This window comes from Acinetobacter bouvetii, assembly GCF_902753875.1.
GTDB classification, from domain to species: domain Bacteria; phylum Pseudomonadota; class Gammaproteobacteria; order Pseudomonadales; family Moraxellaceae; genus Acinetobacter; species Acinetobacter bouvetii_A.
In genome coordinates this window covers 1-56,610 of sequence record NZ_CADDTS010000028.1, presented here as the reverse complement: position 1 = coordinate 56,610, position 56,610 = coordinate 1, and the positions used below count along the sequence as shown (strand labels likewise).

Genomic DNA, 56,610 nt, shown 5'->3' with positions numbered 1-56,610 from the left:
TAACGAATGACGGCTTTGTTTGAGAAATTTCCAATAAGTTGCTTCAAATTTCAGAAAGAAATCATCAATTACGCAGAATAATTCGGTACTATTGAACATCAGGACTAGGGCTTTAGGTTTTGTGTGGTAACTCAACTGATGGCTCTAGTCCTCTTATTTTTCAAGTCATTTTCTTATCCGCGATTCGGGTTAAATAGTTAATCTTTATTTTTGCTGACAGTTATACATTCGGCCAACTTAACTCGGTCTTGAGGATGTAAGGTAATAAAGTAGGCTCCAGTGCGGAATTTCCCATTTTCTTCGACGCGGCTATAGACCACCTGTGCAGTCGCTGCAATATGAAAGAAATTTTCAGGATGGCTTAAGGTTACATGTACATAAGTACCTTCCTGAATTGGGCGATCGCTAAAGAAACTGAAACCGGTTTCTGAAAAGTTGACATGCTCTGGAATTGGTAACATGGATTGTACAATTGCATCGTACAAAGAACCGGTGATCAGGTTTAACTTTTGGTTGAATAAGGATAAGATTCGAGCAATTTGTTGATCTTTTTCAGATAATTGTTCTAATTCGTAGTTTAATGCATGATCAAATTGATCTAATTCTGCAAGTAGTAGAAAATAGCGGGGCAGCACGAAGTTAGGATCATAAGGGTCATTCAATGCGACATCATCAGAAATAATCTGATAATTGATTCGCAAGGCAGCATCGATACGTGACATAACGCGGCGTTCCATGTTGCCGCTTTGATGCTGTAAATTTTCCATAATTATTCCTCGGACTAAATGGTATGTTTAAACCAATCTCGCTGTACATAGGGTTGAGATACACTCGCGCGCGGCGTAGCAACCACTTTATTTCTTTTATTGCTTTGGTTTCAATGATCGGTCTCACCTTAGGTGTAGCTGTACTGATCACAGTCTTATCTGTGATGAATGGCTTTGACCGAGAACTGAAAAACCGTGTACTGGGAATGATACCTCAAGCTACTGTTTCTTCAACACAAATTTTAACAAATTGGCCGGAACTTGCAAAAAAAGTTGAACAGCATGAGCATGTCAAGGGTGTAGCTCCTTTTACACAGTTACAGGGCATGCTGACGGCACAGGGGCAAGTGGCTGGCATCATGGTCACAGGTATTGAACCTGAATATGAAAAGAAAGTATCTATTATTCAAGACCATATGATTGCAGGCAGTATTGATAGCCTGAAAAAAGGTGAATTTGGCATTGTGCTAGGTAAGCAAATGACCGACTCACTTGGCTTAGGATTGAACGATAATATTACCTTGGTTCTGCCTGAAGCTACTCCATCTCCAGCAGGTGTAGTGCCTCGCTTTAAGCGTTTTAAAATTGTCGGTATTTTCAGTATTGGGGCTGAAGTGGATTCTATGATGGGTTATATCGCCCTGAATGATGCCTCGACTTTATTGCGCTTACCGGATGGTGCCCAAGGAGTTCGTTTAAAACTGGACGATATTTTCCGGGCTCCTGAAGTGGCCGATGATATTGTCAAAGACTTGCCAAACAACTTCTATGCTTCAAACTGGACTTTTACTCACGGTAATCTGTTTAGTGCGATTCAGATGGAAAAAGCCATGGTGAGCTTGTTACTGTTCCTGATCGTACTGGTGGCTGCATTTAATATTGTGTCATCACTGGTGATGGTGGTTACTGACAAGAAATCTGACATTGCTATTTTACGTACCTTGGGTGCTTCACCTGCCACCATTACCCGGATCTTTATGGTACAAGGCAGTATTATCGGGGTGATTGGTACTGTATCTGGTGCAATTCTCGGTATTATCTTTGCTTCTAGTATCAGTAATGTAATTGGCTGGGTGAATACCACATTTGGTCTGAACCTGTTTGATGCCTACTTTATCAATTACTTGCCTTCTTATTTGCGTTGGCAAGATGTAGTGGTAATTGTTGGCTTATCTTTATTATTAAGTTTTCTGGCGACCATCTATCCAGCTTTCCGTGCTGCCAAAACCCAACCTGCAGAGGCTTTACGTTATGAGTAATATTGTCCTCGAAGCGAAAAATATCTCGAAAAGTTTTACTGATGGGAAGACCACGGTCGAAGTGATTAAAAACTTGTCGCTACAAGTCAAAGCAGGTGAGTTTGTTTCAATTGTCGGTTCTAGTGGTTCCGGTAAAAGTACCTTGTTGCATGTTTTGGGTGGTTTGGACTGCCCAACGGCAGGAGAGGTCTTTTTAAACGGCAAACGCTTTGATACTTTGGGCGAAGCTGAGCGTGGTTATTTGCGTAATCAGCATTTGGGTTTTGTCTATCAGTTCCATCATCTTTTGCCTGAGTTTACGGCGTTGGAAAATGTCGCCATGCCGCTGATGCTTCGTGCCGGAACCAACTATAAGCAGTCTAAAGAACAGGCTGAATATTTGTTAAATCGTGTCGGATTGTCGCACCGCATGACCCATAAGCCCGGCGAGTTATCGGGTGGTGAGCGTCAGCGTGTCGCTTTGGCACGTGCTTTGGTGGCCAAGCCTGAACTGATGCTGGCTGATGAACCGACGGGTAACTTGGACCGTAAAACAGCAGTGAAAATTTTTGAATTGCTGAGTGAGTTGCGTAGCGAGTTCAATATGGCGATGTTGATTGTGACCCATGACGAACAGCTGGCTCAAACTGGCGATTCTATTTTGCATATGCAAGATGGTGTCTGGATCAATGATTAGACACTGATCGGTAAATAGAAAAAAATATTGAAGCTCACCATGGTGGGCTTTAATATTGCCCAAAATAAAAAAACTGATAAAAATAATGATTCAATTGCTCTGTTTGGGCTGGATAATTGGTATTGCGACAATGGGAAAAACTTTCCCGATCTTGCAGTCATTACTGATTCCTCTGCTTTGTCTTTTTACCCTGTCGCTGTTTTTTAAAAAGATGGTTTTAAAACACCGTCTTTCTGGCTATTTCAAATGTGTGCAGCTATGTCTTGCATTCAGTCTGGGAATAACGCTGGGGCATCACTACGCGAATCAGCAACTGCATGAACGGTTGCAGTTGCGTGAACAGCAGATGGCACAGGTTGAAGTGATTGCCTATGTCAAAAACCTGAATCAATTGTCCGAGCATTCGATCAAACAAAATATTCAGGTTTTGAATCAGCAAGCAGACGAGGTGCAATGGCAGGCTTTATTAAGAAATGAAGTTGATTCCAATCAACAAGATCATCTGGAGTTAGGACATTATTACCGGCTGTACGGAAAACTTTTACCAGCGCATAGTTATGCAACAGAGGGCGTTTTTGATATTGAACAATGGTATATCCAGCAAAATATCATGGCAGATTTTCAAATTTCTTCCATGCAAAAACTGTCTGAACAACAAGTTTATGCCTTAGGTTATGGACGTTATGTCAGACAGCAACATTCGGTACTGAATCAGATTCAGCTCTACATAGAACAACAGCGTTTGGCACTGAGAGATTTTATTCATCATGCACCTTTAAAGCATAAAGGTTTGCTTCTGGCCTTGTTGACTGGTGATAAAAGCTTACTTAGCACAGATATCGAACAGTTATTTCAGCGCTTTGGCATGAGTCATTTACTGGCCATTTCCGGACCGCACGTACTGATTTTTGCCGTACTGGTCTGCTGGGGATTACATCAGCTGATTTGCCGTTATCGACCAGAGCTCTATTTAAAATGGCCAAAACAATATGTACTGATATTACCTTTTTGTAGTTGTGTCGCCTTGTATTGTGCATTTGTCGGTTTTGAGATTCCCGCCTTAAGAACCTTGCTGAGCAGTGTATTGATTAGTAGCTTGGTGCTACTCAAACAGAAGATTCAGCCTTTAAGTATTTTGCTGTTCAGTGCATCCATTTTATTGATTTTTGATCCGTTTAGTATTTTATCGGCGGCGTTCTGGTTGTCCTATGGCGCATGTTTTGTGCTGCTGCGGATTTATCAAACCGTACAACAGCAAAGTTCGGAGCAAGCCATTCAAACCCGAACTCAAATGCTCAAAACACAACTGAAAATTTTGATCGAATCACAATGGAAAATATTTCTGGCGCTCTTTCCCTTGATGCTGATTTTCTTTAAACAGATTGCCTGGATCACACCATTCAGTAATTTGTTTGCCATTCCGTGGATTGGTCTGATCATTGTGCCTTTGGATATCATTGCGGCATTGTGCTATGGAATTTTTGCGCCTTTGGGCAGTGTGGTTTTTCAACTCAATGATCTGTGCCTTTCAGGCCTATTGCTGTTACTGCAACTTTTAGATTGGCTATTTAAACCTGCTTTACAGCCGATTGCCATGAATATTTGGGTCTGGCTGAGTTTGACTCTGGGACTCATCATTCTGTTTTTACCGCGTGGCGTAGTCCCTAAGGTCTGGTCAGTCTTGTGTTTTATGCCTTTAATGACTCTGGATGCCAGTAAAAATGAGTTTGAACTCACAGTACTGGATGTCGGGCAGGGGCAGGCAATTTTTATACGCGACCAAGACCAAACACTAATGATCGACATGGGCGGTAACTATGATGAAAGTCGGTTTAGTGTTGGTAAGCAAATCATTTTACCTTTTTTATCGGTGCAAGGTGTCAACCAGCTGGATCAGCTGATTTTGACCCATTTAGATCAGGATCATAAAGGTGGATATGAATCGATCAGGCAGGATTTACCCATCAAGCATGTCTATTCCAATGAGAAAATTCAAACTGCCGATTCCAGCCAGTTTGATTACTGTCAGCAAGGGCTAAACTGGCAATGGAGTGATCGCGTTAAAATGACGGTGCTATCCCCTAAGGCGGAAAATCTGGTGTATGCGCCCGCCGAGAAAAATGAAATGTCCTGTGTGGTTTATCTGCAACTGAAGCATGCGCAGCCTTATCAAAATTTTTTGCTTATGGGAGACGCAGGCTGGCAAACTGAATATCAAATCTTGCAGGATTATCCTGAATTAAAAGTGGATGTTCTTGTTCTGGGGCATCATGGTAGTCGGCATAGTTCAGCGTATTATTTTTTAAAAAAGTTACATCCGAAATTGGCAGTTGCATCGGCAGGCTTTCATAACCGATATGGACATCCAAGTACAATGCTGCAGTCACGTTTAAAGGATTTAAATATCCCGCTGCTGACGACGGTCGAACAGGGCAGTATTCGTTTTATCCAAAAGCAGCATCAGATATCCGTCGAAGTTCAACGTGATGCGAGACAGTGGTTAAAGCACTAAACTATTTCAGTCTCAGAATGGCTTGCTTTGGCACGGACTTCAGCAACTCGTTTTAAGGCTTCTTTGGTGTTTAAATTATAAAGATCATTTAAATCCGGATTGGCTTTAAAACGCTTATAACTCCAGTGATAATGTTCTGGATGCCGACGGATCAGATCTTCAATGGTCTCTAAAATCACCGCTGTACCATCATTGGCATTGCCTTGGTAAATACGTTCGTCTATAGCTTCAATGTGCATATCAAAACCATGATCTTCATTGCGTATTGCGTATAAAAATAAGGCTTTGGCTTTGGTCTTTTGAATCAGCTTGGCACTTAAGTTGCTGGTGGCCAAAGGAACCCCAAAATACGGAATCATTTCTCCCCCGACATTGGGTGTATGATCTGGCAAAATGACCGTGGTGCCACCTTGTTTTAATGCTTTAAAAATTTGTCGCACACCAGACTCGTCGGTCGGTACCAGATGGGCTTGTTCTCGGCTACGCGCTGCACGTACAAATTGATTGGCTGATTCATTTTTGACAGGCTTATACAGGATGGTCATTTGGGTAAATTGGGCGATATAAGCATTCATGATTTCCCATGTGCCGAAATGCGGAACAATTAACACCAAGCCTTCTGGAGCTTTCAGAGCATCTTGAAGTAATTCTTTGCCAGTGATTGAATGAATACGGTCAATATTTTTTTTATTGCTGGCACCCCAAATGCTAAAAAATTCGAAATATGAGGTCAGTTCATTGCGAATAGCGTGTTGAATAATTTGTTCATGCTGTTCTGAAGTTAATTCTGCTAATGCAATTTGAAGGTTAAGACGAATCGTTGCTGACGTTTTTGATATTCTGAATAAATTGACCAGACCTGCTAATCCTCTGGCAATAAATCTTGAAATTTGAATAGGTTGTCGACTTACAAATTGCAGTAATCGATATGTCGTATTTGTTGGAGTAGTGTCAGTCATTGCCTACCGTCAATGTAAAAAACAGTCAAAAAGAAAAATATTATAGGCGAAAACAGATTGTTTAGACAGATTTGTATCATTCAGTGTATATAATGAACCCAATTTAACTCATCATTGGATTATTTTTCCATGTCCGATTGGCCACCAAAACCAGAAAATGAAATTCAAAATACACAACAGAATTCACAAAATATAACTGGCAAAGAATGGCATATTTTAGAAAAAGCCGTTTTAGCTTCCGTAGAAGAACAGCGTCGTGCGCGTCGTTGGGGAATCTTTTTTAAATTTCTGACTTTTGCTTATATCCTGTTTATTTTAGTGGCAATGGCAAAAAGCTGTAGCACATCATCTACCGATCCAACGGCAACGACCAGTTCGCATATCGCTGTGGTCGATATCATTGGTACGATTGCTGCGGACAAACAAAGCGTCAATAGTAATGACACCATTAAGTCCTTAAAGAAAGCCTTTGAAAATAAACAAAGTAAGGCAGTGGTTTTAAATATTAACTCGCCTGGAGGTTCACCGGTTCAATCGGATGAAATCTGGCAAGAAATCCAATATCTGAAAAAAGCTCATGCGGATAAAAAACTGTATGCGGTGATTGGTGATACTGGTGCCTCAGGTGCGTATTATATTGCTTCAGCTGCCGATGAAATCATTGTAAACCCATCAAGCTTAGTTGGTTCGATTGGTGTGATCATGCCGAATTATGGCGTGAATGGCCTGATGCAAAAACTTGGTGTAGAAGACCGCACTATGACTTCAGGTGAAAACAAGGCAATTTTGTCGATGACTCAGCCTGTAGATGCTGCACAAAAAGCCCATGTTCAAGGGGTGCTGGATAATGTGCATGATCACTTTATCAATGCCGTTAAACAAGGTCGTGGCAAAAAATTAAAATCCAACGATCCGGCAATCTTCTCTGGTCTTTTCTGGACAGGTGAACAGGCGGTGAAATTGGGTATTGCTGACCGTACTGGTAGTTTAAATAGCTTGAAACGAGAACTGAAAATCGAAAAAGCCGTGAACTATACCATCGAATACAATCCTTTCGATTCTGTATTGGGTCGTATTGGCAGCAGCATGGGGCAGGGTTTTGCAACGTCATTGACCCAGCAAGTTCAATCTGAAAATACCACGAAGTTACAATGAAACCATTAATTCATTTTGCGCACGCCAATGGCGTGCCTTCAAAGGTTTATCAAAAGCTGTTTGATTTACTCAGCGATGACTATGACGTGATTTCTGTGCCTTTATTGGGGCCAGATAAACGCTATCCAATTGATAATCATTGGGCTAGCCTCACCCAGCAAGTGATTGACAGTATTGTGCGCCAAGCGGGTGGACGCAAAGTGATTGGTCTGGGACATTCTTTGGGTTCAGTATTGACTTTTCAGGCCGCATTAAAACGTCCTGAACTGTTTGAACAGGTCCTGATGATTGATCCACCCTTAATTATGGGTAAAGATTCACTGGCGCTGCATGTGGCTAAAACCTTGAAGCTGAAAGCGGTAGATAGCATGTCACCGGCCGCTTTATCGTTACGCCGCCGTGATCATTGGGAAAGTCGCGAACAGGCTGCGGAACTGTTGCGTCCCAAAGGTTTTTATCAGCATTTTGATGCCGACTGCTTTCAGGCCTATATCGATCATGCATTAATGGAAGACAAAGTTCGGGGTGGGGTAGAACTGACCATCGCTAAAATGGATGAAGTGAATATTTTCAGAACCAATCCATCCTTGTGGTGGCTGCCACAGCGAAAACCTCAAGTTCCCGTGCAACTGCTGATTGCTGAAAAAGGTCCGTTTATTGGACGAGGTTTTCCGCAAATGGCGAAGAAAAAGTTTGGCATTCCTTATACGGTTGTTCCGGGAAGTCATATGTTTCCACTTGAAAAACCGGTGGAGACAGTGGGATTGATTAAACAATTGATACAAAAGTAAATATACAAAGTCATCGCAAAAACAATTCAGTTTTTTGCTATAGAGAGCTGAGTTGTTTTTCGAAAAATAACGATCTGCAATGTATAGTCTGAGATTGTGCTGTTCACCCTTTTAATAACATGGAGTAGATAGAATGCTTATCCATTTTATAGGTCCGGGTGGGGCAGGTAAAACAACGACTGCAAAAATGTTATCTAAACAAATCTATATTGATTATATGGATTTAGATGAAGTCTTTATGGAGATTGAGGGGGATATTTCTGAATATATTGATAGAAATGGTTATATCAATTATGCAAAAAGAAACCTTGAAATTTATTTGAGTCTAAAAAAGAATTTTAATCCTGATAAATTAATGATTATGGTTTGTTCATCGGGATTTATGACCTATCCAGAAGATATTTCTGCAAATTATCATCATATTAAGAAACAGATAGAAAATGATAGTCTGACTTTTTTACTCTTACCATCGTTTGATTTTGAAACATGTGTAAATTTAATTGTCGAAAGGCAATTGCAGCGTTCCTATCTCATCACTAATAAAGAAAAAGAAGAATTTAAAATTAGAAAAAGGTTGATTCAATATTTGAATTTATCATGTAGCAGAATTTTAACGAATGAAGATACGAAAATAGTCGTAAATAAAATCCAAAATATAATGAATCATAAACTGAAAAATGAGTATAAAAAAACGCCTCCGTAGAAGCGTTTTTTATAGCTTAAAATCTGTTAAAACTTGCAGAACTGAACCGGTTCAGTCATCGCTTGTCCGCGGTAGAACACACCTTGCTCAGTATGCTGAATGGTACCTGTACAAATCCATTCCACCACTTGCGGGTAAATGACATGTTCAAGTCCATGCACACGATTGGCAAGACTGGAAGCATTGTCATGCTGATTGACTTTCAGCACGCCTTGAGCCAAAGCCTGACCGGCATCTAACTCTGCTGTGACATAATGAACAGTGCAGCCATGCAAAGCATCGCCGGTGTTTAAAACACGCTGATGAGTATGCATACCTTTGTAATATGGCAATAAAGAAGGGTGAATGTTGAGCATTTTCCCTTCCCATGCTTTGACAAACTTAGCACTCAAGATACGCATAAAGCCTGCAAGTACCACCAAATCAACATCCCAATCGAGCAATTGCTGATGCATGACATCATCAAAGGCTTCACGGTTAGGATATTGTTTGTGTTCAATGACTGCAGTTGCAATACCTGCTTTTTCAGCACGTTGCAATGCATAAGCTTCAGGTTTGTTGGAAATAACCCCGACAATATTCCCTGAAAGATGAGCATCAATCAGGGCTTGCAGGTTACTTCCACTACCTGAAACAAGGACAGCAATTTTAATCATACGAATGGCTTAAGCGAAAACGACACGAATCTTTTCGTCAGCACCTTCAACGGATTCAGCATTGTCTGCAATGTGACCCATAGTGAAAGCTTTTTCGCCAAGGCTGTTGAGTAATTCAACAGTTTTGTCAGCATCAGCAGCATCAACCACAAGAACCATACCTACACCACAGTTAAATGTGCGGTACATTTCGAATTGCTCAACACCACCTTCTTTTTGAAGCAGTTTGAACAGTTCAGGCCATTCCCAAGAAGCTTCATTCACAACCGCTTGAGCACCGTTTGGAAGTACGCGAGGAAGGTTCCCTGGTAAACCGCCGCCAGTAATATGAGCCATTGCGTGAACGTCAACTTCTTTCAATAACTGAAGAATAGGTTTGACATAGATACGTGTTGGTTCCATTGCTGTGTCAGCAAGTGGGCGACCATCCACAATTTGAGTCAAGTCTACGTTTTTCACGTCTAAAATCTTACGGAGCAGTGAATAACCGTTGGAGTGTGCGCCAGAAGATGCAACACCGACTAAAACGTCACCGGCTTTAACTTTAGAACCATCAATGATTTTACTTTGCTCAACAACACCTACACAGAAACCTGCAAGATCGTAGTCTTCGCCTTCATACATGCCCGGCATTTCAGCAGTTTCACCACCTACGAGTGCACAGCCTGCAAGCTCACAACCTTGACCAATTCCAGTCACTACATTTGCAGCAACGTCTACATTTAAGTGACCAGTTGCATAGTAATCGAGGAAGAATAATGGTTCAGCACCACATACAAGAAGATCGTTGACACACATTGCCACCAAGTCCTGACCAATTGTGTCATGACGGTTCAAATTGAGTGCCAAACGTAATTTTGTACCAACACCGTCCGTGCCTGATACGAGAACAGGTTCTTCATAACCTTTAGGGATTTTACAAAGTGCGCCGAAGCCGCCTAGTCCGCCCATTACTTCAGGACGAGAAGTACGTTTTGCGACAGATTTGATACGATCGACTAGTGCGTCGCCCGCTTCAATGTCGACACCCGCATCTTTATAGCTTAAACCAGTGTTAGGGGAAGTTGAGTTGCTCATAATGAAGTCTCCGCATTCGCGCCGCGATTATACCCGAATATACGAAACTCTTATGTTATTTATCCGCTAAAATGCTATCTTTATTAAAATATTTTACTGTCTAGAACAAATAAACCGAAAAAAGGCGAGTTTCTATGGCCGACCGAACCTTACGTCGTATTTTTATGGTTGCTGCATTCGCATTAATCCTTTGGGTTTTGTATCTGCTTAAACCGGTAGTACTACCTTTTATAGGGGCATTTTTAATAGCCTACCTGTTTAGTCCACTAGTGGATAAAATTTCCAGGATAGGTTTACCGCGCTGGTTATCAATCAGTCTGGTTTTTATTGGTATTGGTGTGATTCTGACCTTGGCCATGTGGTATCTGGTTCCATTGGTCTGGAAGCAGCTGATGTATGCCAAAACCAGTATTCCTGCTGGGATACACTGGGTTAACTATACTTTTTTACCTTGGTTGTCACACACCTTTAATCTGGCTCCAATGGAGATAGACACAGAGCAGATGTCTACAGCCATTATGGACTATATACAGACCAACTATAGCGTAGACAGTATTCAGGCAGTTGTTTTAAAAGTAGCACAATCGGGTCTTAATTTTATTCAGATTGGTGGAACAATTGTATTAATCCCAATCATTGCATTCTATTTTCTGCTGGATTGGGATCGGATGCTGGACAGTCTGCGTCGTCTTATTCCGCGTCCCTATGAAAACACGACCTTAAATATTGTAGGCGAATGTCATAGCGTGTTAGGTGCTTTTGTCAAAGGTCAATTTTTGGTGATGTTTTTGCTGGGCGTAGTCTATGCGGTAGGATTGCAGCTGATTGGACTGGAAGTGGGATTGATTATTGGCATGATTGCGGGTTTGGCCAGTATTATTCCCTATTTAGGTTTTGCTGTTGGGATTATTGCCGCTGTGATTGCTGCATTATTTCAGTTTGGACTGGACTGGACACATCTGGCATTGGTCGGAGTGGTTTTCATGGTGGGGCAGGCAGTGGAAGGATATATTCTGCAGCCTTTCTTGCTGGGGGATAAAATTGGTTTATCACCTGTTGCAGTAGTTTTTGCCGTATTGGCAGGTGCACAACTTGCAGGTTTTTTAGGTATGTTAATTGCCTTGCCTGTTGCAGCAATCATTGTGGTGCTGTTGCGTCATGCACGTGAATGTTACGAAAAAAGTCATATGTATGGGCAGTCTCCAGTGGTTGTGCAGAATGCGGGATTAGGTCTTGTTTCAATTGAAAGTGATGAAGTAGATGTGGATATTGAGATAAAAAATCGAACAGCAAAAAATCTGCAAGATGCTGAAAAATCGAGTAAGATTGAAATAATAGATAATAAAGAACCCTAAGGTTAAACAGCATATATGCGTCAACTGCAATTAGACATTGAACCACAACTGGATGCCAGAATTAGCGATTTTTCTGGTCCGGGTTGGGGACATGTCATTGATGCAGTCCGCCAGTTGCATGCCGGCTTGATGAACCGTTTTTATGTTTATGGTGGCGCAGGCTCGGGCAAAAGTCATCTACTGTCTGCAATTTGTGATTCCTATTTGGAAATAGGAAAATCTGCCATTCAGGTGTCTCTACTTGAATTGCTCGATGCTCCCACAGATGCGATTACAGCTCTGGATCAATACGATCTGGTAGCTTTAGATGATATAGAGGCGATTAGTGGAGTGCCACATTGGCAAAAAGCTGTATTTCATCTAATTAATTACAATAATGAAGGTGGAGGGCAGTTGGTTTTTTCTTCTCGTGTCGCCCCGATTGAGTTAAAACTGGAGTTACCAGACTTACAGTCACGTTTGACTCAGGCAGTGAGCGTTAAAGTGCCAAGTGGGAGTCTCTACGCTGATCGTTATGCATTAGTGACATCGGTTTTGTCGCGTCGCGGTATTCATATAGATCAACAAATTATTGATTACTTGCTTATGCATGGACCTCATCAAACTTCCATTTTATTGCAAACATTAGAGCAACTGGTCCAGTTATTAAAAGGTGAAAAAACGAAAATTAGTCATGCCAATTTAAGGCAGATTTATGCCTTAATTGATGAATATCGGTAAACAATAAAAAATCTTGTGAAATTTCCCAAGCTGTGACAAAGTACAGCAAAATAGTTCGATGTTGCAGGGAATGTGCAACTTAAGAATAAAAATATATAGAAGAATACAAGGAGAAGGATATGCTCAAACAGAGCATAGGTATAGGTATGTTATGCGTTGCTGGACATGCTTATAGTGCGGATATTATTGTTAATACGACTGAAGATGTTGAAAAAGATGACAAGGTGTGCTCGTTACGCGAAGCAATAAAATATGTCAATAACAAGTTGCCTAAAGAAGGCTATTATGGCTGCGGCGGTGAAAACTCAACGTCTATTATTTTGTTGGAAAAAAATGCAATTTACAAGGTAGGTTCTAGCCTATCTATAGAAGCAGATTTAACCATAAAAACCAGTTATGAAACCAATGTTACTGAAGAAGCTATCCCTGGTTTAAATAACGCCACAATTAAGATGTCAGGGCAAGACCAGATTTTTTATATTGATAATAAAATAGGCGACAAAATAGCAGTCGTAAATTTAACTGAAGTGAATTTAGAAGGCTGTAGTCAGCAGCAATGTGCAGACAAAGGTGGTTTGATTTATAACAATGAAAATTTGCAATTAAGTTATGTAAAATTGCTTGGTGGGCATGCAGGACAGGGTGGTGCAATTTATAATGTTGTAAAAAATACGGATTTTCCTGTCTATACAAGTTATGTCTCAATTGACAATAGCTTAATAGCCAATAATCAGGCCACCGAGGGTGGAGCTATTTATAGTCAGGCTCCAGGCTTTAAAATCACAAATTCAGTTTTTAGTGGCAATCAAACGACATCGACTGTTTCAGCAAATATTTATTCTGAAGCAGAAACGGACACCTCTAAATTTTCTGCTTTCCCATTAAATATCTTTACTATATCGAATAGTACATTTTTTAAAAATAAAGGTTTAGTCGCGAACGTTACAGATGGTATGGGATTGAATAACCTGACTATTGTTGCCAATACCTCAGGTTTGTCTTTTGATGCAACACGTGCAAAAGCTTATTTAAGTAATAGTATTCTATTAGGTAACCCATACCCTGTTAGCTCACCAGCTTCAGACTGTAGTTTTAGCAGTAGTGATAGCAGTATTTTATTGAATAATTTGGTCACTGCAAATTGTGGTAATGGTTCAGCGGTTTATAAGAATCAAATTTGGAGTGGTACAGACTTATTTGCAGGAAATGATGTTGAAGGTAACTGTTTATCGTTAAGAGATAATAATGTTGCCATTTTATGTCCATTTAAGCGTGCAGAGAAAACATTTTTAGGTTATTTCCGTCCTCGAATTTTACTTTCTTATTCAAATATTTCTGATTCTTTAATTGTAAATAAAGGGCGAGTGAAAGTAAATTCAACGGATACTTATGTCGCTTGTGAGGCTTCCGACCAAAGAGGTAAAACTCGAGATTCAGAGGTTGAAAAATGTGATCGTGGTGCGGTTGAAATCGTGGTTCCAACGACAGTGAGTTTGACTGGTAAGGATATTTTAATTGGGCAAACAGCAAAAATTAATATTGCCGATCTTTTGGGTGATAGCGATCTAATTCCTAGTGAAGAATGTGACAATATTTATTCTCAGAATTCTACTGGCAGTGCATGGCGTGATGGTTGCGTAGAAGTCGTACAAACCCAGACACCTTCCAAAGGAAAGCTGACTATAGATTTAGATGGTAATTTGATTTATACACCAAACAGTGCATGGCGCGGTGCTGATATTTTTACAATTCGAATTGTTACTTCATCGACCCGATTTAATAAAAGTAAGCCATACATGGATATCAATGTACAAATCGTGCAGGAAGCTGAAAATAAGATGGAAAGTAAGTCCGTTAAAACATCAGGCGGGTCATTTGGATTTTATAGTGTCATGACACTGTTGGGTTTACTCGGATTACGTCGCTTCAAAAAATAAGGATATAGTCATGAAGAATTATAATAAAGGATTGCTATGCATAATGGTTTTGTCTGCTATGTCATTAATGGCTGCTCAAGATAAAACGATTTATGTTAATACTTTTGATGATGAAGATAATACCAATCCGAATAAATGTTCATTGCGTGAAGCGGTGAAAGCAGCAAGTTTGAATAAAGCTTATGGGGGGTGTAGCGCAGGTAATACCCTAAATGGTCAAAAAGATATTATTCAGCTAGAAGCGGGTGAGTATAAATTAGAAAAAGAAATTGCTCCTACTAGCCAGATTATTATTCAAGGAAAATCACCTGCTGACTGGAAGCAAAAAAGTCCGCTTACTAATGATTACCCATTAATGGGTAATTTAGTGAGTAAAATTAGTGGCCAAAATAAGACTCGTATTTTTAATACTATAAATAGTGAGTCAGCACTCACCTTGCTGCAAGTCGAGCTTACTCAAGGATATTCAAAAGAAGATGGTGGTGCTTTATATCTGGCCGGCCCACTAGTTATGAATAGCAGTGCAATTACGTCTTCTAAATCTGAAAAAAATGGTGGTGCAATTTATTTTGTTTCGCAAAATACTGAAAAGTCATTATCACTTTCACGTACATTAATCGAAGGAAATAATGCGATTCTCGGTAGCGTTATGGCAATGGATTGCGAAGCGAATTTACTGAGTACCAAAGCCAGTATTGATGTGAGTTACAGCAGTATTGTTAATAATGGAAATCAGGGAAATAGTAACAGTACTTTAGACTTTTGCGGTAATTCAGCCGTTAATTTAACTGCAAATACGATTGCAAAAAATAGTGCTGCGGGCAGTAATGGAGCAATCATCAATACTGTTGCATCATCTGGTCATCCGACCAGCTCATCATCTTCTTTGCTTTTGAATAGTAATACTATTGTAGAAAATAAAGCAGCAAGTACCTTATATTATGATGAAAAAGGCACTAAAGCATTAAGTTTTAATGTACTTGCTTACAATGTGGGTCGTTCATGTGGTTATAGCAGTGCTAATAATGTAGCTATTGATGATGTAACGATATCAGCAATCAATAATGCAATAGAACTTACAGGTAGTGGCGAATGTACTTTACCTACTGCGAGTACGGCATCTACTTCAAATAATATTAATGTATCTGGCATTAGTATAACCTCATTATTATCGGCCTATCAGGTAGCGTCTGAATACAATACTTATTTACCTCTTTATTATCCAAAAGATAATCAGTTGAGTAATGACTTGGTTGATATTGGAACAACGGGCTGTAGTGATTATGACCAAAGAGGATTGGAACGTGTAACTGATGGCACTTTAATTTTAGATCCAACACTTAAGAATAGCTGTGACATTGGTTCTGTTGAGCTGATGAGGCCTACTGCTGCAGATATTGTCAATTTAACCAATAGCTCTGCTGTTACATTAATAGATGCTTTGCAAGCTGAAGTGGATAGATTAAAAGCTTTGGTGACAAATAAGAATACAAATTCTGATTATTTGATTATGTACAATGATGATTTGTCTAAAGCTGAAAGCTTACTTAAATATACAAAGCAATATCAGGGTTATCGCACCATTTATGTTGATCCGTTTAAATTCGCCTTAACAGATGAAGTAGAGGTTGGTACGAATGGTGCTAAACGTCTCACACCCTTAGATTTAGATAATTATGATGTATCTGCTGTATCATACGGTGTGGGAAGTAGTCAAAGTGCAAATGCCAGCATTGACTTATCTAGTATTCAACCTGATAGCAAATTAAAATGCGAATGGAAGCCTGATTTAAAAAGAATCATGGTTTACCGATTGGAAGATCATATAACGAATAGTGCAAATTCTGAATATTGTAAGTACACGCTTAAAAATAAAGAAACAGGAGTGCTTTCTACAGGACTAATTTCTGCACGTTTTACCAATATCGCGCCTGTAGCAAACGATGATACATATTATATTAGTTCGAGTTCTAATCTGGAAATAACGGTTAATCCTTTAGAAAATGATAATGATGACGGAGATGGATCAACGTCTGGTTTATCATTTGTAAAAAAACCATTTTATGCAAATCCAACAATAGGTGAAATTCCAATTCAAATTGAAAAATTACCAGCTGGATTGACGGTGTCAGCAGAGCGTCAAGGACCTTGTCCTGGTAATAATGCAGCAAATATTTGTTATGGTGGAAAGTTACATTTTACTGTGAAAAACAATTTCAGCCAATTTGATTATCCAGTCACCTATAAAGTATATGATGCAGATGAAATCTCATCAAATATCGCTACCATTTATTTGACCAATACTGTACAAAATACCAATACATCATCAAGCGGTGGTGGTGGGGCATTTGGGCTATATGGTGTGTTTGCCTTGCTAGGTTTAGGTTTATATCGACGTTATCGCATGAAATGATAAAAAGGCCGCTGATCTCAGCGGCCTTTTTATTGGTGTAAATATTCGTAAAAAAAATTGAATTAATGACTCGCAGTTTGAGGTAAATATTTACTGATATATTCATCCCGAATAGCTGGTCGATCTTCAGGAGCTGCTTTCTGCATACGGATGCCTAACTCTTTACGTTCTTGGCTACTCATTTTTTGCCACGTATCACGCATTTTTTGTTTTTCTTGTTCTGGAAGTTGGGTAAACCAGTCCATACGCTGCTGCAACGTGGTACTTTGCGCATCAGGTAATTCCTTTAAGGATTGATAACGCTGGATCAATGCACGTTGTTCTGCATCGGATAAGGTCTCCCAAGTTTCTGCCACTTGAGTATCTGCATCTTTGGAAAAAATCCAAAAACGTTCAAAGCCAGCAAAACTGGTTTGTAAAAAACCGAGTGCACAAAAAGCAAATGCTAATCTTTTAGCTGCCATGGGGAACCTTGTCCTCACCTAAAACCATTAACATCTCCAAATCTTCAACCATTTGTGGGGAGAGTTTTGGAGTAACCACAACCTGATTCTGTGGTTTTGCTGCCATTTCCATGGAGTTTGGGAACACCACAAAGCCTGCGATTGCTGCAGCAAGTGCAAAACCTGACATTTTCCAAAGTCCATAACGCGATGTTTCACGCTCATGAATTTCTTCAATGACATGATTCATCACGACGGGTTTGCCTTGGTGATGCTGTGCCAACCCATCGAGTTTGGAAGTAACTTGTTTTAAGAAATCATCTTGTTTCATTCGGATGACCCTCCACGATATGGATTCAAATGTGCTAAAGCAGCTCTAAGACCTTGAATAGCACGATGATAATGCGTTTTTACACTACCTTCACTGCATTCCATGATTTGTGCAGTAGTGTGTGTATCAAAACCTTCCCAAGCGCGTAACATAAAAGCCTGTTGCTGCCGAACGGGAAGCTGAGCAATCGCTTCCTGTATTTCTTCGGCAGTTACCGCTTGATCAAGAAAATCGAATGGACTAGGTGTACTTTCATCGACAATATCATTCAGTTCAATATCGTCGTCATCCAGACTGACCTTTTTAAAAAAAGAAAAAGGTTGCGCACGACGGACTTCTTTTCTACGCCAATCCTGTAGTTTATGGTTCAAAATGGTGTAAAACAGGGGATACCACTCATCAGTACATTTGTCGGCATAGGCTTTGTGCAAGGAAATAAATGCTTCTTGCACCAAGTCCATGGCGATGCCCTGTTGACCTTGAGTCGCACTCTCCATCATCACTAAAGCACGTCCAGTCACATCCTGCATAAAAATTTTCAGGCGTTGTTCAGCCGTACTCTTCAGAGTACTCAAATTTTCCGACTGAGACTGTTTCGGTGCTGAATCCATAGAGATGGAAAATCCTGTCATTGGATACCCACCATTATTTCCATATTCATAAGCACATAACGTTGGAAATAATGGTTTGGTTGACAAAAATAATATTATTTTTCTAGTGTAATCTATTTTTTAACATCCACCAGTGATGTTTAAAATAAAGTAAACAAAGATCAAGTTTATCAAATTATAAACGTTGACGGACCATTTCAAAGAAACATACAGAACCAGCAATGGCAACGTTTAATGATTCTTGTCCACCGGGTTGCGGGATGGAAACGGCTTGCGCATGCGCGAGAGCATAATCCGATACACCTTGACCTTCGTTGCCTAAAATCCAGACACAAGATTTTCTTAAGTCTTTAGAATATAAGCTTTCTGATTCATGTGAACTGGTGACATAGACAGGGATTTTAAATTGATCCATGATGTCTTCCAGTGCAACATTTTCATAGGTCTGCAAGGCAAAATGTGCCCCCATTCCTGCGCGCAGTACCCGCGGAGACCACAGTGAGGCCGAACCTTTGGTGCAGACAATTTGTTGAATTCCGGCAGCAGCAGCAGAACGGAGTAGCGTGCCGACATTTCCCGGATCTTGAATATTTTCCAGAATTAAGGTGTCTGCTGTGAAATCCAGCGCTTGGCGTGAACTCGGTAAATCGACAATTGCAAGACAGGCTAGAGTGGTACCCAGCGTACTTAAATCTTTGTACAGGGATTCACTAATGACAAAGACCGCACCCTGATATTGTTCAGCTATCCGATCAAAATCAGGATGGTTTAAGGCCTGTTCGGTGGTAAAAATAGATTTGATTTTTCTATCTTCAGCTAACCAGGCCAAACATAAATGCGTGCCTTCAAGAACCGTCTGGCCTTGTTTTTTACGATATGAATTCTGTTCAATCAAGCCACGTAAATGCTTAATTTTAGGGTTATCTTTAGATTCGAGGAAAATAGTGGGCATGGGAGATGAGATCCACGGAAGTAAGTAAAAGTCACTTACTTCCGCTATTAAAATTAATGATGGTAGCTAGTGACAAGATCAACTTCATTTTTAGAGCCAATTACTACAGGAACACGTTGATGCAGTTCAGTCGGTTGAATGTCGAGAATACGTACACGACCAGTAGTAGAAGCACCACCAGCTTGTTCCATTAGCATACTCATTGGGTTTGCTTCATACATTAAACGTAGACGACCAGCTTTTTTCGGATCTTTGGTGTCATATGGATACAAGAAAATACCGCTACGGCAAAGAATACGGTGAATATCACCGACCATGCAGGCAACCCAACGCATGTTGAAGTCTTTGCCACGTACTGCAGTTTTACCGTCTTGCAGTTCAGCAATATAACGTTTTACTGGTTCTTCCCAGTGACGTTGATTTGATGCATTGATGGCAAATTCTTTGGTATCTGCTGCAACTTGAATATTTTCAGAAGTCAGTAAAAATTCTTTCGTTTCAGGATCAAAAGTAAAGAACACCACACCCGCGCCTACAGTTAATGCCATCATGGTTGATGGACCGTAAAGCACGTAACCAGCAGCCACTTGGTTGGTACCGGCTTGCATAAAGTCTTCAGCTTGAGTCACTGCATTTTTGGCAGGTAAAATCGAGAAAATTGTACCGACACACATGTTGATATCGATATTGCTTGAACCATCAAGTGGATCAAACAGAACCAGAAATTCGCCATTTTCTTGCGCAGGGGTAAATTCATCTAATTCTTCTGAAGCCAAACCACCGACATGCGGATGCACTTTTAAGGCATCAATCAAATAGTCATTTGAAATCACGTCAAGTTTCTTTTGTTCTTCGCCTTGGACGTTTTCGTGCTGAGCGCTACCCAATACACCTGCCAGCGCGCCTTTTTGTAATAATTGATCAATGGCTTTGCATGTATTACCAATAGTTTCAATTACTTGAGCAAGTTCAGGCGTTAAATTCCCTGTTTTTTGTTCTAGGAATTGGGAAAGGGTACGATATGACATGACAGGAAAACTCCAATTAGAAAATGATAAAAAATTATCAAAAGAATATGGGAGAGTATTTTAGATGAGAACGTAGCAAAAGAACAATTAAACTCGATTATTTGTGGTGATTTTACTCTTGTAAGTTCTGTGGAACATGCTATGTTGAGGTTCAGAGGATATGGAAAACGTGATAGGAGCACAGTTATGACAACGCAAAAGTTTGATGCGACTCCAACGCCAAATGAAGCTATGAATTTAGACGATATTTCTGACGAGAAAGTGAAAGCAGCCTGGAAAGATTATGAAGCTAAACCTGAATACAAAAAATTCAACAAGCATGATTTGATCGAATCCATGCAACATCCGAAAGAAGAGTCTAAAGAATCTGAACAAGCTTAAGATTCTGTCAAGATATAAAAAAAGCGCTCCAGTTGAGCGCTTTTTTTATGCACACTTTATTTTAATAAAGGTGGAACAGCTTCATAGTTAATTTCTACGCGGCGGTTTTCTTTCCATGCATTTTCGTCATGACCAGCATTAATTGGCATTTCTTTACCATAGCTTACAGCTTCTAGTTGGTTAGCAGCAACACCATTGGTAATTAGGAAGCTTTCTACCGCTTTGGCACGACGTTCACCTAAAGCCATGTTGTATTCACGGGTACCACGTTCATCGGTATGGCCCGTTAAAGCCACTTTTGAATTGGCATTGGCTACCAAGAATTGAGCGTGAGCTTGAAGGGTTTGATAGTCTTCGTTTGAAAGTTCGCTACTGTCATAGTCAAAGTGAACTACACGTTTTGCTAAAAATGCTTTATTGGCAGCAGTAACACCTTTAGATGACGCACCTGCCAGATTTTGTGCATTCAAAGCAGCATCTTCACTTAAACCTTCTGTGCTGACTGTAGTTGCTGTACTCGGATTTTGTCCTGCCTGAATTTCAGCTGCAGGCTTACGGCTGGCACAACCTGTCATGACCAATGCTGTTGCCAGAATTGGAAGAGCAAATAGTTGAACTGCTTTCATCTTTATCTCCATGATTATCATTACTTTAAATTAATATGATTAATTCGGTTGAATTGTTATTTAGGGGCCCAGGCAGGCTCGCGCACTTCGCCCTGTTCACTTGGCAAGTTCATGCGGAAACGGCCATCCAGTGACATGATCGATAATAAACCACGATTACCTTCACGGGTGGCATAAACCACCATTTGGCCATTTGGCGAGAAGCTTGGTGATTCATCCAGACTGGTTGGGGTGAGAATGTTGGTAATACCGGTGTTGATATCCTGAATGGCTACTTTATAGTTACTGCCACTTGGACGGTGAACTAATGCAATTTTTTTGCCATCCGCACTTAATGTACCACGGGCATTAAATGCACCACGGAAGGTTAGACGCTTACTGGTGCTATTGGCAAAATTATAGGTATAAATCTGCGGTGAGCCGCCGCGGTCAGAGGTGAAAATAAAAGATTTACCATCTGGTGCATAACGGGCTTCTGTATCAATTGCGCTGTCATTGGTCATACGCTCTAGTTCACGCGTATCCAGATTCATTTGATAGATTTCAGGATTGCCATGCATAGAGGCGGTAAACAACATGCTCTTGCCATCTGGCGAGAAGCTGGGTGCACCATTTAAACCACGGAAGCTAGCCAGTTTTTCGCGTTGACCGGTGGCCAAATCTTGTACATAAATTGCCGGGCGTTTGGTTTCGAATGAAACGTAAGCAATTTTTTTCGCATCTGGTGTCCAAGCTGGTGACAGGATTGGATCACGAGAAGTCAGGATGGTTTTAGGCTGTTCACCATCTGTATCGGCAATTTGCAGGGTATAACGCTGTTCAGGCGTTGCAGGGTTGCGCAGTACATAGGCAATACGGCCGCTAAAATCGCCTGGAATACCAGTCAATGCCTGATAAATCGCATCACTAATCATGTGACCCGCCTGACGAATACGTGAAGCTGGTACAGTCAACAATTCATTTAATAGGTATTGCTGTTTTTCGATATCATAAAGCTGATAATGAACTTCGAAACTGCCATTATCAGTCGCTTTTACCGTGCCTGTGACCACATAGGGCACACCTGCAGATTTCCACGCCGCTGCATTGGGCGTATTCATACTTGCTGTTGCAGGCAGATTCTTGGAAGCGCTGGAAAATTTGCCTGAACGATTGAGATCATTTTCGACAATTGGGTAAATACTTTGATCATTATTAAACGGAATAATGGCAATTTTGGGCGCTTCTTCAGGTGCTTTTGCAATCTCCAAATGCAATTGTGCATAGGATTGCGTGGCAAATACTGGACTTAAAGCGGTCAAGATAGTTAGGCAAAGTAGATGTTTACGCGTCATTTCCATCATCTGCTACGTACTCTAAAGATGTAAATTATTGTGAATATGGTTGTGTCACATAATGGCATGATTTTGAATTATTAAAAGCACATCATTATGACTAAACTGTTATAAGACTGTGAAAAGTGAATAAAATTTTAGCTATTTAATCGAATGCCTAGTTTAAATGCGAAAAAAAGCCACATCAATCACAATTTGATGTGGCTTTTTTCTATTTTGCGGTAAAGCTTGATGTAAAGGTTCTAGCTTCACGTCGCGCATCAGGATCGGAAGGCATCGGGTAAGGCGCGGCTGCACGTACAGCGGCTTCTACACTGGCTTTCATGTCAGGGTCACTCGAGTTTACAATCACCGACTGAACCGAGCCACTGTCACTCAAGGTGACACGAGCTGTGGCTTTTTGACCAGACGAACCACTTGGAATGTCCCAAGCACGTTTGATTCTATTTTCGAAGTCACGTTTTGCAGTTGAAGCAATTTTCTTTGCTTCAGCCTTTTTGGTTGCCGCTTCTTCTGCAGCCTGTTTCGCAGCTGATGCCTTGGCTTCTTCAGCTGCACGTTCACGTGCTTCTGCATCAGCTTTTGCTTTAGCAGCCGCGTCAGCTTTAGCTTTATTAGCTGCATCAGCTTTTGCTTTAGCAGCCGCATCGGCTTTGGCTTTAGCAGCTGCATCGGCTTTGGCTTTAGCAGCTGCGTCAGCTTTGGCTTTAGCAGCCGCATCGGCTTTGGCTTTATTAGCTGCATCAGCTTTGGCTTTTGCAGCCGCATCAGCTTTGGCTTTATTAGCCGCATCGGCTTTGGCTTTTGCAGCTGATTCAGCGCGTTGTTTATCAGCTTCCGCTTTTCTTAATGCATCTGCTCGGACTTTTTCAGCTTTGGCTTTAGCAATCGCATCGGATTTTTGCTTCTCTGCTTCTGCATTTGCTCTAGCAGCATCGGCTTTGGCTTTATTAGCTGCATCAGTTTTTGCTTTAGCAGCTGCGTCAGCTTTAGCTTTATTAGCAGCATCATTTTTAGCTTTTTCAGCTGCCTCAGCTTGGGCTTTTAATTTATTGGCTTCAGCAATTTTTGCATTTTCAGCGGCTTTTTGCTCTGACTTTTGCATTGCTTCAGCAGCGGCTTGAGCTTGCTGTGCCGCTTTATTGCTATCAGGTTGTGCTAGCGCTGGAGCAGGTGCAGGCGGCGGAGCTGTTGGAATTTCAGGTGCAGGCTCTACGCTCGGTTCAGCAGTTTGAGTAATCTGTTCAGCAATATTGTTATGAGCTGTTTCATCAAACTCTGTTTCTTGACGGGTTACAGGTTTTAAATCTTCAGGCTTAATTAGAACCGTTGTGATCTTTTTAGGTGGTTCGGGTGGTTTACTCATGCCGAGATAAAGTAAGCCAACCACTGCAATGACATGCACCCCAAGGGTGAAGCCAATAGCAACTGCTTTTTGTTTAAAAGGCGGCTTTTTAAAATCTTTCATAAATTATTTTAATGGCTCAGTCAGTAAACCTACTTGTGTTAATCCTGCATCTTGCAGTGTAGACATGAGTTTCATGACTTCACCATAAGGACGAGATTCACTGCCGTTAATGAGCACACTCATTTGTTTTTTCTGTTCGGAAGCTTCACGTTGTGACTCAGTTAGTACTGTTTTCAGTTCATTAATTGTAAGCACATTATTATTATGCGTTTTATCTTCAAGTTTAATGGTGCCATCCGCTTCAAGGGTAACAATAGCAGGACGGTCTTCAGCTTGCATTGGCGTACCATTGGCTTGAGGTAAATCTACTTTGACACCTGTGGTAATCATTGGTGCGGTCACCATGAAAATCACCAAAAGCACCAGCATGACGTCAATATACGGCACGACATTCATGTCACTTTTCAATGGTTTTTTTATACGCTCAAAGCGTCCAGAACGTTGAATCGCCATTAGTCATTTTCCTGTGTAGAACCCACAGTCTGACGTTGTAATAGCGCCACCATTTCTTCAGCAAATAAAGCACGGTCTGAATAAACAGCTTCACCTTTAGCGGTGTAATGGTTAAAGGCCAAAACGGCTGGAATGGCTGCAAAAAGACCAATAGCTGTTGCAATCAATGCTTCGGCAATACCGGGTGCTACGGTGGCCAATGTGACCTGATCGACATCTGCCAAGCCAATAAACGCATTCATAATGCCCCAGACTGTACCGAAGAGGCCGACATAAGGTGCAACAGAACCAATGCTTGCCAAAGCACCCAACCCTTTCTCTAAGCCGCCTTGGTCGCGGCTGAGGCCAACTCGCAAAATGCGTTCAGTACCTTCAATGCTTTGTGTAGCAGGGGCATTGCGCTTTTTGAGTTTGAAAAATTCACCCAAGCCCTGATAGAAAATATCTTCCAGACCGACACGTTTGGAATTGAGCTGGGCATTGTTGTAGAGGGTATTTAATTCGGCACCGGACCAGAAAATTTTCTGAAAATGTTCATCATCGGCCTGGGCTTTTTTATAACTCATATGTAACTTGGCAATCAGATACCAACTATATAATGATGCCAGCAAGAGCAGGAGCATTACCAGTTGAACCACAGGACTTGCTTGTAAAATAAGATCTGATACGTGTAGCGAAGATTCTAGTTGTGTTGCCATAGTTACAATGTGCCAATAAATTTTTTTAGTCTTGTCCTAACTCTTTCAGAATTAGTGTACGGATTTCCTCAGGAAGTCGTGTTGGTCGCATGCCGTCTACGCTAATACAGGCCAATTCGACTTCACCAGATGCAAGCATGATTTCACCACGATAAATATTTTGTTGCAATACAAATGATGTCGCTTTACACGAAACTACACTCGCTGTAACAGTAATCAGGTCGTCCATAAGGATAGGGCGCGAATATTTTACGTTAATTTTATGAACAACAAAATTATAATCTTTTTGGTGCCAGTAGTGGTCTACACCCGAAGCACGTAGCCATTCGGTACGAGTACGTTCCATAAAACGGATATGGTTTGCATGATAGACAATGCCGCCTGCATCGGTGTCTTCAATATATACACGAATGTTGAATTCGAACTTATTCGCCATGATTGTATCCCGCTTTATGATTCAATTTTGCATTTTGAGCTTGTGTTTTAGCTAAATATGGCGTCTGTGAATGTGACGCTATTATTGCTAAGAGTCAAGCTGTGTAATGCGTTGCAGTTTAGCATCATGAGATTTGAGTCCAATGGCACAAGGTTTCAAATCAAATCTATTCTGTACGCTATTAATAAAACTTTTAGCCATAAAAAAGTGAGCATAGGATGCTCACTTTTATGCAAATGTCGTTTATTTTTTTAACGCTTGCGTCTTTTTCCAGTCTGTCTGTACCTGTTGGGCAACTTTTGGATAATCCAGAACAAAGCGCACATGACTTTCTACCCCGGTTTTTAAGGTCGCATTATCAACGATAAAGAAAGGGTTGTGGTTAGGCGCAGCTTTGCTCATGTCCTGATTGGCAGGCGTTGCGCCGAGAAAGACAAACAAGGATGGCATCAGCTGACCATAATAGGCAAAATCTTCACTGGCACTGGCGTTATTGTCCAGCACATGCAATTTATCTTTGCCATTCACTTGTGCAAGTGTGGGCTGCATTAGCGCGGTTAAGGTTTTATCGTTGGTAGTTACAGGCGCGTATGGCGCAATTTCCACTTTTGCCGTGACATCATTGGCTGCGGCATTATGTTCGAGCATTTTGGGTAAATTTTTTAAAATGCCTTGGCGGACATCTTCACTATTAGAACGAATGGTCCCGATCATATTCACTTGTTCTGGAATGACATTGCCTGTAGTTCCGCCGTGAATACTGCCAATACTGATCACGCCCATGCCTTTGGTTAAATCGGCCTGACGGCTGATTAAACTTTGCATGTTATTGATCATCTGTGAAGACGCATAAACCGGATCACGACCGAGCCAAGGCATAGAGCCATGTACCTGTTTACCATTGACCTGAATGCGCAGATGATCGGCACTGTTTAGAATCGCACCATCCTTATATAAAATATTGCCACTAGGCATACCCGCCATCACGTGCATACCAAAAATCACTTCCGGTTTAGGATTATTCAACGCACCATCGGCAATCATTTTACGTGAACCGATTAAATGACCTTGGGTGAAGTTATCAACATCGGCACCGCCTTCTTCAGCCGGTTGGAAAACGAATACCACAGTACCGGCAATTTTATCTTTATTCGCTGCTAAAGCCTTGGCTGCACCCAATAACATGGCGGTATGGGCGTCGTGGCCGCAGCCGTGCATAACATGTACTTCTGTACCTTGGTAAGTGGCTTTGACCTTACTGGCAAAAGGCAATCCGGTTTTTTCTTCAATCGGAAGGGCATCCATATCGGCACGTAAAGCCATCACAGGGCCCTGTTTAGCGCCTTTCAGTACCCCAATGACACCTGTTTTAGCATAGCCTTTACGTACTTCAATGCCATAAGATTTCAACTCTTTTTGTACCAGCTCAGAAGTTTTGAATTCCATATTGCCAAATTCGGGGTGTTGATGAATATGTTCCCGGAGCTGAATGGTATGGGTTTCTACGTTTTTAACGGAATCCTCAATCCAGTCTGCAAGGCTCAGCTGGCTGCATAGGAAAAGGGGAAGACTCAGGCAAATCTGTTTGTGCATGTCCATATCTTTGAAAAATCCTTAAATGTTTGAATCAATTAAAAGGATGTTCTAGGATTGCACAATGCATGAATTTTGAACAAAACTCTTTAAGTATTTTAAAATGCATATGAAATATAGAATGCTTTAGTTATTTGAATATAAAGATTTTATTAGATTAACTTTTGCGGCATGAAATAACGGCCCTGTTAAATATTTGAGTTTAAAATGAGTGGTTTTTTAAAATATATCCTGATATTCGCCCTGGGTTTTGCCTTGTGGTCATATTGGCTGAAACCGGATAAGGGCATTTCAGATGCAGCGGATTATCAAACGGTTGGGGGTCTTCATCAGTTTCAGGGCTATAGCATGACCCATTTGGAACCTTATACGGGTGAGTTCCGGGTTTTATCTAAGGAAAATTATAATTTTGGTCGTGAATCCGAGATTAGCCCGGTTGATTTTGCTCTGGGATGGGGAGCAATGGCTAATCCTGAGGTTTATAAGCAGTTATCCATCAGTCAGAGTAACCGCTGGTATTACTGGCGTTATGAAAATGCACCGCCAATTCCAGTCAGTGAAATTTCAACACATAGTGCTAATACGCATTTAATTCCTGCAAACAAAGCAATCGCCAAACAACTGGCTCAAATTGATCAAGATAATTTAATTTATTTAAAAGGCCAGTTAGTGGAAGTCAAAGCACAAGATGGGTGGACTTGGCGGAGTTCTTTAAGTCGTGAAGATACCGGCGGTGGTGCCTGTGAGCTAATGTTGGTGGAAGAGGTAAGGGTGATTGCTAAGTCTTAGGGCCTTTATTTTTAGTGGTGTTAGTTTGTTAATCAAACAGCAGCTATATGCTTTGATTTTGTGCTTATAAGAAGTTTTAGAATTCTCTTAGATAAATTATAAGATTTCACTGCCACAATTTTTCAATAAAATTGAAATGCATTTGTGTAGGCAAAGTCTTACTTTTGAGAGGCCAAAATGAGAGCTCAAAATATATTTTGGGTTCGCAAGAAAAGCCTTTGTTACCCATACACAACATCCTTGTTGTGATGGCTAACGTGTGGCATCCCTGCCACACTCGTGTATCCAAAGCTTGCTTAAATTAAGCTATGAAATACTAGTGAACCTAAGTTGTTTTTAAATCATTTATCTTTCGGCTCTGGCGGTGTCATGCCAAATTGCAAATATGCCATATTGGTGGCAATACGGCCTCGTGCAGTACGCATGGTATAGCCTTGCTGAATCAAATAAGGCTCAATGACATCTTCCAAAGTACCTGAATCTTCAGCCATTGCGGCTGCCAATGCTTCTACACCAGCAGGTCCACCATCAAAACGTTCAAGCAACATACTTAAATAACGACGGTCTAAAGTGTCTAAACCATCTTTATCTACATTCAGCATGTCCAGCGCACGTTGCGCCATGTCTTGAGTCACTTCGCCCGTACCTTTGACTTGAGCATAGTCACGCACGCGACGCAGCAAGCGGTTGGCAATACGCGGTGTACCACGTGCACGACGGGCAATTTCTTGTGCGCCATCGGCTGTCATCGGAACATCCATTAACGATGCTGAACGCGACACAATATGAGTCAGGTCTGCTACTGAATAAAATTCTAAACGTTGCACAATCCCAAAACGGTCACGTAGCGGAGAGGTGAGCAAACCGGCACGTGTAGTGGCCGCGACTAAAGTAAATGGTGGCAAATCCAGTTTGATGGAACGTGCACCGGGGCCTTCACCAATCATAATATCCAGTTGGTAATCTTCCATTGCTGGATACAGAATTTCCTCAATCACAGGAGAAAGACGGTGGATTTCATCAATAAAGAGCACATCACCTTCTTCCAGATTGGTCAGCATAGCAGCCAAATCACCTGCACGTTCGAGGACCGGACCTGAAGTGGATTTCAGGTTGCCGCCCATTTCCCGCGCGATAATATTGGCCAGCGTAGTTTTACCCAAACCTGGTGGGCCAAAAATCAGGGTATGGTCGAGGGCTTCGCCACGGCCACGGGCTGCACCAATAAAGATTTCCATTTGCTCACGGACTACGGGCTGACCGATGTAGTCATCCAGTGAAGTTGGACGAATGGCGCGATCAAAATGATCTTCGGGTTTTTCAGTACCACTGATGAGACGGTCTTGCATAAGTTTGGCTTCAAATTAAAACGATTTTAAAAAACAAAATACATGCGCTAGGCATGGCGGTGTCTTTTCAATACTATTTTTACTCAGGGAATAACCTGCGGTTCGCCTTACTTTTGTTTCGACAAAAGTAAGCAAAACCATTGTCATTCGCAAAACTCGTCGAATGATGATGCGAATCAACTATATCGCAGAAACATTACCGCGCATATGTTTCCTGCCTCGAACAGTTGCGAATGACGTTTACGCGTATCACATAATTTTTGTGATCAAACTTTTGGGGATTTTATTTATTCATCGACTTTAACGCTGCACGGATAATGTCACTGGCTTCAGTAAAGTCTGCTTTAACGGCATTAATCAGTTTTTGTGCTTCAGCAGGTTTATAGCCTAAAGACTGTAAAGCCGCTTCCGCTTCAGCAACTGGTGAATTGGAGCTGAACTGAATTTGGGTCGCAGTCGAGTTGGTTGGGGCAGAACCTGTGGCAAGCGCTTTAAATCGGTCACGTAGCTCAATCATTAAACGTTCAGCGGTCTTTTTGCCCACGCCTGGCACTTTAACCAGTGTATTTACATCTTCATGTTCAACGGTATGGATCAGCATTTCTACACTTAAAGTCGACAGAATACCCAGCGCCATTTTAGGTCCTACACCGTTGACTTTGAGCAGGGTGCGGAAAATGGTTTTCTCTTGGGCATTTAAAAAACCGTAGAGCAATTGCGCATCTTCACGTACCGCCAAATGTGTCCATAGGGTCACTTTCTGGCCTTTTTGTAATTGGCAAAATGTTGAAAGTGGCGTATCCACTTCATAACCCACGCCATTGACGTTTAAAAGTACAGTTGGTGCTTCTAAAGCAATTACTTCACCAATGAGACATCCAATCATGTTGATTTATTCACTTATCTATCGTTGCTTGCATAGTAGAGAGCATTTGTCCTAAAGGCAAAATGCTCAGCTATAATTCGTTAAAATTCGCAGGAATATTAACCTGTATTTATTGAAAAACTTAGATCAAGCCTGCTTTATTACCTTGTAATTCCTGCGACAGGTTATAGGCTTGATGGTCAGAGAATTTCGAAATAATGTCCAGCACCTGCATAATATTGTCATAGTGATTACTGCCAAAATGTGCCCCTGAACGTTGCAGAATTGACATTAAACGTTGCTCTTTAAAGCTCAAGGCTTTATGTGGCGTGGTCAGCGGAATAAAGGCGTCCAGAATATTTTGCAGACTTTGATGGGCAATAATTTCCAGCCCGGCTTTTTGTGGGTGTTCAAAAATCTTGTCCCGTGCCAGTTCTTTGGCACGATTGATCCCGGGTTCAATATCGGCAGTACAATATTGCAATAAACTGCCTTTAAGCAGGCCGCTCAGAATTTCAAAATGATGCTTGGCAAAAGCGGTGGTTACTTCTTCGACCAGACGTTTCATCACGCGACCACGCAGGGCAGCAATTTTTTGTTGCCAGGTGGTATCCGGCATGGAAAGCTCGTTCGGCATGCTGTAGTCACCCAGCAAACTGAGGAAAATCGGTTCGACTTCTTCATAAGAAAGCATATTTAAAATAATGCCATCTTCCAGATCAATTAGTGCATAACAAATATCATCAGCTGCTTCTAATAAATAGGTCAGCGGATGACGGCAATAGTGATATTCACCCAGCTTGATGAGTCCAAGTTGTTCCGCAATTTGCTTCAATATCTCTTTTTCAGATTGATAACAGCCGAATTTTGCCCGTTGACTGGCCGGACGATCACCTTGCGAAGCAATGGTTTTAGACAGCCATGGGTATTTTAAATAAGCTCCTAAAGTGGCATAAGTTAGGCGCATGCCGCCGTCATTCGGATGATAGTCAATCTTGGTCAGTAAGCGTAATCCTTGGGCATTGCCTTCAAATTGACGTACATCAGCCTGTTCTTCCGGGGTGAGTTTTTCAAGAAAATTGCCATGTGATGCATCATCAAACCATTCACGAATGGCATATTCACCGGCATGGCCAAAAGGCGGATTGCCAATGTCATGTGCCAGACAAGCGGCCTGAATAATAGCCCCCACATCGGCCGGGGAAATCCAGACCGGGAGTTCATTTTTTATTTTTTCAGCGGCCAGCATACCGAGGGAGCGCCCGATACAGGACACTTCGAGAGAATGGGTTAAACGGGTATGAATACCATCGTGCTGGGTCAGTGGATGAACCTGAGTTTTACGGTTCAGTTGACGAAAACTTTGTGAAAATATAATCCGGTCGTAATCTTTATGAAATGGGCTACGAGCCTGTTCTGTACTTTGTTTTTTGCTACCAATCCGAACCGTCGAAAGCAGTTCTAACCAACGCATTTGTTCCATTTATCATTATTCAGTGATGACCTGAATTCATCATGCCAAAAAAAAGTGCAAGCGACTAGAGCGGGGCGACATGATTTGTCTTTCTGATAAAGAGTTGAATAGGGCATTAAGGTTTGAGAATGTCATTCATGGATATTCAAAATCTCAAGTATAGAAATAACAAATAAAAATACCGAACTGAGCAACACTTGCGCAAAGATAATGGATTGAACTTAAAACCAAATTTTCCAATCATATTTAGAAACAAGATACTCATCGCCCAAAATTTTCATGTGATTCAAAATTTTTATATGAAAATTAAAGTTTTCTGCAATGTTCGGGAGTGAATACATGGCACATTCATGAATTTCTATCTAGCTGATTTGGTTAATACGAAGTAGAATATGCGCTCTCTCTAAGTCACATTGGCGGTATGGTCCAAAAGACCTGCCCGTGGAGCCAAAATCAGCATGTTTATCGTGGCCGGTGCACCAGCACACTCTTCTTTTAAGAAAACTCAACTCTTAAACCGTCTCGCGTCAATGAGTTCTGTTCAATCAATTGAAAGTCAATGGATTTATCTGTTTGATCAAGCGCTCAACGAGCAGCAGCATCAATCTGCATTACAACTATTAAACGATGGTGCTTCTTTTGAAGTTCGCCAAGCGGCAAATGATGAAATTCAAATTCTTGTTACACCGCGTTTAGGCACGATTTCACCGTGGTCTTCTAAAGCGACTGACATTTTTGCCAACTGTAATACTCCGATACACCGCCTAGAACGCGGTGTTTTGTTTACTTTAAAGGGTATTTCAGAAGTATCCAATGATGTTAAACAGGTTTTACATGACCGTATGACTGAAAGTGTGTTCAATCATATTGATGACGCTGCGGCTTTATTCTCTGAAACTGCACCAAAACCTTTAAATAGCATTGATATTTTGGGTCAGGGTAAAGAAGCACTGGTTAAAGCCAACTCTGAATTTGGTTTTGCCTTATCCGATGAAGAAATTGATTATTTAACCGAAGCGTTTAACAAGCTTGGCCGTAATCCACATGACATCGAATTGATGATGTTTGCTCAAGCCAACTCTGAGCATTGCCGTCATAAAATCTTTGGTTCTGAATGGACAATTGATGGTGAAAAACAGCCATTGTCATTGTTCCAGATGATCAAAAACACCTATAAAGAATCTCCAACAGACGTATTGTCAGCATATAAAGACAATGCATCTGTAATCGTGGGCTTTGACACGCAGCGTTTCTATCCGAAAAAAGATAATGAAACAGGTCACCACGTTTATAAATACAAGAGCCAGGCCGCTCACATCCTGATGAAAGTGGAAACCCACAACCATCCAACAGCGATTGCACCATTTGCCGGTGCTGCGACAGGTTCGGGCGGTGAAATCCGTGATGAAGGCGCAACAGGTCGTGGTGGTAAACCGAAAGCAGGTTTAACCGGTTTCACGGTTTCTAACCTGAATATTCCAGGCTTTGAACAGCCTTGGGAAGAAAACTATGGCAAACCATCACGTATGGCATCGCCACTTCAAATCATGATTGAAGGCCCATTGGGTGGTGCTGCGTTTAACAACGAATTTGGTCGTCCAGCCTTAAATGGTTACTTCCGTACATTTGAACAAAATGTAAATGGCGATGTAAAAGGCTTCCATAAGCCAATTATGATTGCTGGCGGTTACGGTAACATCCGTCCGGATCACGTTGAAAAAGATGCGATTCAACCGGGCGACTTGCTGATTGTACTTGGTGGCCCAGCAATGCTGATCGGTTTAGGCGGTGGTGCAGCTTCTTCGGTAGATAGCGGTAAACTCGGTGAAAACTTAGACTTTGCATCTGTACAGCGTGAAAACCCAGAAATGGAACGCCGTTGCCAGGAAGTGATTGATGCCTGCTGGCGTATGGAAGATTTCAACCCGATCGTGTCTGTACATGACGTTGGTGCTGGCGGTGTATCTAATGCTATGCCTGAACTGGTCAATGACCATGAATTAGGTGCAATTCTTGACCTTCGTAAGATTCCATCGCTTGAGCCGGGCATGTCTCCAATGGAAATCTGGTCGAACGAAGCGCAAGAACGTTATGTGTTGGCAATTCGTCCAAGTTCTTTAAGCCTGTTTGAATCGATCTGTGCCCGTGAACGTTGTCCGTTTGCGGTATTGGGTGAAGCGACTGAAGCACGTCAGTTAACTGTTGAAGATCCATTGTTTGAAAATAAAGCCGTGGATATGCCTATGCAGGTGATGCTGGGTGGTACACCACGCATGAGCCGTGCATATGAAACTGTTGAACGTAAAGGCGATGACTTTGCGGCATCTAAAGTCACTGATTTGAAAGATGCGATTTTCCGTGTGCTTAAGAACCCGACTGTGGCATCTAAATCATTCCTGATCACTATTGGTGACCGTTCAATTACCGGTATGGTGGCACGTGACCAAATGGTCGGTCGCTGGCAAGTTCCAGTTGCGGATGCTGCGGTAACGACTACCAGCTTGCAAGGCTTTACCGGTGAAGCGATGGCAATGGGTGAACGTCCACCTGTAGCACTTTTGAATCCTGCTGCGTCTGCACGTTTGGCTGTGGCTGAATCAATCTCGAACATCATGTCTGCAAAAATCGACCAGATCAGTGACATTAAATTGTCTGCAAACTGGATGGCTGCTGCAGGCCAAAAAGGCGAAGATCAGGCCTTATTTGAAGGTGTTAAAGCCATCGGTATGGAAATGTGTCCTGCTTTAGGTATCGCTATTCCTGTCGGTAAAGACTCATTGTCTATGCGTACTACTTGGAATGACGAAGGCGAAGACAAATCTGTAACTTCTCCAATGTCAGGCGTGATTACAGCATTTGCACCTGTGACTGATGTACGTAAAACATTGACCCCTGAACTTAAAAATGAAGATTCAGTACTGGTACGTATTGATTTGTCTAAAGGTCAATTCCGTCTAGGCGGTTCGATCTTGGCTCAAGTGTATAAAGCAATCGGTTCTGTAACCCCTGACGTTGATAGCTTCGATGACTTCAAAGCCTTCTTTGCATTGGTTCAAGACTGGAATAACCGCGGCTTGATCAAGGCTTACCATGACATCGGTGATGGTGGTTTATTGGCGACTGTTGCGGAAATGATGTTCGCTTCACGTCTGGGTGTAGCACTGGAAGATCAATCGACTGAAGCTTTATTCGCCGAAGAAATTGGTGCAGTACTGCAAATTGCTAAAGCAGATTGGGCAGCGCTACAAGCCGAAGTTGCTGAATCAAGCTTAAAAGATGCGATTAGCGTTGTGGGTCGTGTAAATAACACTGATCAATTGGCGATTAATGGTTTAGTGCTTGAACGTGCTGAGTTACAAGTGGCTTGGACTGAAGTTTCACATCAAATTCAACGTTTGCGTGACAACTCTGAAACAGCAGATTCAGAATTTGCTTTAATCACAGACCAAAACCACAAAGGTATTATTGCACAGCCGACATTTGACCTGAATGAACCGGTTGAAGCACCGTTTATTAATTCACGTCGTCCAAATATGGTGATCTTGCGTGAGCAAGGCGTAAATGGTCAGGTGGAAATGGCAGCAGCATTCGACAAAGTCGGATTCAATACTGTCGATGTCCACATGAGCGATTTACTGGCGGGCCGTATCAGTCTGGATGACTTTGAAGGTATTGTGGCTTGTGGTGGTTTCTCTTACGGTGACGTGATGGGTGCAGGCGGTGGCTGGGCGAAATCAGTCTTGTTCAACCCTAAACTGCGTGACCAGTTTGAGAAATTCTTCCATCGTCCAGAAACTTTCTCTTTAGGGATCTGTAATGGTTGTCAAATGTTGTCGCAATTGGCTCCGCTGATTCCGGGTGCTGAAGCTTGGCCTCGTTTCCACCGTAACACTTCAGAAGTGTTTGAAGCGCGTGCAGTGAACGTTCGTGTGGAAAAATCGAACTCGATTCTGTTAGACGGTATGGAAGGTTCGATTTTACCAATCGCAGTTGCGCATGGTGAAGGTCGTGTGGTTGCAAGTGACGACAAACTGGCAGCATTAAATGCCGGTAACCAAATCAGCCTACGTTATGTAGACAGCTTGGGTAATCCTACCCAGCAATATCCGCTGAACCCGAACGGTTCACCAGAAGCGATTACCGGTGTAACGTCGAAAGATGGTCGTGCAACGATTATGATGCCGCACCCTGAACGTAACTTCCGTGCCATTCAGCACTCTTGGAAACCTGAAGAGTGGACTGAAGATGGGGCATGGTTACGTATGTTCCGCAATGCACGTAAGTTCATTGGTTAATCTTCCCTAAGATGCTGAAAAGCCACCTTCGGGTGGCTTTTTTATTTTGAGTTTGTTTTTCATTTTGTCGTTGGATTTTATTTTGTTTTGTGAACTTGGTTTAAATTTTGCATTAATGCTGTTATTCAGAACTTTTGTGCAAATATTGCACTGTTTTGGATATGTAGAAAAAGAAAGATGTTTGGCCGCAGTAGATTCAGTCATTGAATGGAATAGTGAGGTGAGAGCATGATAAAAACAGCAGATTACACGGATAAAGTGGCCTTACGTCAAAAAGGCTGGAAGTGGTTTGGTGTGGTGGTGAGTTTGCAAATGTTGTTTGTAGGCATCAGCTATTTTCTAAATAGTTAATCTATAAAAGCCACCAGAAGGTGCATAAGGTTTATGTTTTAAATATTGCCTTACTTTTGACGCAGCAAAAGTAACAAAACTGCTTTGTTTGGTAGAGGATACGTCCTTGTATCCCTACCAAACGAGCGACATCCATGTCGCAGGTCATGTGATTTGATTTAGTCTTTGAAAATGTTTTCATAAAAATAATAAAAACTATCTGTCTTTTTAAATCGAGCAATTTGAGTAGATCCTGGATAAAGAGGAGAGGAGACTTCCTTTAAAAAATCGAAACTTATAAATTCCATATTTGGATTTTCAATATCAAACTCGAAGTTTGGGGTATCTTGATTGGTGTTTATTGCGTAAAGGTCATCTATTAGATGAAGAAGATGGTTGTTTATCCTGGTTATTATATAAGTGTATTTATCGAATTCAGATTTCGAGATAGCTTTATCTTTTAAAAGTTTAGCTGCTCTAAAAATCATTCGAGCTTGCTTTTCTAAATAAGTCTGGTCAAGAATTCCTAGAATTTCAAAACCTAATTCAGTGTTGTTTTTATCTTTAAAGAATTTTTCTATAAAGTCTCGATCAGTATTTTTAGCTTCTTGAATAAAGGCTAATAATTGTCGTTGATCTTTTGCAGTCTTATAGTTTGATATCGCTTTTGTTAATCCTAGCACTACTGAGGCAACAGGAACTGATTTAGCTAAATCTTCAACGAATGTTGTTGCTGATTTAAAAATTAATTCATCAGCAATATTTTCTGCAGTTGATAAGGCGATTTCATTGATATTTTGTTTATTAGACACAGCTCATCTTTCTTGCAGGTAATTATGAATGAAAAGATCATAACTAAACTTTTAAATCTTTAAAATAATCAGATTCAGCAATTTACCTGACGAGTAACTATACAAAACGGCTTCAATCAGCCGTTTTGTATTACCAAGATTCATTTAAGGCGATAACGGTTCCTGCTGTTCCGGAACAGGCATTGGTGCTGATTCTTCCTTTTGATTATAAGGATTTTCCAGTTCCAGAGTTTGATCAAGTTCAGAATCAAAAACATCAGTCAGCATACTGTCATACCGTTTCGCATTATAGGTTGTCAGTTTTGCAGCTTCCTCTTGAGTCACAAAGTTGATTGCGACAGCATCTGCTAGACGTTCAGTAAAAGTTAAACCTTTAAATTGACCTTTAGATTCTGCTTTTTTGAACTTATTCCACAGCGGTTCTAACTCAAGCAGCATGCTAAAAGTTGATTCCATACGGCCGGTCACATCATCCGCTGCGGTGGTATAAAACACGTGTTTTTTCAGTTCATCACGAAATGCATGGTTCTGCATAATCAGCTCGCCAGCCTTACGTTTTAATGCATCACTTGGTTTTTTCACTGGTCGGCCAAACGGGAAGCAGATGAATTTGATCAGGCCAGCCGCAATACTAACCGGGAAGTTTTCAAACAGACCATAGAACGCTTCCTGCGCATTATAAAGTGATTTTTCCAGTGCCAGTTGGGCATGCACCTGTTCAGCCTCGGTCTTGTTACCGTGTGCATAATATTTCAGAATTGCAGTACTGATAAACAGGTGCGCATGTATGTCTGCCAGACGACCGGATAACATTTCCTTGCGTTTAATATCACCCGCAAGCAGACCTAAGCACATATCGGCAGTCACTGAAAAATCAGCACTTAAACGGTTAATGATTTTGTAATAGGGACGGGTAAAATCATCGACATTTTTCGGTGCATCGGATGATCCGCCCACATAGCCATAGGCAAATGCACGTGCCGTCCGGTTAAAGGTATAGCCTAAGTGTTTAAACAGCATGTCGTTAAAAGTGGTCAAGGCTGTATTTTTATCTTCAGCTTGTAGCAGTTGTAATTCCTCAAACAGATAGGGATGGCAACGCATTGAACCCTGACCAAAAATCATCAGTGAACGACTGAGGATATTGGCACCTTCAACGGTAATAGAGACAGGAATAGCCAGATAGTACAGGGCCAGAAAATTACGAGGACCAAGCTGGACGGCACGACCACCGACCACATCCATGCCATGATTGACCACGCGGCGCATGGTTTCGGTGGCATAGTATTTGGCCATGGCAGTCATGACCGCAGGTTTTCCGCCTTGATTAAGTCCACAAGTCACAAGGTAACGAAAGGCTTCCAGCATATACGTATCACTGGCAATATCACTGGTGGCTTCCTGTACCCCTTCAAACTGACCAATAGAGATTTTAAATTGTTGACGGATTTTGGCAAAAGCACCTACAGATAGATAGGTCATTTCACTGGCCGCAGTTGAAAGCGCTGGCAGGGAAATACCACGACCGACTGCCAGACATTCCATCAACATGCGCCAGCCTTTACCAATATTTTCAGCACCGCCAATAATCCAGTCCAATGGAATAAACACATCCTTACCATCTACTGTTCCATTCATAAAAGGAGAGCCCGGATTGTGCCGTGCACCTATTTTGACACCTTCATGATCGGCAGGAATCAGGGCGCAGGTAATGCCATATTCCACCTTGTTTTTATCACCAAGCAATCCATCTGGATCATATAGTTTGAAAGCCAGTCCAATCACGGTCGCAATAGGCGCAAGGGTAATCCAGCGTTTGGAAAAATTCATGCGCAGGCCAAGCACTTGCTGACCTTCAAATTCGCCATAACAGACCACGCCGGTATCTGGAATGGCACCTGCATCAGAACCAGCTTCCGGACTGGTCAGGCCAAAACAGGGAATCTCTTCACCCTTTGCCAAACCCGGTAAATAACGATTTTTTTGTTCTTCGGTTCCATAATGCAGCAATAGCTCACCCGGACCTAAGGAATTTGGCACCATACAGCTGACCGCTGCGGTTAAAGAACGGGAAGCAATTTTGCTCATAATGCGGCTTTGCGCAAATGAACTAAATTCACGGCCACCATATTCTTTGGGAATAATCAGCCCCAAAAAGCCATTTTCGCGAATGTAGGCCCATGCTTCTGGCGGTAAATGTTTGTAATGATGGTGAATATTCCAGTCATTCAACATGTTGCACAGCTGTTCAACTTCATGATCTAAAAATGACTGTTCTTCTTCTGAAAGGGTGGGATAAGGATAATTCTCAAATTTAGACCAGTCCGGTGCGCCCATAAACAGGTCTTTTTCCCACCAGCTGGTACCTGCATCTAAAGCCTCCCGTTCTGTTTCGCTCATGCTGGGCATGGCATTGGCAAGGGTCTTAAAGGCCGGTTTGGTGATGAATGTCATACGTAATGAATCAATTATCACCATCAGACTGAGTAGAATCAGTGGAATACCGATAATGAGTGACCAGGGACTAATAAATGCAGTAATGATGGCCACAATAATGACAGTCATGGCCCCCATATTGCGGCCGAGTCCAAAAAAGAAAACTGCCCAGAGGGTGAAGAATTGAATAAGCACACTGATGATGAATAACATTGTTTTTCTCCAGTTGCCTACACCAGTACAAAGTCAGAGAAACAGTAAATAGAACCTAAAATATCCAGACTGCATGTTGAACTGTTTTGATGAAATGGCTGCTACTGTGATGACTGTTGGTGTAATGAAAGTATTGTTGTAAAAGCCAAAATGAAAGGTAAAAAATGTCTTGAACTTGAAGCGATAAAGTTGAATATTGTTTTAAACTAGAGTGTTTTTTGAACAATGTAAAAGATTGAACTGTCAGAGAAATGTCACGAAAAGTAATATGGGCTTGTATTTAAAATGGTTTTAATTTTCATGCATTGTGAAAAATAGAATGAAAAGCAGTAGAGACACCATATAGCGAAGTACTAAGATATTTGTATCTGAATTTTATGTATGCAGCATATGTTAAAACTGATCTATTACGTGCCAGAGTCACATCTTGAATTAACCAAACTCGCTGTATTTGAAGCAGGTGCAGGCGGTATAGGCAATTATGAGCATTGTGCCTGGCAGGTTCTGGGTACGGGACAGTTTAAACCCGTAAAAGGGGCTAATCCATTTATTGGAGAATTGGACACTTTAGAGCAAATACCAGAATGGCGTGTGGAAACCATTGTGCCTGAAGATCAAGCATCGGCTGTAGCAAAAGCGCTTAAGGCCAGTCATCCTTATGAAGAGCCTGCGTTTGAGTTTATTCAGATGGTAGATATAAATTATTGACGCTATTTGATTTGGTAAAGGGTGACATTCATGTCACCCTTTAGTCAGAGGTTAGGGGATGAATCTTCTAGCTAGAAAAGGGCTGATGCTTCACATTGAGGATTAATTAATAGATCATTGATAAAAACGGAAACCAAACAAAAATGGCTTATATTTTCTATTGATTTTTTTAAAAATACCGAATTTTAGTTATATGCCACAATAAAAGGAGATGCTTTAATTATTGATTAATGCTTGAATTTTCGTGAGATTAATCATGAACAAATGCTATAGAGTCGTTTGGAATAATAAAATGCACTGCTGGCAAGCAGTATCAGAATTAGCAAAAAGCCATTCTGGCAATGGAACTGCTTCAGACACAAATAAAAAAAGGGTTAAAGTGCTGATGCATTGTACTTTAAGCGCCATTTTACTCAGCTTAAGTAGTAGTATTTTTGCTGCCATGAATGAGTCAACTTTGCCAACAGGCCATCAGGTGACTTCTGGCAGTGCAGATTTTACCCAAACAGGTAATACGCTAAATATTAATCAGCATAGTCAAAATCTTTCTACCAATTGGAACACTTTTAATATTGGTCGTAATGCGACGGTTAATTTTAATCAGCAGAATCAATCTTCGGTCGCATTAAATCGTGTGCTAGATAACAACGCGAGTCAAATTATGGGCCGGCTCAATGCGAACGGTCAGGTTTTTCTGATTAACCCCAATGGCGTGATTTTCTCTAAAACCGCGCAAGTCAATGTGGGCGGTATGGTTGCTTCAACCTTAGACTTGCAAGAACACGATTTATTGCAAGGCAAGTTTGCTTTTGCAGCTAAGGGTGAAAATGGCGCAGTTGAAAATCATGGTGATATTCAGGTCGCAAATGGCGGAACGGTTGCACTCATTGCACCTATTGTTAAAAATACAGGTTCCATTACTGCACTTAATGGTCAGGTCGAATTAACGGCAGCAGATAAAGTGCGTGTCAGTCTGCAAAATGGAAAACTCGTAAGCTATGACATAGACCAAGGAACATTACAGGGCTTGGTTGATAATGGCGGTGCTATTATTGCAGATAATGGTGTTGTGCATTTGACCGCAGTTGCAGAAAAACAGCTGGGCAGAGCAGTGGTGAACCATACGGGCTATATTCAGGCAAACCGTTTGGAAACCAATGCCAAAGGTGAAATTGTACTGTTAGGTGATATGTCTAAGGGTGCGGTAAACATTTCTGGCAGCTTAGTCACTGAAGGGAAAAATGGTCAAAATGGCGGTTTTATTGAAACCTCTGCTGCCAGTGTAAATATTGCTGACCTAGCGCAGGTAAGTACAAAGGCGAGTGCAGATGGCAAAACGGGAACATGGCTGATCGATCCGGTAGATTTTGTGGTTGCTGCTAAAAACGGAAACATGACCGGTACAGCACTGAATGCTGCACTAAAAAATACCGATGTAACGATTCAAACCACAGAAACACAGGCGACAGTCTCGAACAATTCTTCCCTGACCCAGAACAACAGCGCCGGGAAAGGCGATATTTTAGTGAATGACGCCGTTCAATGGGACAGTGGAAAAACACTGACACTGGATGCCTATAACAATATTTATATCAATAATGTCATAGATGCCAGTCAGGGTGATGGCGGAAAACTGGTACTGAAATACGGACAGCAAAGTACTGATGGCAGTAATGATACCGTTTATAGTGCTATTCATGATCAGACCATGCCAACCTATGCGGACTATTTTATACAAGCACCGGTGCATTTACAGCAAGGGTTAAATTTCAGTACACAACGTGGCTCGGATGTTGCAAATTTAAAAGAATTTCAAGTCATTACTGATGTGACAGCTTTGCAGGCAATGAAAGATGATTTGGTTGGAAACTACGCACTAGGCACTAATCTTGATGCAAGCAGTATCGCTAATTTTTCACCGATTGGCACCCTGATTGAAGGTAGTGGGCCAAATGCAGGAAACAGTCCGTTTACAGGATTGTTTGATGGTTTAGGTCATGTGATTGAAAATCTGAAAATCGATAAGCAGGGCTACCAAGGACAAGGCAGCTATGTTGGCTTATTTGGAAAGATTGATGATGCGGATATCCGCAATGTAGGTTTAATCAATGCACAGATTCAAGGTGGTGAGTCAGTAGGTGGACTCATTGGTAGTATGAGTAATTCAAAGCTCAGCAACAGTTTTGTACAAGGGAGTGTGACGGGGCGCTATGCTGTAGGAGGCTTGGTTGGCGCTGGTTATTACAGCACTGTCGATCAGGTTTATAGCACTGCTCAGGTGAATAGTGAAAATGGCCCAAGTGTACTGATTGGAGATAATTGGGGATCTTCCATAAGCAATGGTTATTTCACTCAGGCAGATGGTGATATAACAGTCTGGAATGATGCCGGAGCGGAAAGCACCTTAACAGACAGTCAGACTAAATCAAAACAAAACTACCTGGATTTAGGTTGGAATATTAGTGATATAGCGGGTAGTGGTGCAGCATGGAGGATTTATGAAGGTCAGACAGGGCCATTACTGCGAGCATTTTTAACGCCATTGGCAGTTAAAGCAGATGACTATCACACTGTATATAATGGTTCAAATCAAAACAGCAGCAGTTATGCCAACTCTGTACAGAATGCCGATACTTCAAAGATAAAGGGAAATGCTGTTTATGAAGGCGGTGGCAAAAATGCAGGTGTTCATAAGTCACAATTGAGCGGGTTGTATTCTGTACAAAATGGATATGATCTTGCATTTGAAGAGGCTGATGTCAAAATTGATAAGGCCACTATCAGTAATATCACCGGAATTAGCGCAAATAATAAGACGTATGACGGGACAAATTTAGCGATACTGAATACAGCCAATGCTGTTTTTGATGGTCTCTTGCAGGGAGATCAGCTCGGTGTTATCGGGCAAGGGATATTTTCTGATGCTGCTGTGGGCAACAATAAACAAGTCAATATTCAAAATCTGGTGTTGACAGGTGACGCTGCACAAAACTATCAGTTAGCTAATTTACAGCTTAGCGCACAGGCCAATATTACTGCGGTTAGCAGTGCAAATAGAAGTGATTTGGCAACGCCAGCCAGCACGCCTAATATGAATAATATAGCTGCGATTTCGCCAATAAATGTGGCTGGAATGGATATTGAAAGTGCGTTAATTGCTGTTCAAACTCAAAGAGCGAACTTATTGGAAAGTCAGCTTCGAGATCAGATTGCGGGAGTGCAGGCTAAAAATGAGCAAATTGGCAAACTCAATACGACATTGAATAGCTTGCAAGCTTTATTGGCGATATTTTCAACAACACAAAACTCTATCCAGCTTACTGCCGGATCAAATATCGACAGGCTATTCCAGAAGCTAAAAGTTGATGCTCAAGCTGCTGGTGTAGATATTAGAAGCTTATTGAAAGGCAATATTTTAAATAAAGCAGATATAGAGGCATTGCAAAAAGGAATTAAAGGTCAAATAGAATCAGCGTCAAACTCCCAGCAAATGGACATGCTCCGCTTGCAGAGTTTGTCTAATAAGCGCAATGAAGCCTTTGATGCTATAACGAATTTCATTAAGAAAATGCAGGACAGCCGAAGTTCTATTATTGGCAATATGCGTAATGTTGCTCAACCACCAGCCGTTCCTGTCATGAGCAATAATGGAAATTCATCTGTTCCAGCTGCTGCAAGTACTGCGCTTCCAGCAAGTGTTTTACCTTCTGCAAGTGCAGGAGGGAATCCGAGTCTTCCACAGTCCTTAGATACTTCAAATACGAATAATGCTAATAACGCAGCAGTTCCACCTTTATCTGGATCTTCTGCATCTGGGTTATCCGTACAAGTTATTGATGGTCTAATACAACTATCTCATTCTAGTGGTGCCCTTAATTTATCACCAACACAGATGCCACCTCCAATTATCGTTCCTGTGAATCCAGGAATTGAGTTTAAACCACCTGCTAGTTTTGGACTTCCAGCAGGTATGCCTCCTGGTACTGTGAATCCAGCAAGTATTTTACCTTCTGCAAGTACGGGGGGAACTCAGAGTCTTCCACTGCCTTTAGATACTTCAAATACGAATAATGCTAATAACGCAGAGAGTCCAGCTGGAATAGCTTCTAATACTGGCAGCTCTAATAATAGTGCGAATCGGCCAAAGACTTCTGCTGATTTTAGTGATTTGAAAGATCTGGATGCTGCGACAAAGGCAAAGTTTGATGCATTAATATCTGCTGGGGTTTTTGAGGGAGTCAGTGGCAATGCCTTGGGTTCTGATGAGATGAATCGAGCGCAATTTCCCAAAGTGGCTGCATTAATTTTTGGATTAGTAGATAACAACCCATCAAATCCTTCAAGCTTTCAGGATGTGCCTGCTAATGGATATGCACTGCCATATATAGAAGCGATAAAAAAAGCTGGATTAATTGATGGTACTGGAGCGTTTAATCCTTCTGGAAATATAACAAAAGAGCAATTGGCTACATTGCTGGCCAAGCTTCCAAATTCGAATAGGGGCTTAGCTTCAGCCGATGCATCAAAGCCGTCCACTTCAGGCATGAACAGCTCAGATATAGAACAATTGAAAATGCTCTTAAATCAAATTAATTCAAGCAGTAATGGATCAGCAGCAGCTAAGCAAGCGGCGCTTGAAAAATTGAAACAAGCCACTCCTGCAAAATGAAATTGAGCTATAAGGACACATGATATAGGCCCCATTTCGGCAGCACAGCGATTTAAATCATTGACTGCGCGGCGGAAGGGGCTGAGGTTTTGCAGAGGGTGAAATTACTGAAAAGTTAACTTTGAATTTCAGTAAGGATGCTCAGAAATCGACATTGGTATATAGCCTTTTCTATAAATGAAATAACGGTCTATTTTAAGATTAAATATTGGGGTTGAAATGAATAAAAATTTAATGGCGATTGCTGGTTCTAAGACGTTACTTTTATGCAGTTTAATCGCAACAGGGCAGCTTTGCTTTGCAGAAAATATCCCAAATGCAGGTCAATTATTGCAGGAAGTAAAAAGCCCGCAGATTCAGCCTGCACAAGAAAATAAAGTTCCGGAAGCATCTGAGCCGCGACATTCTGTTCATGGGGAGCAGCAAGTGTTTGTTCGCCAATTTGAGATTCAGGGCAATACGCAGTTTTCTGAATTAATACTTCGCCAACAAATTCAAGCTTATGAAGGCAAGCAGCTGACATTGACGGAATTGCAGCAAGCAGCAAACACGGTCAGTGATTATTATGCACAAAATGGCTATAGCTACAGCTATGCATTTTTGCCGGCCCAAACGTTGAATGGTGGGATTGTTACCCTTCAGGTCGTAGAAGCGCAATTGAATGGCGTGCATTTAAGCAATGCATCTAATACCCAGCCGTGGCTGCTAAATCAAATAATTGCACCGTTGCAAAATAAACAGTTATTGAGTGATGGTTCTATTGATGAAATATCATCACGCTTGAACCGGCTAAATGGGGTGAAAAATAATTTATCTTTTACTTCTGGACTGTCACAAAATGAAACTTTGCTAAATGTCGAGCTGGTTCCGGCACAAAAATATCAGGCATATTTAGGTGCAGATAATTTTGGTAGTAAATATACGGGTGAAGTCCGCGGTACAGGCGGTATACGTGTAAACAGTCTATTGGGGCTGGGAGATCAGCTGTCATTGGATGCAATGAGCAGCGGTCAGCGAATGAACTATGGAAAAATTGGTTATTCAGCATTGGTACATGGTTCAGGAACACAGGTAGGGGCAAGCTATTCATATTTAGAATATGAATTAGGTCAAGATTTAAAAGATTTAGGCTATGAAGGCAATGCTAAAGAAACCTCCGTTTGGTTGCAGCAGCCGGTGATGCAAAGTTCAAAACAGCAAACCATGCTGTCCTTAAATTTTAGTCATAAACAGCTTGAAGATGATGTGGAAATTACACAAAACTTTAATCACCGCAATATTAACAGCATGCAGCTAGGCTTAAATCATTCATCCTATGATTCAATGGGCGGTGCGGGTTTTAATGAGCTTGCAGTAATGAGTTCATTTGGACATTTAGACATTAAAGATGATGCTGTCAAAGCTGCAGATGCACTTTCGCGTCAATCTAATGGTGACTATTTGAGTGTATTTCTGAAAGCATCGCGCCTGCAAAGCCTTATGAAGAGTAATGAATTATTTGCATCTGTTGAAGGTTTTTATAGTCCTGATAATCTGGACAGTTCTGAAGCTTACTATGTGGGTGGTTCAAACTTCATGCGGGGCTATAAAAGCAGTCTGTTTTCTGCATCGCAAAGTTTGGCATCAAGTTTGGAATTAAGGCAGGATTTATGGTCAAATGCGCAAAATCGGCTAAACGGAAAACTATTTCTTGATATGGCTAAATTAAAGTTGAATGCTCAGACATGGGTAGGTTCTACTGAAAAGAACACCGTATCGCTGAGAAGTGCGGGCATAGGCCTCAGCTGGGACAATCGTTATGCAGGCAGCATTCAAGCTACATTCGGGTTCCCTTTAGGTGACAAGCCTGTACAAATGAATAATCGTGATGATTATCAAGTATGGCTAAATTGGCAGAAAACTTTTTAATTGAAGAATAAGTTTTATGTTGCCAATTGCTTAAAATTTCCAAAGATTAAGTATTCAAAGAATGTCTTTTATGCTTGTTCCATTGTCAACCAAGATGCAATCTCTTGGTTAGACTAATGGTACGTCCATATGCCATAGTCTAATGGGCGACATCCATGTCGCCTTGCACGTATCAAATACTGTATGAGTGGGAGAATGATTAAACCTTCTGAACAAACAGCTCACGGTCAAAACGATACTGCGGGAAGAACACGCCGTCTTTAGCTCGTTCACCTGCACCAATCAATTTAGAATCCTTCTTTATATTCCTATCTAAATTTGATGTTAATCGCCATATAGCATAGTCTTTATCAGACATTCCTTTGGGTTGTGCTAAATCATAAATACTATATGCATAGGCTCCAGCACTATAATCGAACATTGGGCGATCATTAACAAAATGGTACCATCTTAAACGATTCGTACTTGCATTCAGAAATACAGATTCCCGTCAGTCAATAAATTTACTTTGATCACCAGAAACCATTGGTGCAGTGTATTCATTCTCATCCACAAACTGAGTTGCTAGCGCAATCCGTCTCGCATTATCCGAATCAATTCCTGCGGTTATCGCTAAGAAGTAAGTCATATAATAATGCATATCGGTTTGATACAGACCATAAGGGTCAACCTTATTTAACGGATTATTAGCTACATACAAATATGGATTTAAACCATCTACAGTTCCCATTGGGTCAGGGGTTAAATAACGCCCAATAGTTGGATCATACTGACGATAACCATTGTCATATAAACTTGTAATTGGATCTTCATTTTGCCCAGGCAAACGAATCGAAATCGCATAACGTAAATCATCCATAGACTGAGAAATTGGTAAATTTTGATTCACCCTAATGAGTTTAGCTTCATCACTATGTGTACTTACCGTATTTAAGCGTTCCCTAAACGCAGAATAATGTTTTCCAGCGAGAACTATTGTCTTCATCAAACACTTGAATCGGCGCACCAATACGATTGAACTGAACCGCATTAAACGAAGCAGAAGCAGATTCTAAATTTCCATTCAATTTTTGTGTTGCGATCTGACTAAACTGCATGATAGGTAAACCAGCCAACATCACATAATCACGATCAACCACAACATCTTGAATATCAGGTGAATGAATATCGGAAACTTGTTCATTCGCCATACCTAAGCGTTGTTGCTCCCATACGCGAAGCCCATTGAGTAGCTATTACGTGAGAAAACTCACGTTGCTGACGAGAGGTATTAAATGCTACAGCACGTTTTGAAACCATATTTTGCTTATCTATCAAAATACTAATCCACTGTACGATTATTCCTTCACAATCTCACCCTTACGATTCATGGTGACATTACCTGCAAATTTATCGGGATTGATCACATTGCCATAACCATTGAAATTTTCAGGTTTAATTTCATTGCCTTTTTCGTCAACAATAGAACTCCATTGATCCATGAGAATAGGAACTTTAAATCCATTAAATGTATTGTTAGTTATACGGACTCGAGGGGAGTGGTCTAAAACGATGGCATAGGCTTGGTCATTCTTTTGAGTGAGGGTAAAGGTGTTGCCATCTATGATGGTATCAGGTGAGAATTTGATGTATAGAGCATTAGGAATAGCTGTTTGTTCATCCCATTGATCTGGAAAAATTTGTACTGAAATTGAATTATATTTGGATAAATTTTGTGGAGTTAATGGAAAAAGTGTTTTTTTATTTTTTAAATTTGCTTTTGTTATAATCGTGTTATTTTTTATTGTAACTTTTGAACCATCAATATTAATTGAGTTGTTAATAACTAAGCTTGAATTTATAATTATGCTATTCCATGATTTAATATTTAAATTATTTACATGCATGTTTAGTTGATTTAATATATTATTTTCAATTTTTTTGGGAAAATTGCAATTTTTACCTGAATATCTTTTGCAATTAAAATCATTGTTAGCATATAGGTAGTAATTTTTTATTAAATCTTTATTTATGGAAGAATCAATATTTAAATTATTCTTTTGATTTTTTTGTGAAAAATTAGGTGGGAAGTAATCAGGCTCACCAAGCATTAAGTTCCCATTTAAAATAATTCCATTAGATATTTGACTATTATTAGCCTCAATAAATAATATCGAATTTGGTGTGTTTGAAAAGTCCCAAATATGTTTATTTAAATTTAATTTTATTTCATCAAGAGAAATATTGTTATTAATACTTTCCTTATGTCGCATATCTGCATGACCACCACTAACAATAGTAGCAATTAATTCTGTAAACTGCCCTTCTTTTTTGGTAACTTTTGAAGAGTAGTCGTATGTGGCGCAAACAGTCGAAGGTGAATTTGTACATTTGGGGTAAATAATTTCAAATTCTTTATCTTTTGCATTAGAGCATGCACAAATTGAGAATGTAAAAAATAGATTAATAAATTTTTTCATAAAAATCCTAAGGTAAATATAGTGAAAATTATAAAATTAATATTTTATAATTTTCACTACTTTAATCTTTAAATATATTAAATATTATGGATGTTAGATTGATTATTTTCTAGGTGGTGTACCATTTACTAAAAATGGTTGCTTGTCAAATAAACTTAATATGCCTTTTTCTTTTAAATTGTAATTTCTTACTAGTTTTTCAATATTTTTTTCATTATCTTGGGATTCATAGTTTTTTACAGCTGTATCCCAAATGACATTGGTAAATATCTTTTTTTGATCAAGTGAATTGATATATTTTTACAATCGTATTTTTATTCCCTCACAATCTCACCCTTACGATTCATGGTGACATTACCTGCGAATTTATCAGGGTTAATTACATTGCCATAACCAGTGAAATTTTCAGGTTTAATTTCATTTCCTTTTTCGTCAACAATAGAACTCCATTGATCCATGAGAATAGGGATATTAAACCCGTTAAAAGTATTATTGGTAATACGCACACGAGGGGAGTGGTCTAATACAATGGCGTAGGCTTGATCGTTCTTTTTGGTAAGAGTGAAGGTGCTTCCATCTATGATTGTGTCAGGAGAGAATTTGATGTATGTCACGGTAGAAATAGCTGTTTTATCATCATTTTCATCTGGGAAAATTTGCTGTGAATGAGTGATTAAATTAGATTTTTTAATCTGGATTAAATGGAATATCGAGTTCTCAGCTTTCAACTCTGCATCTGATATGATTTTATTATTTATAATAGTAGCTTTTGAACCATAAATATTAATTCTATTTTTAAGTATTAATTGTGAGTTAAGTATTCCACCTCCCCATGATTGTAGTGTTAAATCATTTGCTTTATTTTTTATATTTTTAATAAACATATTTTCTCTTTTTTTCAATCTTTGAGCATTTTCTAATATTTTTAATTGATCACTATTGCATGGGACATAGGTACCTTTTTTACAGTCATATAAGTTATCAGCATATAAAAAACCATATTTTATAATTTCAGAGTTTGTATTTTTACCTACACTAGAACTATTAACTTGCTCTCCTGTTGTAAAATTAGGAGTGAAATAGCCATTATCTCCTAAAATTATATCCACATTTAGAATAATACCATTTGTTATAGCACTATCATTTCCTTGCAGTACTAAACTTGGATTGTTTTGCTCAGAAAAATCCCATACATGCCTTTTCATGTCCAATTCTTTATTCTTAAACTCCTCTAAACCACCTTCTTGGTCAATAGGACCTTTATAGCCTGAACTTCCCTCAGCCGCTAAAAATCCAAACCAATCCTTTTTTCGTTTTCGTGGCTTTTGGGCAATAAAATCACGTGTAGCACATACTTTCGTTATTTTAGAATTGTTTAAAATACTTGTGCCACAATTTGGAAAATCCCATTCCATTTCTACTCTTTCAGCTTTACTACTACAACTTGATATTAAAATAGTTGAAATAATTAATAAATATATTTTCATAAGTGATTGCTCATTGTATTGGTGGTTTACCTTTTACAACAAAAGGGCTGCTTCCTTTATATATTTGATTGCCCATTGTAAGTAGTTTGTAATTCCTAACAGCTTCTATTAATGCTGAACTTTCTCCATCATGAGACATATATTTTGAAACTGAAGTTTCCCAAATTAAGTGGCTGTATTTCGCTATATCTTGTTTTGTTAATTTTTCAAAGACTCCAATTCGATTGGTGATTGCTTGTGGAACAGAATAACCATCTTTACCACTAAAGTAAGCTTTGCCAACTGGATTTATGAGTTCAAATGGAGAGTTCTGTTTTGTTTTATATCCCCAGCTTGTTTTTATTGGAGCAGTTTTAATTAAATCATTTTTTTTCGTTACATAGTTATAGGCATAAATATTTTGAGTCGTAGACTTTCCATTAAGAAGTGATTCTAAATATGTAATTTTCTCATTAATGCTATCCAATGATCCTTTGTCAATATCATGGTTCAAATTTTCTGGTATCGCATTATAGACAGCTAAATATGGCTTTAATACATTCCACGATACAATTTTAACTTGACTATCAGGGATTTTTAAGATGTTTCTCCTATAATCTAAAAGTTTTTGGTAGACTTGCTGTTGTTCGATAATTGACCTAGTTTCATTTACTAGCCATGCGCCATAACCTAAGACGTTTGTTGGAAGTTCAATATAACCGTAATGATTATAAGTATAATCTGGATTAGAGCCATGAGTTCCATGTCCTGCACCTGCTTTTACCGCAAAAGGCTCATTATCTTGGTTCCGATGTGCAAAGGTATCTTCAAAAGCATGTAAATATTCTCCAAAAAATTGCATGCTTAAATTGAGATTATTACACTTTTTAGCTTGTTCATAATTTTCAACTAAATATCCTAATTGTTCTATTCCATTGACATTGGATGTAAGCCTCCAAGTTTGATAAGACAGTGTACTTTTTGATTTTTTCCATGCATTTTCGTCAAAATCCCAATTTCCTAATGCCAGACCTTGAAGTGGCTTAGTTATGATTGAACGACTATTTGTAAAATGATAGTACTCTAATCGTTCTGTTAAAAAGTTTTTAGCTAAACTAGGCGCCCATCCAGCTTCATCATCATAAGGGCTGGTATTATCATTTGTATCCACAAACTGAGTTGCTAGTGCAATCCGCCTCGCATTATCCGAATCAATTCCTGCTGTAATCGCTAAGAAATAAGTCATATAATAATGCATATCGGTTTGATACAAGCCATAAGGATCAACCTTATTCAACGGATTATTTCCCACATACAAATAAGGATTTAAACCATCTACAGTGCCCATCGGGTCAGGGCTTAAATAACGACCTACAGTTGGATCATACTGACGATAACCATTGTCATACAAGCCAGTAATTGGATCTTCATTTTGCCCAGGCAAACGAATTGAAATCGTATAACGTAAATCATCCATAGACTGAGAAATAGGTAAATTTTGGGTCACTCTAATCAGTTTCGCTTCATCATTATGCGTGCTGATAGTATTTAAACGTTCCCCAAAAGCAGAATAATCCGTTTGCCAGCGGGTATTGTTTTCATCATCAAAAACTTGAGTTGGGGCACCTATACGGTTGAATTGAACCGCATTAAATGAAGCAGAAGCAGATTCTAATTTTCCATTCAATTTTTGTGTTGCGATCTGACTAAACTGCATGATAGGTAAACCAGCCAACATCACATAATCACGATCAACCACGACATCTTGAATTTCAGGTGAATGAATATTGGAAGCCTGTTTACTCATTATACCTTCCTGATCCATCGAAATATTCTGATCGACTGTACAGCTATTCCTTCACAATCTCACCCTTACGATTCATCGTAACATTACCTGAAAATTTATCAGGGTTAATTACATTGCCATAACCAGTGAAATTTTCAGGTTTAATTTCATTGCCTTTTTCGTCAACAATTGAACTCCACTGATCCATCAAAATAGGAACCTTAAACCCATTAAATGTATTGTTGGTAATGCGGACACGAGGGGAGTGGTCTAATACAATCGCATAAGTTTCGTCATTCTTTTGGGTGAGGGTAAAGGTATTACCGTCAATGACTGTATCGGGAGAGAATTTGATATATAAAGTTGAAGGAATAGCTATTTTATCATCATTTTCATCTGGGAAAATTTGCTGTGAATAAGCTAAAAAAATAGATTTATTAATCTGGATTAAAGGGAATATCGAGTTCTCAGCTTTCAACTCTGCATCTGATATGATTTTATTATTTATAATAGTAGCTTTTGAACCATAAATATTAATTCTATTTTTAAGTATTAATTGTGAGTTAAGTATTCCACCTCCCCATGATTGTAAAGTTAAATCGTTTGCTTTATTTTTGATATTTTCAATGAGTACATTTTCTAATAAGTTACGTTCATCACAAGAAGATATTCCTAATTTTTTACAATCATACGTATTATTTGCATATAAAAAACCATCTTGCTCGATATTTAAGTTATTGATTTGTTTTTTTGTAGAAAAATTTGGTGAAAAATAAATATTTGAACCTAAGAGGATATTAGCATTTAGAATAATACCATTTCTTACAATAATGTCATGACCACTGAGTACTAAAGAAGGATTTTTTTGTTTTGAAAAATCCCATGCATGCCCTTGCATATCAAATTCTTTATTTTCAAACCCTAAAACTGCTCCTGTTTTCGATGTCGAAGAACCATAGCCTGCATGCCCAGCACCTACAATGATTTTGATGAACTTCGGTGTGTAATCATTATGTGTTTTAGTTGCTATTAAATCACGAGTGGCACAGACCTTGGGAATAGTTTTTCCATTTAGTTGACTAGTACCACATTCGGGAAATTCATATTGTATACTGTTGCCTAGGTCAGTTTTATCACATGAAGCTAAGGTGATGCACGTTACTAATATAAATATGGTTTTCTTCATTTTGTAGTTCCTTTCGGTGGTGAGCCTAAAACGACTAAAGATTCATATCCAATCGTATTTGGGATAGCTTTAACTACTTTTAGTTGGTATTTCTGCACTGATGTTACTACATCCCCCTTTTCACCATCTTTGGATTCATATTTTTTAACAGAAGTTTCCCAAATCACATTTTGATATTCTTTATATTTATTATTTTTTGCTAAAGTACTTAAAGTTGTAATGCGGTTGGTGATTGCTTGTGGAACACTAAAACCATCTTTACCCGCTCCAAGTGCATTTTTTCCAGTTTCTTCGTCTTTAAAAAACCTAATCAACTCAAAATTACCACCCTGTTTTGGTTTATAACCCCAATTAGGAGCACTTGTACTAGGAAGGTCTCCATGTGGAACATTGGCGGTATATTTATTATTTAATAAGTTCTGTAAATAAGTAATTTTAGTTTTCCATGGCTCTGTTGAGCCTGCCAAATCTGGATTAGAACTTTCTCTAATCGCATTAAAGGATTGTAAATATGGAGATAAAGTATTCCATGAAATCACTTTTGTTTGATTATCGGGAATTTTTAGAATTTCTCTTCTATACTCTAGCAGTTTTGCATACACTGAGGCTTGTTCAATTAATGTTCTTGCTTCATTGTTATTCCAACTACCATGACCTAATATGCCATTTTCATTATGATTAAAAGTAAAATCTGGATTTTCTCCGCCAGATGCATGCCCAGTCCCATTATTTATAGCATATGGATCATTATTTGCATCTCGATGCGCAAAGGTATCTTCAAAGGCATGCAAATATTCTCCAAAAAATTGCATGCTCAAGTTTAAATTATTACAATTAGCTGCTTTCTTATAGTTTTTCACCATGATTTTAAGTTGGGGTATTTGATTAAGATTTGCTGTTAATCTTCTTAATCTATATGTAGTTTCAGTCTCATTTGGTTTCTTTGCGAGATCCCAACTATTGTAATCGTAAGTAGGATTTACACCATTACGAGTATTAACAAAGTGATACCATTCGAGGCGTGTAGTTGTAGCATTATTATATCCAATACTACCATAATTATACCAATGACTTCCTTCAGGTAACGGACTTGTATTGTCATTCACATCTACAAACTGCGTTGCCAATGCAATCCTTCTCGCATTATCTGAATCAATCCCTGCGGTAATAGCAAGAAAATATGTGATGTAATAATGCATATCGGTTTGATACAACCCATAAGGATCAACCTTATTTAACGGATTATTTCCCACATACAAATAAGGATTTAAACCATCTACAGTCCCCATTGGGTCAGGGGTTAAATAACGACCTACACTCGGATCATACTGACGATAACCATTGTCATATAAACCTGTAATTGGATCTTCATTTTGCCCAGGTAAACGAATTGAAATCGTATAACGTAAATCATCCATAGACTGGGAAATAGGTAAATTTTGGGTCACTCTAATCAGTTTCGCTTCATCATTATGCGTGCTGATAGTATTTAAACGTTCCCCAAAAGCAGAATAATCCGTTTGCCAGCGTGTATTATTGTCTTCATCGAACACTTGAATTGGAGCACCAATACGGTTGAATTGAACCGCATTAAATGAAGCAGAAGCAGATTCTAATTTTCCATTCAATTTTTGTGTTGCGATCTGACTAAACTGCATGATAGGTAAACCAGCCAACATCACATAATCACGATCAACCACGACATCTTGAATTTCAGGTGAATGAATATCGGAAACTTGTTCATTCGCCATACCTAAGCGTTGTTGCTCCCATACGCGAAGCCCATTCACATAACCATTTAGCTGTGAAAACTCACGTTGTTGATTTCGAGTGTTGAATGTTATAGCACGTTTGCTAATCATACCTTGCTGATTAAACTGCTGATCCATTGAAATATTTAATCAATTGTTCTATTTTATTCCTTCACAATTTCACCTTTACGATTCAACGTAACATTACCTGAAAATTTATCAGGGTTAATTACATTGCCATAACCAGTGAAATTTTCAGGTTTAATTTCATTGCCTTTTTCGTCGACGATAGAACTCCATTGATCCATCAAAATAGGTACTTTAAACCCGTTAAATGTATTGTTGGTAATGCGGACACGAGGAGAATGGTCTAATACTATAGCGTAAGCTTGATCATTTCTTTGGGTAAGTGTAAATGTATTACTGTCTATGATGGTATCTGGTGAAAATTTGACGTAAAGGGTGCTAGGGATGGCTGTAGTATCGTCATTTGCATCTGGGAATATTTGCTCAGAAACTTCAATAAAAAGTGATTTTCTAGATTTATTTAATACAAAAGGTTTTTTATCTTTAGTAAGATTAGCTTGTGAAATGACTTGGTTTTTTAGAAATTTTGTTTTAGAACCATCAATATAGAAGCTATTTTTTAATACTTAGATTCTCAAATGAAGTGCAACAGAGATTAAATTATTGGAAGGAAGCAAGATGAGCTAGCATTTTGCTTCCGACCGACCAAAGTCAAAGTTGCATCATGAACTATACTCATCTCACTCTAGAAGA

48 protein-coding genes and 3 pseudogenes are annotated in these 56,610 nt (G+C 40.1%); 19 read left to right on the top strand and 32 right to left on the bottom strand.

Translation table 11 applies throughout. The features are described 5' to 3' along the window. Positions 1–99, bottom strand: a pseudogene (locus tag FB6_RS08580) (IS982 family transposase); the annotation flags it as partial. A 98-nt stretch (positions 100–197) separates the two neighbouring features. After that, a complete protein-coding gene (locus FB6_RS08575) occupies positions 198–767 on the bottom strand; it encodes a PilZ domain-containing protein (RefSeq protein WP_174559606.1) in 570 nt (189 codons plus the stop codon). 23 nt (positions 768–790) lie between these two features. On the opposite strand from FB6_RS08575, the gene FB6_RS08570 reads away from it, so the two are divergent. The 3 genes from FB6_RS08570 (at position 791) to FB6_RS08560 (ending at position 5,214) form a co-directional block, all read left to right on the top strand. Continuing rightward, entirely contained in the window at positions 791–2,026 is a 1,236-nt protein-coding gene (locus FB6_RS08570; protein ID WP_174559605.1) for a lipoprotein-releasing ABC transporter permease subunit, read from the top strand. Beyond that, on the top strand, positions 2,019–2,702 hold the full coding sequence (lolD, locus tag FB6_RS08565) for a lipoprotein-releasing ABC transporter ATP-binding protein LolD (protein WP_174559604.1): 684 nt from the start codon (positions 2,019–2,021) through the stop codon (positions 2,700–2,702). Before FB6_RS08570 ends, lolD begins: the two co-directional genes overlap by 8 nt. Before the next feature lie 85 nt (positions 2,703–2,787). Continuing rightward, the gene (locus tag FB6_RS08560; RefSeq protein ID WP_174559603.1) at positions 2,788–5,214 is read left to right on the top strand and encodes a DNA internalization-related competence protein ComEC/Rec2; all 2,427 of its coding nucleotides are present in this window, start codon (positions 2,788–2,790) and stop codon (positions 5,212–5,214) included. On the opposite strand, the gene FB6_RS08555 is transcribed toward FB6_RS08560, so the two are convergent. Beyond that, entirely contained in the window at positions 5,211–6,173 is a 963-nt protein-coding gene (locus tag FB6_RS08555) for a lysophospholipid acyltransferase family protein (protein ID WP_174559602.1), read from the bottom strand. The two genes, FB6_RS08560 and FB6_RS08555, sit on opposite strands and share 4 nt — an antisense overlap. Positions 6,174–6,302: 129 nt before the next feature. On the opposite strand from FB6_RS08555, the gene sppA reads away from it, so the two are divergent. From sppA to FB6_RS08540, 3 genes are all read left to right on the top strand, one after another. Beyond that, positions 6,303–7,328, top strand: a complete 1,026-nt coding sequence (gene sppA, locus FB6_RS08550) for a signal peptide peptidase SppA (protein ID WP_174559601.1) — start codon at positions 6,303–6,305, stop codon at positions 7,326–7,328. Further along, positions 7,325–8,119, top strand: coding sequence for an alpha/beta fold hydrolase (locus FB6_RS08545; RefSeq protein ID WP_174559600.1), 795 nt, complete (start codon positions 7,325–7,327; stop codon positions 8,117–8,119). The genes sppA and FB6_RS08545 overlap by 4 nt, the downstream gene beginning before the upstream one ends. A 133-nt stretch (positions 8,120–8,252) precedes the next feature. After that, positions 8,253–8,822 (top strand): shikimate kinase, encoded by a 570-nt coding sequence (locus tag FB6_RS08540; RefSeq protein ID WP_174559599.1) that lies wholly within the window; start codon positions 8,253–8,255, stop codon positions 8,820–8,822. Between the two features lie 26 nt (positions 8,823–8,848). Here FB6_RS08540 and purN read toward each other — a convergent pair whose 3' ends face one another. Further along, positions 8,849–9,478, bottom strand: coding sequence for a phosphoribosylglycinamide formyltransferase (purN, locus tag FB6_RS08535; RefSeq protein ID WP_174559598.1), 630 nt, complete (start codon positions 9,476–9,478; stop codon positions 8,849–8,851). Between the two features lie 9 nt (positions 9,479–9,487). Further along, entirely contained in the window at positions 9,488–10,555 is a 1,068-nt protein-coding gene (gene purM, locus FB6_RS08530; RefSeq protein WP_174559597.1) for a phosphoribosylformylglycinamidine cyclo-ligase, read from the bottom strand. Between the two features lie 134 nt (positions 10,556–10,689). On the opposite strand from purM, the gene cxpE reads away from it, so the two are divergent. The 4 genes from cxpE (at position 10,690) to FB6_RS08510 (ending at position 16,980) form a co-directional block, all read left to right on the top strand. After that, positions 10,690–11,910: a chloramphenicol efflux transporter CxpE gene (gene cxpE, locus FB6_RS08525; protein ID WP_174559596.1), complete on the top strand. Its 1,221-nt coding sequence runs from the start codon at positions 10,690–10,692 to the stop codon at positions 11,908–11,910. A 15-nt stretch (positions 11,911–11,925) separates the two neighbouring features. Next, complete coding sequence (gene hda, locus FB6_RS08520) at positions 11,926–12,630, top strand: DnaA regulatory inactivator Hda (protein ID WP_174559595.1); 705 nt, start codon at positions 11,926–11,928, stop codon at positions 12,628–12,630. Positions 12,631–12,749: 119 nt separating this feature from the next. Then, entirely contained in the window at positions 12,750–14,567 is a 1,818-nt protein-coding gene (gene rbtA, locus FB6_RS08515; protein ID WP_174559594.1) for a rhombotarget A, read from the top strand. Between the two features lie 10 nt (positions 14,568–14,577). Then, complete coding sequence (locus tag FB6_RS08510) at positions 14,578–16,980, top strand: CSLREA domain-containing protein (protein WP_174559593.1); 2,403 nt, start codon at positions 14,578–14,580, stop codon at positions 16,978–16,980. A gap of 62 nt (positions 16,981–17,042) precedes the next feature. Here the strand turns inward: FB6_RS08510 and FB6_RS08505 are convergent, their stop codons facing one another. The 5 genes from FB6_RS08505 to FB6_RS08485 all read right to left on the bottom strand — a co-directional run bounded on the left by FB6_RS08505 (position 17,043) and on the right by FB6_RS08485 (position 20,345). Next, positions 17,043–17,444, bottom strand: coding sequence for a DUF3106 domain-containing protein (locus FB6_RS08505; RefSeq protein WP_174559592.1), 402 nt, complete (start codon positions 17,442–17,444; stop codon positions 17,043–17,045). Continuing rightward, entirely contained in the window at positions 17,434–17,754 is a 321-nt protein-coding gene (locus FB6_RS08500; RefSeq protein WP_174559591.1) for a hypothetical protein, read from the bottom strand. Before FB6_RS08500 ends, FB6_RS08505 begins: the two co-directional genes overlap by 11 nt. Further along, complete coding sequence (locus FB6_RS08495) at positions 17,751–18,365, bottom strand: RNA polymerase sigma factor (RefSeq protein WP_174559610.1); 615 nt, start codon at positions 18,363–18,365, stop codon at positions 17,751–17,753. Before FB6_RS08495 ends, FB6_RS08500 begins: the two co-directional genes overlap by 4 nt. 175 nt (positions 18,366–18,540) lie before the next feature. Further along, complete coding sequence (locus FB6_RS08490) at positions 18,541–19,317, bottom strand: TrmH family RNA methyltransferase (RefSeq protein WP_174559590.1); 777 nt, start codon at positions 19,315–19,317, stop codon at positions 18,541–18,543. A 53-nt stretch (positions 19,318–19,370) separates the two neighbouring features. Beyond that, complete coding sequence (locus FB6_RS08485; RefSeq protein ID WP_174559589.1) at positions 19,371–20,345, bottom strand: class 1 fructose-bisphosphatase; 975 nt, start codon at positions 20,343–20,345, stop codon at positions 19,371–19,373. Between the two features lie 186 nt (positions 20,346–20,531). Between FB6_RS08485 and FB6_RS08480 the strand changes: the two genes are divergently transcribed. Continuing rightward, positions 20,532–20,726 carry an NF038105 family protein gene (locus FB6_RS08480; RefSeq protein ID WP_174559588.1) on the top strand — a complete coding sequence of 65 codons (195 nt, stop codon included), beginning with the start codon at positions 20,532–20,534 and terminating at the stop codon, positions 20,724–20,726. Between the two features lie 56 nt (positions 20,727–20,782). Here FB6_RS08480 and pal read toward each other — a convergent pair whose 3' ends face one another. The 7 genes from pal to FB6_RS08445 all read right to left on the bottom strand — a co-directional run bounded on the left by pal (position 20,783) and on the right by FB6_RS08445 (position 27,340). Continuing rightward, positions 20,783–21,352, bottom strand: coding sequence for a peptidoglycan-associated lipoprotein Pal (gene pal / locus FB6_RS08475; protein WP_174559587.1), 570 nt, complete (start codon positions 21,350–21,352; stop codon positions 20,783–20,785). Positions 21,353–21,408: 56 nt separating this feature from the next. After that, positions 21,409–22,692 (bottom strand): Tol-Pal system beta propeller repeat protein TolB, encoded by a 1,284-nt coding sequence (gene tolB / locus FB6_RS08470; RefSeq protein WP_174559609.1) that lies wholly within the window; start codon positions 22,690–22,692, stop codon positions 21,409–21,411. Positions 22,693–22,897: 205 nt separating this feature from the next. Continuing rightward, the gene (gene tolA / locus FB6_RS08465) at positions 22,898–24,154 is read right to left on the bottom strand and encodes a cell envelope integrity protein TolA (RefSeq protein ID WP_174559586.1); all 1,257 of its coding nucleotides are present in this window, start codon (positions 24,152–24,154) and stop codon (positions 22,898–22,900) included. A 3-nt stretch (positions 24,155–24,157) separates the two neighbouring features. Beyond that, on the bottom strand, positions 24,158–24,607 hold the full coding sequence (gene tolR / locus FB6_RS08460) for a protein TolR (RefSeq protein ID WP_174559585.1): 450 nt from the start codon (positions 24,605–24,607) through the stop codon (positions 24,158–24,160). After that, on the bottom strand, positions 24,607–25,305 hold the full coding sequence (tolQ, locus tag FB6_RS08455; protein ID WP_174559584.1) for a protein TolQ: 699 nt from the start codon (positions 25,303–25,305) through the stop codon (positions 24,607–24,609). The genes tolR and tolQ overlap by 1 nt, the downstream gene beginning before the upstream one ends. 25 nt (positions 25,306–25,330) lie before the next feature. After that, positions 25,331–25,741 carry a tol-pal system-associated acyl-CoA thioesterase gene (gene ybgC / locus FB6_RS08450; protein WP_086196177.1) on the bottom strand — a complete coding sequence of 137 codons (411 nt, stop codon included), beginning with the start codon at positions 25,739–25,741 and terminating at the stop codon, positions 25,331–25,333. Between the two features lie 243 nt (positions 25,742–25,984). Further along, the gene (locus FB6_RS08445; RefSeq protein WP_438819963.1) at positions 25,985–27,340 is read right to left on the bottom strand and encodes an amidohydrolase; all 1,356 of its coding nucleotides are present in this window, start codon (positions 27,338–27,340) and stop codon (positions 25,985–25,987) included. 201 nt (positions 27,341–27,541) lie between these two features. On the opposite strand from FB6_RS08445, the gene FB6_RS08440 reads away from it, so the two are divergent. Further along, positions 27,542–28,123, top strand: coding sequence for a hypothetical protein (locus FB6_RS08440; RefSeq protein ID WP_174559582.1), 582 nt, complete (start codon positions 27,542–27,544; stop codon positions 28,121–28,123). 341 nt (positions 28,124–28,464) lie between these two features. Here the strand turns inward: FB6_RS08440 and ruvB are convergent, their stop codons facing one another. The 3 genes from ruvB to FB6_RS08425 form a co-directional block, all read right to left on the bottom strand. Then, on the bottom strand, positions 28,465–29,472 hold the full coding sequence (gene ruvB, locus FB6_RS08435; protein WP_174559581.1) for a Holliday junction branch migration DNA helicase RuvB: 1,008 nt from the start codon (positions 29,470–29,472) through the stop codon (positions 28,465–28,467). Positions 29,473–29,755: 283 nt separating this feature from the next. Beyond that, the gene (gene ruvA / locus FB6_RS08430) at positions 29,756–30,358 is read right to left on the bottom strand and encodes a Holliday junction branch migration protein RuvA (protein WP_174559580.1); all 603 of its coding nucleotides are present in this window, start codon (positions 30,356–30,358) and stop codon (positions 29,756–29,758) included. A gap of 121 nt (positions 30,359–30,479) precedes the next feature. Next, positions 30,480–31,820 carry a deoxyguanosinetriphosphate triphosphohydrolase gene (locus FB6_RS08425; RefSeq protein ID WP_174559579.1) on the bottom strand — a complete coding sequence of 447 codons (1,341 nt, stop codon included), beginning with the start codon at positions 31,818–31,820 and terminating at the stop codon, positions 30,480–30,482. Positions 31,821–32,269: 449 nt separating this feature from the next. Here FB6_RS08425 and purL point away from each other — a divergent pair, with 449 nt between their 5' ends. Together purL and FB6_RS16560 are read left to right on the top strand one after the other, a co-directional pair. Next, the gene (gene purL, locus FB6_RS08420; RefSeq protein ID WP_174559578.1) at positions 32,270–36,106 is read left to right on the top strand and encodes a phosphoribosylformylglycinamidine synthase; all 3,837 of its coding nucleotides are present in this window, start codon (positions 32,270–32,272) and stop codon (positions 36,104–36,106) included. Between the two features lie 228 nt (positions 36,107–36,334). Next, positions 36,335–36,457 carry a KGW motif small protein gene (locus FB6_RS16560; RefSeq protein ID WP_254592217.1) on the top strand — a complete coding sequence of 41 codons (123 nt, stop codon included), beginning with the start codon at positions 36,335–36,337 and terminating at the stop codon, positions 36,455–36,457. Positions 36,458–36,615: 158 nt separating this feature from the next. Here FB6_RS16560 and FB6_RS08415 read toward each other — a convergent pair whose 3' ends face one another. Together FB6_RS08415 and FB6_RS08410 are read right to left on the bottom strand one after the other, a co-directional pair. Further along, entirely contained in the window at positions 36,616–37,248 is a 633-nt protein-coding gene (locus tag FB6_RS08415) for a hypothetical protein (RefSeq protein WP_174559577.1), read from the bottom strand. Positions 37,249–37,392: 144 nt separating this feature from the next. After that, positions 37,393–39,897, bottom strand: coding sequence for an acyl-CoA dehydrogenase (locus FB6_RS08410; RefSeq protein WP_174559576.1), 2,505 nt, complete (start codon positions 39,895–39,897; stop codon positions 37,393–37,395). Between the two features lie 390 nt (positions 39,898–40,287). Between FB6_RS08410 and FB6_RS08405 the strand changes: the two genes are divergently transcribed. From FB6_RS08405 to FB6_RS08395, 4 genes and pseudogenes are all read left to right on the top strand, one after another. After that, positions 40,288–40,605, top strand: a complete 318-nt coding sequence (locus FB6_RS08405) for a Nif3-like dinuclear metal center hexameric protein (RefSeq protein ID WP_174559608.1) — start codon at positions 40,288–40,290, stop codon at positions 40,603–40,605. 256 nt (positions 40,606–40,861) lie between these two features. After that, a pseudogene (locus FB6_RS16685) lies at positions 40,862–40,975 on the top strand (ESPR domain-containing protein); the annotation flags it as partial. 15 nt (positions 40,976–40,990) lie between these two features. After that, positions 40,991–45,274, top strand: coding sequence for a two-partner secretion domain-containing protein (locus FB6_RS08400; RefSeq protein ID WP_254592216.1), 4,284 nt, complete (start codon positions 40,991–40,993; stop codon positions 45,272–45,274). A 219-nt stretch (positions 45,275–45,493) separates the two neighbouring features. Beyond that, entirely contained in the window at positions 45,494–47,182 is a 1,689-nt protein-coding gene (locus FB6_RS08395) for a ShlB/FhaC/HecB family hemolysin secretion/activation protein (protein ID WP_254592215.1), read from the top strand. 199 nt (positions 47,183–47,381) lie between these two features. Here the strand turns inward: FB6_RS08395 and FB6_RS08390 are convergent. From FB6_RS08390 to FB6_RS08345, 10 genes and pseudogenes are all read right to left on the bottom strand, one after another. Beyond that, positions 47,382–47,468, bottom strand: a pseudogene (locus FB6_RS08390) (nitroreductase family protein); the annotation flags it as partial. 204 nt (positions 47,469–47,672) lie between these two features. Further along, positions 47,673–48,167 (bottom strand): RHS repeat-associated core domain-containing protein, encoded by a 495-nt coding sequence (locus FB6_RS08385; RefSeq protein ID WP_174559574.1) that lies wholly within the window; start codon positions 48,165–48,167, stop codon positions 47,673–47,675. Beyond that, positions 48,124–48,372 (bottom strand): hypothetical protein, encoded by a 249-nt coding sequence (locus tag FB6_RS08380; protein WP_174559573.1) that lies wholly within the window; start codon positions 48,370–48,372, stop codon positions 48,124–48,126. The genes FB6_RS08385 and FB6_RS08380 overlap by 44 nt, the downstream gene beginning before the upstream one ends. After that, the gene (locus tag FB6_RS08375; RefSeq protein ID WP_174559572.1) at positions 48,362–48,499 is read right to left on the bottom strand and encodes a hypothetical protein; all 138 of its coding nucleotides are present in this window, start codon (positions 48,497–48,499) and stop codon (positions 48,362–48,364) included. The genes FB6_RS08380 and FB6_RS08375 overlap by 11 nt, the downstream gene beginning before the upstream one ends. A gap of 20 nt (positions 48,500–48,519) precedes the next feature. Next, a complete protein-coding gene (locus FB6_RS08370; RefSeq protein ID WP_174559571.1) occupies positions 48,520–49,641 on the bottom strand; it encodes a hypothetical protein in 1,122 nt (373 codons plus the stop codon). 314 nt (positions 49,642–49,955) lie between these two features. Continuing rightward, positions 49,956–51,128: a hypothetical protein gene (locus tag FB6_RS08365; RefSeq protein ID WP_174559570.1), complete on the bottom strand. Its 1,173-nt coding sequence runs from the start codon at positions 51,126–51,128 to the stop codon at positions 49,956–49,958. Positions 51,129–51,138: 10 nt separating this feature from the next. After that, positions 51,139–52,914: an RHS repeat-associated core domain-containing protein gene (locus FB6_RS08360; RefSeq protein ID WP_217427332.1), complete on the bottom strand. Its 1,776-nt coding sequence runs from the start codon at positions 52,912–52,914 to the stop codon at positions 51,139–51,141. Positions 52,915–52,957: 43 nt separating this feature from the next. Continuing rightward, positions 52,958–54,079, bottom strand: a complete 1,122-nt coding sequence (locus FB6_RS08355; protein ID WP_174559568.1) for a hypothetical protein — start codon at positions 54,077–54,079, stop codon at positions 52,958–52,960. Beyond that, a complete protein-coding gene (locus FB6_RS08350; protein ID WP_174559567.1) occupies positions 54,076–55,968 on the bottom strand; it encodes an RHS repeat-associated core domain-containing protein in 1,893 nt (630 codons plus the stop codon). The genes FB6_RS08355 and FB6_RS08350 overlap by 4 nt, the downstream gene beginning before the upstream one ends. 26 nt (positions 55,969–55,994) lie before the next feature. Then, on the bottom strand, positions 55,995–56,138 hold the full coding sequence (locus FB6_RS08345; protein ID WP_174559566.1) for a hypothetical protein: 144 nt from the start codon (positions 56,136–56,138) through the stop codon (positions 55,995–55,997). A gap of 163 nt (positions 56,139–56,301) precedes the next feature. Here FB6_RS08345 and FB6_RS08340 point away from each other — a divergent pair, with 163 nt between their 5' ends. Further along, positions 56,302–56,466, top strand: a complete 165-nt coding sequence (locus FB6_RS08340) for a hypothetical protein (protein WP_174559565.1) — start codon at positions 56,302–56,304, stop codon at positions 56,464–56,466. Positions 56,467–56,610 lie beyond the last annotated feature (144 nt).

What these genes read in the sequence shown, in the direction of transcription:
- FB6_RS08575 (WP_174559606.1), bottom strand. Translation starts at nt 767, where the DNA reads ATGGAAAATTTACAGCATCAAAGCGGCAACATGGAACGCCGCGTTATG.
- FB6_RS08570 (WP_174559605.1), top strand. Translation starts at nt 791, where the DNA reads ATGTTTAAACCAATCTCGCTGTACATAGGGTTGAGATACACTCGCGCG.
- lolD (WP_174559604.1), top strand. Translation starts at nt 2,019, where the DNA reads ATGAGTAATATTGTCCTCGAAGCGAAAAATATCTCGAAAAGTTTTACT.
- FB6_RS08560 (WP_174559603.1), top strand. Translation starts at nt 2,788, where the DNA reads ATGATTCAATTGCTCTGTTTGGGCTGGATAATTGGTATTGCGACAATG.
- FB6_RS08555 (WP_174559602.1), bottom strand. Translation starts at nt 6,173, where the DNA reads ATGACTGACACTACTCCAACAAATACGACATATCGATTACTGCAATTT.
- sppA (WP_174559601.1), top strand. Translation starts at nt 6,303, where the DNA reads ATGTCCGATTGGCCACCAAAACCAGAAAATGAAATTCAAAATACACAA.
- FB6_RS08545 (WP_174559600.1), top strand. Translation starts at nt 7,325, where the DNA reads ATGAAACCATTAATTCATTTTGCGCACGCCAATGGCGTGCCTTCAAAG.
- FB6_RS08540 (WP_174559599.1), top strand. Translation starts at nt 8,253, where the DNA reads ATGCTTATCCATTTTATAGGTCCGGGTGGGGCAGGTAAAACAACGACT.
- purN (WP_174559598.1), bottom strand. Translation starts at nt 9,478, where the DNA reads ATGATTAAAATTGCTGTCCTTGTTTCAGGTAGTGGAAGTAACCTGCAA.
- purM (WP_174559597.1), bottom strand. Translation starts at nt 10,555, where the DNA reads ATGAGCAACTCAACTTCCCCTAACACTGGTTTAAGCTATAAAGATGCG.
- cxpE (WP_174559596.1), top strand. Translation starts at nt 10,690, where the DNA reads ATGGCCGACCGAACCTTACGTCGTATTTTTATGGTTGCTGCATTCGCA.
- hda (WP_174559595.1), top strand. Translation starts at nt 11,926, where the DNA reads ATGCGTCAACTGCAATTAGACATTGAACCACAACTGGATGCCAGAATT.
- rbtA (WP_174559594.1), top strand. Translation starts at nt 12,750, where the DNA reads ATGCTCAAACAGAGCATAGGTATAGGTATGTTATGCGTTGCTGGACAT.
- FB6_RS08510 (WP_174559593.1), top strand. Translation starts at nt 14,578, where the DNA reads ATGAAGAATTATAATAAAGGATTGCTATGCATAATGGTTTTGTCTGCT.
- FB6_RS08505 (WP_174559592.1), bottom strand. Translation starts at nt 17,444, where the DNA reads ATGGCAGCTAAAAGATTAGCATTTGCTTTTTGTGCACTCGGTTTTTTA.
- FB6_RS08500 (WP_174559591.1), bottom strand. Translation starts at nt 17,754, where the DNA reads ATGAAACAAGATGATTTCTTAAAACAAGTTACTTCCAAACTCGATGGG.
- FB6_RS08495 (WP_174559610.1), bottom strand. Translation starts at nt 18,365, where the DNA reads ATGGATTCAGCACCGAAACAGTCTCAGTCGGAAAATTTGAGTACTCTG.
- FB6_RS08490 (WP_174559590.1), bottom strand. Translation starts at nt 19,317, where the DNA reads ATGCCCACTATTTTCCTCGAATCTAAAGATAACCCTAAAATTAAGCAT.
- FB6_RS08485 (WP_174559589.1), bottom strand. Translation starts at nt 20,345, where the DNA reads ATGTCATATCGTACCCTTTCCCAATTCCTAGAACAAAAAACAGGGAAT.
- FB6_RS08480 (WP_174559588.1), top strand. Translation starts at nt 20,532, where the DNA reads ATGACAACGCAAAAGTTTGATGCGACTCCAACGCCAAATGAAGCTATG.
- pal (WP_174559587.1), bottom strand. Translation starts at nt 21,352, where the DNA reads ATGAAAGCAGTTCAACTATTTGCTCTTCCAATTCTGGCAACAGCATTG.
- tolB (WP_174559609.1), bottom strand. Translation starts at nt 22,692, where the DNA reads ATGGAAATGACGCGTAAACATCTACTTTGCCTAACTATCTTGACCGCT.
- tolA (WP_174559586.1), bottom strand. Translation starts at nt 24,154, where the DNA reads ATGAAAGATTTTAAAAAGCCGCCTTTTAAACAAAAAGCAGTTGCTATT.
- tolR (WP_174559585.1), bottom strand. Translation starts at nt 24,607, where the DNA reads ATGGCGATTCAACGTTCTGGACGCTTTGAGCGTATAAAAAAACCATTG.
- tolQ (WP_174559584.1), bottom strand. Translation starts at nt 25,305, where the DNA reads ATGGCAACACAACTAGAATCTTCGCTACACGTATCAGATCTTATTTTA.
- ybgC (WP_086196177.1), bottom strand. Translation starts at nt 25,741, where the DNA reads ATGGCGAATAAGTTCGAATTCAACATTCGTGTATATATTGAAGACACC.
- FB6_RS08445 (WP_438819963.1), bottom strand. Translation starts at nt 27,340, where the DNA reads ATGGACATGCACAAACAGATTTGCCTGAGTCTTCCCCTTTTCCTATGC.
- FB6_RS08440 (WP_174559582.1), top strand. Translation starts at nt 27,542, where the DNA reads ATGAGTGGTTTTTTAAAATATATCCTGATATTCGCCCTGGGTTTTGCC.
- ruvB (WP_174559581.1), bottom strand. Translation starts at nt 29,472, where the DNA reads ATGCAAGACCGTCTCATCAGTGGTACTGAAAAACCCGAAGATCATTTT.
- ruvA (WP_174559580.1), bottom strand. Translation starts at nt 30,358, where the DNA reads ATGATTGGATGTCTCATTGGTGAAGTAATTGCTTTAGAAGCACCAACT.
- FB6_RS08425 (WP_174559579.1), bottom strand. Translation starts at nt 31,820, where the DNA reads ATGGAACAAATGCGTTGGTTAGAACTGCTTTCGACGGTTCGGATTGGT.
- purL (WP_174559578.1), top strand. Translation starts at nt 32,270, where the DNA reads ATGTTTATCGTGGCCGGTGCACCAGCACACTCTTCTTTTAAGAAAACT.
- FB6_RS16560 (WP_254592217.1), top strand. Translation starts at nt 36,335, where the DNA reads ATGATAAAAACAGCAGATTACACGGATAAAGTGGCCTTACGTCAAAAA.
- FB6_RS08410 (WP_174559576.1), bottom strand. Translation starts at nt 39,897, where the DNA reads ATGTTATTCATCATCAGTGTGCTTATTCAATTCTTCACCCTCTGGGCA.
- FB6_RS08405 (WP_174559608.1), top strand. Translation starts at nt 40,288, where the DNA reads ATGTTAAAACTGATCTATTACGTGCCAGAGTCACATCTTGAATTAACC.
- FB6_RS08400 (WP_254592216.1), top strand. Translation starts at nt 40,991, where the DNA reads ATGCATTGTACTTTAAGCGCCATTTTACTCAGCTTAAGTAGTAGTATT.
- FB6_RS08395 (WP_254592215.1), top strand. Translation starts at nt 45,494, where the DNA reads ATGAATAAAAATTTAATGGCGATTGCTGGTTCTAAGACGTTACTTTTA.
- FB6_RS08385 (WP_174559574.1), bottom strand. Translation starts at nt 48,167, where the DNA reads ATGAAGACAATAGTTCTCGCTGGAAAACATTATTCTGCGTTTAGGGAA.
- FB6_RS08380 (WP_174559573.1), bottom strand. Translation starts at nt 48,372, where the DNA reads ATGGCGAATGAACAAGTTTCCGATATTCATTCACCTGATATTCAAGAT.
- FB6_RS08370 (WP_174559571.1), bottom strand. Translation starts at nt 49,641, where the DNA reads ATGAAAAAATTTATTAATCTATTTTTTACATTCTCAATTTGTGCATGC.
- FB6_RS08365 (WP_174559570.1), bottom strand. Translation starts at nt 51,128, where the DNA reads ATGAAAATATATTTATTAATTATTTCAACTATTTTAATATCAAGTTGT.
- FB6_RS08360 (WP_217427332.1), bottom strand. Translation starts at nt 52,914, where the DNA reads ATGAGTAAACAGGCTTCCAATATTCATTCACCTGAAATTCAAGATGTC.
- FB6_RS08355 (WP_174559568.1), bottom strand. Translation starts at nt 54,079, where the DNA reads ATGAAGAAAACCATATTTATATTAGTAACGTGCATCACCTTAGCTTCA.
- FB6_RS08350 (WP_174559567.1), bottom strand. Translation starts at nt 55,968, where the DNA reads ATGGATCAGCAGTTTAATCAGCAAGGTATGATTAGCAAACGTGCTATA.
- FB6_RS08345 (WP_174559566.1), bottom strand. Translation starts at nt 56,138, where the DNA reads ATGGATCAATGGAGTTCTATCGTCGACGAAAAAGGCAATGAAATTAAA.
- FB6_RS08340 (WP_174559565.1), top strand. Translation starts at nt 56,302, where the DNA reads ATGGCTGTAGTATCGTCATTTGCATCTGGGAATATTTGCTCAGAAACT.